Raw genomic sequence first — 56,517 nt, forward strand, 5'->3', positions numbered from 1 at the left:
AGCCTGCGCCCACAAGATAGTCGATCCCACTTTGAGGGGCGTCTGCCAGACCAATCGTTTCCAATGCGGTCAGAGCGGCCTCGTGTATGCGCTCGATTTGCGCCTGGGTCAGAACCTTCAGCGTTCCGCCCTCCATTCCGGCGCGGATTGGGCGCAGATGGTCGGGCAGGGCGGTTGCACGGGCCGCACGACGCGCGGCACGGCCGCCGCTGCGCGATGTATTTCGGGTTTGTTCGTTCATATTTTAGAGTCCGGTCGTGAAAGTACGTTCAGGGTTGAGTGTACTCAGACCTCGACTGGCCGCCCCCGTGCGGCACGCCCGCGATCCGCACCAATGGTACGGCTGATCAAGCGGATTTTCCAAACATAACTTTGCATGCGGTTCCTCGAATAGTGACGCGAACTCTCCCAATATGAGGGCGTACAATCTGTCCTGTTTGCGACCTGAGAGGTCAAAAACGAAGCGCTGTGCCTTGTTCGCATCAGTTCTTGCCGTCGGGTAAAGTTTTTTCCCGAATTCGGGAAAATCTGTTATGCTTCTATCACTTATTTAAGAGTGGTTCGTGATCTCAATGGATTTTTAACGATTGCAAACCAATTATTGTGTGACGAGGCCCGTTGTCTGTTGGGCCAGCTGCAAGGAATTTTGGAGAGGTTGATGAAAGCCCTGACGGCCCTCATTACCACCTGCCTGACAATCGGTAGCGCACCGGTATTTGCAGAGGATTGGACAGGGGCGTATGCAGGCTTCAGTTTTGGCTATGCAGATGTAGACGGGCCAAACGGGTCTGGCGGACATGATACAACCTTTGGTCCGCTCGTTGGCTATGACCACGATTTCGGAAACTTCGTTCTTGGGGGAGAGTTGGAGTATAACCGGCTTTCGCTGGATTTGGGGCAGGGCGAAGGAAGCTTGGACAGTGTCGCTCGTCTCAAATTGCGCGGCGGTTATGATTTTGGTTCTGCCCTGGGCTATGTCGTCGTGGGCGCGGCGCGATTAGATGCATCGCCCGACAATGACACCGCTGCGGTCTATGGAATCGGAATTGCCTATCCGATCGGCGACAGTTTCGTCATCAGCGGCGAGGCCCTGCGCCAGGACTTTAACGACGCCACCCAAAGTCAGGGCGGCATTGACACCAACGTCTTCAACCTGCGTACAACTTTCCGGTTCTGAGAACGCCTATTCCGCCGCGTGGCTTTCCGCCAAGCCGGTTGCGAATTCGCAGATCGTTCTGAGTGCCGCAGCAAACCGGTCGTCATCAATTGTCATTGCAACGCGCACGTGACCTGCCGCCGCTTTGCCAAAACTTTCACCCGGCATGACAGCAATTGCGTGAGTGTCCAGCAGCGCGTTGGCGAATTCCTCACCGCTTAGTCCCGCGGCGCGGATATCCAACATCAGGTACATCGCACCTTGAGCCGGCACCAGACTAATGGTGTTCTGCGTGGCAAGAATCGCGATCGCCTGCGCACGACGGCGGCGAAATGGAGCGGCGATCTCCTCTTCAAGATCATGACCTGCATTCAATGCAAAACTGGCTGCGTCCTGAATGAAACCGGGAACGCCATATGTTGTATGCGTTGCCAGATTGATGAGATGGGTGATCACCTCCTCAGGACCGACCACCCAACCGCACCGGGACCCGGTCATCGCGTGCGACTTGGACATCGAACCAACGACCAAGGTACGCTCGGCCATTCCGGGCAGGGTTCGGGGTGAGATATGCTCACCTTCCCAGATCTGTGTGTCGTAAACTTCATCCGAGATCAGCCACAGGTCGCGATCTCGGCAGACACCTGCGATACCGTTCAATGTCTCGCGCGAATAAACGACGCCAGTGGGATTGTTCGGGCTGTTGATCAACAGCGAAACGGCGCCATCGGAGGCTGCATCAATTTGCTGCGCGCGCGGTTGGAACGCGTCCTCGGCGGTAGTCTGGATTGCGCGGGCTTTCGCACCGGCACCACGAATCGTGCCTGGGTAGGTCGCGTAATAAGGATCGAGATACAGACCGACATCGCCAGGGTCGCACACGGCTACGTGGGCTGCGAATAGTGCAGATTGGCCGCCCGGTGTGATTAACACGTTGTTTCGGCTTGTCTTCTGGCCGGTGCGGGCCTGAATGCGCGCGGCAACGGTATCGCGCAGCAAATCTGAACCGGGCACCACAGCGTAGCCGGTGTTTCCCCGACGCGCTGATAGATCCATGGCATCCAGAATCGTCGGATGCGTGCGAATGTCATGCTCACCAATGGTGAGTTCAGTAATGACGTGCCCCTCGCTGATCATCCGGCGTGCACGATAAAATACATCCCACCCATCACTGCCGCCTCCGGTCAGATGAGTGATACGCTGCGACAATTTCATGGCACGCTCCGGTCCTGTCTTTTTGCTGACAGGGCCAGAGGTGTTGAAAAATGTCAATCAGCTTCGTTGGGGCAAAGTGGACTGCACTTTTTTCGTTAGGGATGCCCGTACCAGATCGTAGGATGTGGCCAGTCGATGACGCAGTTCATCCTCGTCACAGTCAAACGGCAGCCGGATCCAACTGCGATGGAAATAGGGGGCTTTGGTGCCGACACCTGCGTCGATCAGCATCTGGGCTGTTTCGATATCCGGCGTTTTTACCGACACGCCGTCATTGGCAGTGCCGATACAGGCAAACATCTTGCCACCGACCTTCCATGCGTCATGGCCTCCGCCCCAAGGGTCGGAAAGGTCAGCTCCTGGAAAAGCGCGGCAGATCGAATTGACGGATTCTCGGCTCATGATTTGAAAGGGTGCGCTGGCATGCGCTGAAACTCAAGCCTTGGCTCAACGTCATGTCCGTGTTAGGGGGAAGATATGAACCGTATGACCTGCATCATTATCTGCTGCATTACCTGCTGATTTATCAAGCGGGCCGGTTTCTTTCGTTTTCATCCCTGAGACAAGTTGCTAAGCCCGCGCCAACGCGACACGCTTTGTTGTTCTTAGGAGCCGACCGATGACGACGATCAAACTGCACAACACCCGGACGCGGACGAAAGAAGATTTCGTTCCGATCGATGCCGAAAACGTGCGGATGTATGTCTGTGGCCCAACGGTTTATGATCGCGCCCATCTGGGCAATGCGCGGCCCGTTGTAGTTTTCGACGTGCTCTATCGGTTGCTGCGCCATGTCTACGGCTTGGATCACGTAACCTATGTGCGCAATTTCACCGACGTGGACGACAAGATCAACGCGACCGCGCTGGCGCGCCAGAAGGCGGGCGCTGAGGGCACGCTGGAGCAATTGGTGCAGGAGCGGTCGGACGAAACCATCGGCTGGTATCTGCACGACATGGGCGCGTTGGGCGCACTGGAGCCCAATGAGATGCCACGTGCGACTCAGTACATCGCGCAAATGATTGCGATGATTGAGGATTTGATCGCTAAGGGTCATGCCTATGAGGCCGAGGGGCATGTTCTGTTCGCGGTGGATAGTTGGAAAAAGCAGTACGGTTCGCTGTCGGGCCGATCCGTCGATGACATGATCGCAGGCGCGCGAGTCGAGGTTGCGCCGTATAAGAAAAACCCGATGGATTTCGTGCTATGGAAGCCCTCGACCGATGAGTTGCCGGGGTGGGACTCGCCTTGGGGCCGTGGCCGTCCAGGCTGGCACATCGAATGCTCGGCCATGAGCTATGAGCTGTTGGGTGAAAGCTTTGATATCCACGGCGGCGGCAACGACCTGATGTTCCCGCACCATGAGAACGAGATCGCGCAGAGCAAGTGCGCCCATCCACATGGCGAGTTCGCGCGCTACTGGCTGCACAATGAGATGCTGCAGGTCGAAGGTAAGAAGATGTCCAAATCGCTGGGCAACTTCTTTACCGTGCATGACCTCCTGGAACAGGGCGTTCCGGGTGAGGTCATACGCTTTGTTTTTTTGCAGACCCACTATCGTAAGCCGATGGACTGGACCGAGAAGAAGGCCCGCGAGGCCGAGACGACGTTGCGCAAGTGGCGGGCGCTGACAGCGGGCATCGAGCCCGCAGCCAGCGCGGCCCCCGCGGTTGTCGCTGCGCTGAGTGACGACCTGAACACGGCGGGTGCCCTGTCCGAGCTGCACCGTTTGGCAGCAAATGGCGATGCGGCTGAATTGTTGGCCAGCGCACAAGTTCTGGGTCTGCTGACCGGGGACATGGGTGCGTGGGCGGATACTGCATCGGTGGACCTGACATCTCATGCAGATCGGCTGGCCGATGCTCGCGCAAGTGCGATGCAAAACAAAGACTTCTCGGAAGTTGATCGATTGAAAGCTGCGTATCTGGCTGCCGGTCTTGAGGTTCGTATGAGCAAAGAGGGCGTGGAATTGGTGCCCGGTGCAGGCTTCGATGCGGCAAAGCTGGAGAACGTTTAAATGGCTGATCAAAGTAACACCTGTTGCGCAAAACAGGCGTAATCGATGACTGAGCGCCAGCGGGAGCAAGCTATGACCAAAGAACGCCTCTACCTCTACGACACTACCCTGCGCGACGGGCAGCAAACGCAGGGCGTGCAGTTTTCGACCGCCGAGAAAGTACAAATTACGCAGGCGCTGGATGAGTTGGGTGTCGATTACATCGAAGGCGGCTGGCCCGGCGCAAATCCTACGGACAGTGCGTATTTTGATGCTGCACCAAAAACCAATGCGCGCCTGACTGCCTTTGGCATGACCAAACGGTCCGGTCGTTCGGCCGAGAATGATGATGTTCTGGCCGCCGTGATGAACGCGGGCACGCAGGCGGTGTGTCTGGTGGGCAAGTCCCATGATTATCACGTCACCCATGCGCTTGGTATTCCGTTGGAGGAAAACGTCGAGAACGTGCGCGCCTCGGTCGCGCATGTCGTGGCGCAGGGGCGCGAGGCGCTGTTTGACGCCGAACATTTCTTTGACGGTTACAAGGACAACCCCGCCTACGCGCTTGAGGTTTGTCGCGCCGCGCTTGAGGCCGGTGCACGCTGGGTTGTCTTGTGTGACACCAATGGCGGGGCCTTGCCTGCGGAAGTGTCTCGGATCGTATCTGAACTAATCGCGGGCGGTATGCCGGGGGATCGATTGGGTATCCATACGCATAACGATACGGAAAATGCAGTGGCGTGTTCCCTGGCCGCCGTCGATGCCGGCGCGCGTCAGGTCCAGGGAACGTTGAACGGGTTGGGTGAGCGGTGCGGTAATGCAAACCTGACCTCGTTGATTCCGACACTGCTGCTGAAAGAACCCTATGCGTCGACCTACGATATCGGCGTCAGTCTTGAGGCGCTGGCTGGTTTGACCCGCGTCAGCCGGATGCTGGACGACATTCTGAACCGGGTACCCAGCAAGCAATCGGCCTATGTCGGTGCATCGGCTTTTGCGCATAAAGCGGGCCTGCATGCCAGCGCGATCCTCAAGGACCCGACGACATATGAACATGTTGAGCCAGAATCGGTTGGAAACACGCGGATCATTCCGATGTCGAACCAGGCGGGGCAATCGAATCTGCGCAAGCGTCTGGCCGAGGCGGGTCTGTCAGTCGAGGCCGGCGATCCGGCATTGGGTCGCATTCTGGAGCGGATCAAGCTGCGCGAGGCGGATGGATATTCCTACGATACCGCGCAGGCCAGCTTTGAGCTGTTGGCGCGGGATGAATTGGGGCAATTGCCGCAATTCTTTGAGGTCAAACGATACAAAGTCACGGTCGAGCGACGCAAGAACAAGTACAACAAGATGGTTAGCCTGTCCGAAGCCGTGGTTGTGGTTAAGGTCGATGGCGAAAAGAAACTGTCGGTCAGCGAGTCGCTGGATGGCGCTGGCGGGGACCGGGGCCCGGTGAACGCGCTGGCCAAAGCGCTGGCCAAAGATCTCGGGCAGTATTCGCGGATTCTGGATGACATGCACCTTGTCGACTTCAAGGTGCGGATCACACAGGGCGGTACCGAGGCTGTGACCCGAGTTATTATCGACAGTGAAGACGGGCAGGGGCGGCGGTGGTCCACCGTCGGCGTCAGTGCAAACATAGTCGATGCCTCGTTCGAAGCGTTGCTGGACGCGATCCAATGGAAACTGGTGCGCGATTGCGGCCCCCAGTCGGCAGTTGCCGAGTGAGTGCGCCTTTTGACGACGACGTCAAGGCCTGCGCTGCGCTCTTGCATCGGGCCGATCCGGACCGGTTTATGGCGGCCATGGCGGCACCTGTGTCCGCGAGGGCAGTGTTGTTTCCGATCTATGCGTTAAACATCGAGGTAGCGCGGGCCCCTTGGGTCACGCAAGAGCCGATGATTGCCGAGATGCGCTTGCAATGGTGGCGTGATGCGCTGCAGGAAATAGCCGAAGGCCCGACCGTTCGTCGACACGAAGTTGTCACGCCACTGTCGCGTGTTCTATCCCCGCATCTTGCATCGATGATGGATGAGTATGTGGCGGTAAGGCGTTGGGATATATACCGAGATCCGTTCGAAGATGAGGATCACTTCGACGCATATATCAACCACAGCGCAGGAACGCTTGCGGTGGTTGCGGCACAGGCGCTGGGATCTGCGGATGAAGAAGTCGTGCGGGATTTCGGTTATGCCGTTGGGGTCGCCAACTGGTTGCGCGCCATCCCGGACCTGGAAGCGCGCGGGCGCATACCGTTGCTGGATGGAACGCCAGCGGGTGTACAGGGTCTTGCCGAAAAAGCGTATGGACGGCTGAAACAGGCGCGGTCTCAGCGCCATTTAGTGGCAAAGAACGCAGCCGCCGCGCTCTATTCTGGTTGGCAAACCGAGTTAATTCTAAAGCAGGCCATTGCGCGTCCGGAAAGGGTCGCAGCTGGCACGCTTGACTCAGGCGAAATCCGCCGCCGCCTTTCCTTGATGGTACAGGCGGCAACGGGACGCTGGTAGCTATCCCCAGCCGAAATTTTCAGATTCTCCATGTCCGACGTACCTGGGGCAAACGCTCCGACGCCATAGTTGCTACGCAAAAGCTGGCCCGAGGCTTCAACGGCCACCCAGTCGCCATTTTGTAGTCAATGAAACCGGCTAGTGGGCGTGCAGTAATGCAGGTCAGATCGATTTCAAGGGCGGCAGTCTTGGTGTGATCTTTGATGGTCGGAACTCCTATCATGCGCAGGGAGCTTGCACCGGTTTGCATGGCCGAAGTGGAAACGAAGCGGATTTCTGGAGAGGCTTCGATGTCAAAGGAATCGCAGTTTTCGAGGTGGTTGTTGAACGGGCTCCAGCTAAATTGACTAGGGTATTTCCGAAGCGCACAACTCTGGCACTTTTACCCCGATCCTGCGCCTAGACGTTTAGGCCGTTCTGGGGCGCATCGTCAGCCACAACAGCGCACCACCCGCCAGTGTCAGAAGGGGAACCATCGCCACGTTCACTGCGGTCCAGCCTTCGATCGGCGAACCGCCGGAACAGTTCATCAACCCGCCTGAAGCAAGCGACGCAAACGTAACGCCACCAAACACCAACAGGTCGTTCAGCCCCTGCATGCGCCCGCGTTCACTGACTTCATGGGACTCGGCTAACATCGTGGTCGCACCGATAAAGCCGAAATTCCAGCCAATGCCCAGCAACATCAGTGAGATAAAGAAATTGCCCAACTCGACGCCCTGCAGGGCTACGACCCCGGCAGCGGCCAGTATGGCCAGACCTAGGGCCACGATTTTTTCGACGCCGAAACGCGCGATCAGCTGTCCGGTGAAAAAGCTGGGGATGTACATCGCCAATACGTGCGTGGTGACAACATCCGCTGCGTCATTGGCGCTGAACCCGCAGCCTACGACAGCCAGTGGCGTCGAGGTCATAACGAGGTTCATCAACGCATAGGAAACCATAGCGCAAATGATCGCCACCGCGATGCGTGGTGTCTTGAGAAGTTCAATCCGGGACCGGCCTTTGGGTGCATCCTCGGACGGTTTTGGTGGCGTCGGTATGTCGAGGAAAAAAAACAATGCCGAGCCGATGACGTTCAGGGCAATGACAGCGATGTATGTGCCAAGGAAAGGGATGACGTAAGCAGTTGAGGTTAGCTTGACGATCTGAGGTCCGATGATGGCCGCAGCCAAGCCGCCCGCCATGACGTAGGAAATCGCTTTCGGACGGAACGCGTCTGACGCGGTGTCAGCGGCGGCAAAGCGGTAGAAGCCGTGCGCGCTCATGTAGATGCCGGTTAGAAGACTGCCTAGCAGAAACACCGGAAACGAGCCCAGGAACAAGCCATAAGCGCCTACCAAACCGCCGCAGGCCCCAGCCGTTGCGCCCACCAGAAATCCGGCACGCCGCCCCCAACGCTGCATAATGGCCGAGATCGGAGTGGCAGCGAGCATGGACCCAAGCACGATCAAGGAAATGGGCAAAGTCGCCAAGCAGGCATTCGTCGCCAGTGATTGTCCCGCCAGCCCCCCAACGATGAAAATCATCGGCATTTGGGCGCCAAGCAGGGCCTGCGCGGCCACCAAAACGGCGACATTGCGTTTGGCCTGACTGTTGTCGGGGGTGGTGGCGGTCATTGTCATGAGCACATGCGTATCGGCGAAAACGATTGTGCACAAGCGGGTTGCATCTGCGGCAAAGCGGCCTAACGTGCAGGCGAATATTGAGGCCGGAGGGCACATGTCCGTTGGACTGATCATAGAAACACCCGATTGCGTAGCCGAGGGCGCCACCTGGCTGGCAAAAAGCTGCCCTCGCATGGCCTATGCGATCGAGCAAACCGGTCCCTTGCCCCTGCGTCGCCGTCCAGACGGATTTGCGCAACTGCTTAGCGCGATTGTCAGTCAGCAGGTCAGTGTGGCCTCGGCCAATGCGATCTGGAAACGATTGAAAGACGCCAAGTTGACCGGCCCGCGCAAGATCATGTGGGCCACCGACGACGATCTTCGCGCTGTTGGGCTGAGCCGGCAAAAAATCCGCTACGCCCGTGCCCTGGCTGACGCGCGCATTGATTACTTGGCTCTACGGGACGCATCTGACGACGAAGTGGTGGCTATCCTGACCGAGGTATCGGGTATCGGCGTCTGGACGGCCGAGATTTACGCCATGTTTTCTTTGGGGCGGGCCGACGTGATTGCGCCGGGCGATCTGGCACTGCAGGAGGCTGCGCGTATCCTATATGATTTGCCTGGTCGGCCGACCGACAAACAATTGCGCCAGATGGCTGAGGCCTGGTCACCCTGGCGTTCGGTTGCGGCGCGGGTTTTGTGGGCCTATTACCGGGTGGCCAAAGAACGAGAAGGGATCAGATGACACGAGTTTTGAATGCGCTCAGGAAAGAGCCGGTTTCAGGAGACACACGCTCGGTCGTGGTGTTCGTGCACGGCTATGGCGCGAATGGGGCCGATTTGCTGGGTCTGGCCGATCCGCTGGGTGAACATTTGCCCGATACGTTGTTCGTGTCACCTGATGCACCGGAACAGATCCCGGGAATGCCCAACGGGTTCCAGTGGTTCCCGATCCCCTGGATTGACGGATCGTCCGAGGAAGAAGCGCGCCGGGGTATGGAAATGGCCGCCGACGACTTCAACGCTTTCCTCGATGCGCTTATGGTGGATGAGGATGTGCTGCCAGAGCAGGTCGTTCTGTTCGGCTTTAGCCAAGGCACGATGATGAGCCTGCATGTAGCGCCGCGTCGCGAAGATCCGGTGGCAGGAATAGTTGCGTTCTCGGGCCGGTTGTTAGAGCCCGATCTGCTGCCCGACGAAACAGTCAGCCGAATGCCCATTCTTTTGGTGCATGGTGATGCCGACGACGTGGTGCCTCCACAATCGTTGCCCGAAGCCGCCGAGGCACTGCAGGCTGCAGGTTTCAAAGAAGTCTACGCGCATGTCATGAAAGGCACCGGCCACGGGATTGCCCCGGACGGGCTTAGCGTCGCGCTGGCCTTCATGCGCGACAAACTGAGCCTCTAGCGATGATAGCGGTCCGCCCCATGATGCAAGAGGATGTGGCAGACGCCTGCAGAATCCTCAATGAAATCATAGAAATCGGTGGAACGACCGCTTTTGAAACCCCGTTCTCTGAGGCGCTTTTTGCCCAGGTTTATCTGAATGGTGCGGAAAAGATCTGTTGCCACGTTGCCTTGGATGAACAAGGCGAGGTGGCCGGATTTCAGTGGCTTGGCACCAATGACGATCTGCCGGATGACTGCGCGGATATTGCCACCTTCACCCGGCGCGAACCGGTGTTGAAAGGGGCCGGGCGGGCCTTGTTTTCGGAAACTACAACCCAGGCCGCAGCCCTCGGGTTCAACACGCTTAACGCCACCATTCGGGCGGACAACCGGCTGGGGCGGAGCTATTACGACAAGATGGGTTTCCGCGACTACTCGGTCGCATACGCTGTCGCATTGAACGATGGAACGCCCGTCGACCGGATTTCCAAGCGGTTTGAGTTGAAAAAGGACACGGCATGCTGATTGTTACCGGAACGGTTGAAGTGTCGACGGATGGAGTCGATAAAGCCATAGCAGCAGCACAGAGAATGGTTGCTGAGACCGTGAAAGAGCCCGGTTGCCTGATCTACGAATTCAGCCAGATACTGGGGCAAGCGAACCGGTTCCGCGTCTATGAAGAGTGGCAGGATCAGGCCGCGCTCGAAGCGCATTTTTCCGCCCCTCATATGGCAGAGTTTCAGGCCGTATTGGGAGAAGTAGGCGTGGTTTCCAGCGATATCTACCGCGTTGCCGGGGGTGTAAAGCAACCTCTGCGCTAAGGTATCAGGTCCATAGATGGCCTTCGGCGAATTCCACCGAGTTTCCGGCGGGGTCCCGAATATAGAGCGACCGTGCCCCGTTCGGCCAATCGAATTCAGCATCAATGGGGATATTCCACTCCAGCAGATGCTTGCGCATTTCTTCGATCTGCCGTCGTGACAAAGTCATGCAGACGTGACCGGGTCCACGCGCGCCGTGTGGCGGGACGGGCAGGTTTGGATTCCCCGGAGGTTTTGCCGTCTCATCTGCGTTGAATAGCAACAACACCGATCCGCCCACGCGGAAAAACACATGCCGGTTTGCGACGCGTTGTATGGGCTCCAACGCCAAAATATCACCGTAGAACCGTTCTGCGGCATCCAGATCACCAACATAAAGGGCGGCCTCAAGAATCCCTTCAGGGGAGGGTGTGCTTCGGGTGACTTTCATGCCTTAAGCCTATCACAAAAGGAGCGTTTTTGTCACCTGCGTGGGCGGCGGTCCCTTTTACGTTGTGGTGCTGAATTCAAGGCGGGGGTTGGCAGGCTGTCCCATTGGCCAAGGTTTAACCCGGCCAAAGTCCAGTCGCCAATCCGGGAGCGGATAAGACGCAAGGTCGGGTGGCCCACAGCTGCAGTCATGCGTCGTACCTGCCGGTTACGGCCTTCGCGCAAAGTCAGTTCGATCCAGCAATCTGGGACGGATTGGCGGACCCGGATCGGCGGGTTTCGAGGCCACAGGGCTTCGGGTTCGTCCATCAATCGGGCCTTTGCCGGCCGCGTCACCCCGTCCTTCAGGTCAACCCCGTCGCGCAGGGCCTTCAACGCAGCAGCATCGGGCAGACCTTCGACCTGAACCCAATAGGTTTTGGGCATCTTGTGTTTGGGATCGGATATTTGCGCCTGCAACTTGCCAATGTCTGTCAACAGCATCAGGCCCTCGCTGTCGCGATCCAACCGGCCCGCCGGATATACGCCAGGCAGGTCGATGTAGTCCGATAACGTGCTGCGCGGCGAATCCGCATTTGCACGATCGGTAAACTGCGGCAGCACGTCAAAGGGTTTATTGAATCGTATGAACCAGCTCATGATCTTGCCATAGCGTGCCCGACACGGCGAACGCAACCTGTGGATAACTGTCACGTCTTTGTTACGGAGCAGGCTTAACCAATACCCGAGATATTGTGGAAACTCAGGGCTTGTCAGAGTTTTAACACGATATATAGTTAAGTTAAGGCCGGGGCGGGTGTTCCCCGCTCTGATGTCAAAAAAGGGCAGAGCAGAGCGAGGAGCGATTCCGATATGGACGGAGAATTCAGGACCGAATTTGTCAGGGAACCGGGTGCCCTAAAGCACCATCCGGCATTGGTTTTGAACGCCGATTATCGCCCATTATCCTATTACCCACTGTCCCTGTGGCCCTGGCAAGAAGCGATCAAGGCGGCCTGGCTGGACAGGGTGGATATCGTGGCCGAGTATGACGAGGTCGTCCGAAGCCCGAGTACCGAGATCCGAATACCGTCGGTCGTTGTCCTCAAAGACTATGTAAAACCCAGAAAGCGCGTGGCCTTCACGCGCTTTAATTTATTTCTGAGGGATGAATTCCGCTGCCAGTATTGCGGATGTCGTGACAACCTGACTTTTGACCATGTTGTTCCGCGAGCTGCCGGTGGCGTGACCAGTTGGCAGAACGTTGTTGCAGCGTGCAGCCCATGTAACCTTCGTAAGGGGTCGAAATCGCTACGGCAGGCTGGCATGTCGCTGCGCAAGCCGCCACGCCAGCCCGATGCTGAGGCGTTGCGGAATATCGGACGGAAGTTCCCACCAAACCACCTGCATGACAGTTGGATCGACTTTCTGTATTGGGACGCCGAACTGGACGAGATGTAACGCTTACTTCGCCCGGAAGGCGGCCAGCCAGATCAGAACCAGCCCAGCTGAGAGCAGGGCGTTCCACCCCGCCATCGACAATCCGAACATTTCCCATGGGATATCATCACAGCGCACAAGTGGCGCGGACATGATTTGATCCATCAGTTCCTCAGCCGACAAACCGCCAATATCGCCCGACGTGCAACTGGTTGGACCTTCCCACCATTTCTGCTCGACGCCTGCGTGGTATATGCCAATTCCCGCTGTCACCATCGCGGCAACAGCGCCCAATAGGGGTAGTGGGCGAATGCCAGGAAAGGCAAAGGCAAGAACGCCGATCAAAATGGCTGCACCATGGGGATAGCGCTGCCAGATGCACATCTTGCATGGGGCCATGCCGCCCAGATATTGAAACGCCCATGCACCCAACAAAAGAGCGGTGGATCCGCCAGCAGCAATAAGGATCAACAGTTTTTTGCGCGTCATAGGTATCTCACCGCCAAAAACCCGCCGAACAGCAGGATGACAAACAAGGTAAACATAAGGCCCAAGCGTTTTTCGATGAAGTTTCGAATGGGTTCGCCGAACCCCCAAAGCAATCCGGCAACAATAAAGAACCTGAGGGCACGTGCCAGAATAGACGTGGCAACAAAGGTCCCAAGTGGCATACCCGTCCAACCGGACATGATTGTGATGACCTTGTACGGGAACGGCGTAATACCTGCGCCCAACACGGCCCAGAACCCGAAGTCATTGAACCGGGTGTTGAACTCTTCCATGGCGTGCGCCTTGCCCATCGATTCCAGAATGGGCTGGCCAACACTCTCATAGAAGAACGCACCGATTGCATATCCCAACATTCCGCCCAGCACCGACGCCACCAGAGCGACCGTTGCAATCAACCATGCACGCGACGGGCGGGCCAGGATCATGGGAATCATCAGAACGTCGGGGGGAATCGGAAAGAAGGAGCTTTCGACAAACGCCACGACAGCCAACGCCCACAGGGCGTGCGGATGTTCCGCCAGACGAATGGTCCAGTCATAAAGCGATCGCAACATAAGACGCTAATATCCCGTTTTCTTGTTGGCCAAGCCAAACCACGCGCCTGATGAGCCGTCAACCGTGCCCGGAGAAAACAAACTGAATATCGGTTGTTTTTTGCCTCTGGACCTTCCCGAATATGAAGGCTAATCCAGTGTTCGTGGCCCAAGTGGCGGAATGGTAGACGCAGGGGATTCAAAATCCCCCGGTAGTGATACCGTGCCGGTTCGAGTCCGGCCTTGGGTACCAAAGTAAAAACAGAGGGTTAGGGAAACCTGCTCTCTGTTTTTTCTTTTTGGGAGTTTTACGTTCTCGCGGCGTCATTTTTTTGATCTGGCAACGGAAACTTTAGAAAACGTAGAAAAAGTGGGTTTTCGAAGTGAATTTCCGACCAGCTTTTTCGTTTACTTACTACTTCTAAAAGTCAGCCAAACCAGAAATCCGATATAGGCAAAAACGCTGAGGTTCAGGGCGGTGTCGATCAGTTGACCGCTCATGATTGGTCCTCGCGGTTCAGGCTTTTCAACAAACACACGACGAGAATCGGGACAATAAATACGAAGGTGATGGCCGACAGAGCGATGATGGATCGAACCAGTGCGATGTCGCCTACCAGAATCATCGCCAGTCCCAAAGCCCCCAGAATGATACCCCAAACCGTGCGAATTCGGGGAGAGGGGTTGTCATCCCCACCGGACCCGATCATCGCAAGGGTAAAGCCGGCGCTAACGACACTTGTGACCACGAAAAGGAATGCGGCCAGTATGGTCGCCGTTCTTGTGATGCCATCCAATGGGAACCGTTCCAGCAATGCGAACGTGGTCGCATCCAGGTTTTCTGCGTTGACGGCAGATAAGGCACCGTCCTGACGTAACGCGTCGAAAAATCCCAGACCTCCAAAGACACCGAACCAAAGGACAGAAAAAAGGGTGGGGGTGACGACAACGCCGATCAGAAATTCGCGGATTGTTCGACCGCGGGAAATTCGGGCAATGAAGATACCGACAAAGGGTGACCATGCCAGCCACCAGATCATGTAGTTCAGCGTCCACCCATGGAACCAGTCGATTAGAAGGTCATCGAAGAACTCAGCCGTGGAAAATCCTGCGGGCAAGACGCCAAACAGGTAACGCCCAAAGCCGGATACGATGCCGTCCATCAGATAAGATGTTGGGCCAAGCACCAGCAGATAGACCATCATCCCGACTGCAATCAGCATCGCTGCGTTCGATAGGCGGGCCATGCCGTCGCCCAGATCGCGTCGCAGAGGAATGATGAACGCAATACAAAGCGCGGCAAAAACGGGCAGGGTCAGGACACTGGGTGACTGTATTCCCAGCAAACCCGCCAACCCCGTCTGAATTTGAAATACGCCCATCGCCATAGAGCCCGCCAAACCGACAGCAATCGCAACGATTGAGAGCAAATCGAAGACCCATCCCAGTGCTTTTGTCCATCCAGCTTCGCCAAGCGTGTCGGTGATTGGTGCACTAAGCAACAGGGTGCGATTTCGACGATAGGCGAAATATGCGATTACCAATCCTACGATCCCGTAAATCGCCCAGGCGTGAAATCCCCAGTTCAGATAGGTTACGAACATTGCATAGCTGGCCGCTTCTGCGTCGCTATTATACTGACGCAGAACTTCGTAGTGGGTCAGCGGCTCGGCAGCGCCATAGAACAGTAAACCAACACCCATACCGGCGGCGAATAACATCGCGATCCATGCGGACGTTGAAAACTCTGGTTCCGCTGTGTCGGGGCCAAGGCGGATATCTCCGAACCGCGACAGGGCCAGATATAGGACAACGAACAACAGCCCGCTGACCTCTAGCATAATGAACCAGCCGCGGCTGTTGAATTGCGTCGCCACTGCCGACGCTGCAATGCGACCCAGTCCTTGCGGGTCAGCAATGCCCCAAACCGCGATGGCCGCACTGAGGGCAAGGGCGATCACGAGCATCGGGCTGATTGATTTACCGTCCACTGTCCAGAACCTTATCTTTGCTATTGCAAGGAACTTGGGGTCATCTGATTGAATCTAAATCGCGAGTTTCAAAATTTCAAAGCGTTTGTTTGTATTTAGCTGGCCCGGCATTGCAACACCCGGTTACGCGAAGCGGATCTGTGCAAATCCGCCCCTTTAAAGGGGGAAACTTTCGGAAATCTCCTCACATCTGCGGATCGAGGCCAACATACCCTGAGCAGGGGTTGACAACAGGAGTGTCTGAATGAAACGTCAATGATGTTGGGAGACTTTTAAATTTCAGATGCTTGACCCGTTGCAAGATGGGTTCGCTTGCCGTACCGGCAAGGTCCCTGGATGGGGACCGCTGATCTGTCTCTCATCCACAATAAGAGTTGGGAGTTCTCAAAAATGAAAAATAGCAGCAAGCTTAGCCTGGGTGCGGTCGTAACCGCTGCTCTTATGGCTCCAGCCGCTTATGCAGAAGAGTTTATCACCATCGGAACCGGCGGCGTGACCGGCGTTTACTATCCGACCGGCGGTGCGATCTGCCGTCTGGTGAACAAGGGCCGCAAAGAGCACGGCGTTCGTTGCTCGGTCGAGTCGACCGGTGGTTCGGTTTACAACATCAACACCATTCGCGAAGGCGAGCTGGAGTTTGGTGTTGCCCAGTCAGACTGGCAGTACCACGCCTATAACGGCAGCTCGAAATTCGAAGAGGCTGGCCCCTTCGAAAACCTGCGCGCCGTGTTCTCAGTACACCCTGAGCCGTTCACCGTTGTGGCCCGTGCCGATTCCGGCATCACAAACTTCGAAGACCTGAAAGGTAAGCGCGTTAACATCGGTAACCCCGGTTCCGGTCAGCGCGGCACTATGGAAGTCCTGCTGGGCGAAATGGGCTGGACCACTGGCGATTTCGAACTGGCAACCGAGTTGAAAGCGGCTGAACAGTCCGCAGCTCTGTGCGACAACCAGATTGACGCGATGGTTTACACCGTTGGTCACCCGTCGGGTTCGATTCAGGAAGCGACCACTGCATGTGACTCGGTTCTCGTAAACGTCAGCGGCGACGCGGTTGACAAGCTGGTTGGCGACAACTCGTTCTACCGTACCGCAACCATCCCCGGTGGCATGTACCGTGGTTCGGACGGCGACACCTCGACCTTTGGTGTTGGCGCGACGTTCGTGACTTCGGCTGACGTGTCGGAGGACGCGGTTTATGCGGTTGTAAGCTCGGTCTTCGAAAACTTCGACGACTTCAAAAAGCTGCACCCGGCATTTGCCAACCTCAAGCCCGAAGAGATGATCGCAGACGGCCTGTCGGCTCCGCTGCATCCGGGTGCCGAGAAGTACTACAAAGAAAAAGGCTGGATTCAGTAAACCAGACCTGATGCAGGGTGCCTTTGGGCGCCCTGCAACCCAAACCCGAACAAATCGGGTGGTTCAGAAGGCCAAAATGGCCGCGACGGGGAGACATTTGCATGAGTTCCGACACACAATCCAATCGTCCGCTATCAGAAGAAGAGCTACAGGATCTTGTAGCCTCATCCGATGCGGGTGGACGTAATCCAGTCGGCAATGTCGGGGTTTTCCTGGCCATTGTAGCCGCGATCTGGTCGATTTTTCAGGTCGTTCTGGCCTCACCCTTGGCGAATTATGTTTTGCCGGGAAGCGTTGTGAATAATGCACGGCAGTTCCATCTGGCCTTTGCCATGTTCCTGGCCTTTGCGGCCTATCCGGCACTCAAATCAAGCCCGCGTGACTATATTCCGGTTCAGGACTGGATCATGGGTCTGCTTGGCGCTTTCGTCGCGCTTTACGGCTATTTCTTTTACAACAAGATCGTCGATGCAGGTGGTCTTGCGGATGATACAGATAAGTGGGTCGCTCTGGTTGGTTTGCTGTTGTTGTTCGAGGCAGCGCGTCGCGCGCTTGGCCCCGCGATGGCGATCATTGCCACGATCTTTCTGTTTTACGTCTTTTTCGGTTCTTCCGAATGGGTGCCTGAAGTTATCCGCTGGAAAGGCGCAAGTCTGAAAAAGGCGATGAGCCATATGTGGATCACATCCGAAGGTGTGTTCGGCATTGCCTTGGGCGTCTCCACCAAGTTCGTGTTCCTGTTCGTCCTGTTCGGCGCGTTGCTCGATAAAGCCGGGGCAGGGAATTACTTCATTAAGATGGCCTTTGGCGCCCTCGGTCATCTGCGTGGTGGACCAGCCAAAGCCGCCGTTGTTGGTTCGGCTGCCACCGGTCTGATCTCGGGCTCGTCCATCGCGAACGTGGTCACCACCGGCACATTCACCATCCCACTGATGAAGCGTGTTGGCTTCAGCAGTGAACAGGCGGGTTCGGTCGAGGTTGCCTCATCGGTGAACGGCCAGATCATGCCGCCAGTGATGGGTGCTGCGGCCTTCCTGATGGTTGAATATGTGGGCATTTCTTACGTCGAAGTGATCACCCACGCCTTCCTGCCTGCTGCGATTTCTTACATCGCGCTGGTCTATATCGTGCACCTTGAAGCCGTGAAGCGGAACATGCCCACGCTGGGTGATCGCGACGTGCATCTGGCACGCACCGTCATCGGTATGTTGTCCTTCTTCGTTATGTTTGCTGCCCTGTGCTATGGCTCGCAATTCCCGGTCGAAGCGGTAACCAATTGGGTGCCGTCGATGGCGGGGCTTATTCTCAGCCTGATTGTATGCGCGGTCTATGTGGTGCTGCTGAAACTGGCGGCGACCGTGCCGGACCTCGAGCCGGACGATCCGAACGCTAAAGAAGTGACCCTGCCGGTGATCGCTGACATCTACAAAGCAGGCCTGCACTATCTGTTGCCGATCATCGTTCTGGTCTACTTCCTGATGATCGAACAGAAGTCGCCCGGTCTGTCGGCCTTCTGGGCCACGGCGCTGCTGTTCGTGATCCTGCTGACGCAGAAGCCGCTTAAGGCGATCTTCCGTGGGCAGAGCAATGTGTACAACACATTCATTGATGGTGTTGCCGACCTTTGGCAGGGCATGATCGATGGCGCACGGAACATGATCGGTATTGCACTTGCTACGGCAACTGCAGGCGTGATCGTTGGCACTGTAACCCTGACGGGTGTTGGTCAGGTGATGGCCGATCTGGTCGAGTTCCTGTCGGGCGGCAATTTGATCCTGATGCTGGTGATGGTTGGCCTTCTAAGCCTGATACTTGGTATGGGCCTGCCGACGACAGCGAACTATATCGTTGTCAGCTCGCTGATGGCGGGCGTGGTTGTGGAACTTGGCGCACAAAGTGGACTGATCGTTCCACTGATCGCGGTGCACCTGTTTGTGTTCTACTTCGGCATCATGGCCGATGTAACACCGCCCGTTGGTCTGGCCAGCTTTGCTGCGGCCGCTGTGTCGGGTGGCGACGCGATCAAGACAGGGTTCACAGCCTTCTTCTACTCGCTGCGCACCGTAGCGCTGCCTTTCGTGTTCATCTTCAACACCGACCTGCTGTTGATCGATGTGACATGGGTCGAAGGGATAACGGTGGCGATTTTTGCGACAATCGCCATCCTTGTCTTTACAGCCGGAACTATGGGCTACTTCCTGACCCGCAGCCGCATATATGAAAGCGTCGCCCTGATCCTGGTGGCCTTTGCGCTGTTCAGGCCGGACTTCTTCATGAACCGCATCTCACCGCCGTTTATTTCAGTTGAGCCGTCGGCCTTCGTGGAAACCATCGGAGAAACCCCACCGGGAACCGAGGTGCGGATGGTGATCAGTGGGCCGGACTTTGACACGCTTGAAATGACGGACACGACCGTGGTCGTACCTGTCGGCAGCGAAGAGGGTGGCGAGGCACGTGTAGACGCGATGGGCCTTCTGCTGATTGAAGAAGACGGTCTTGTAAAACTGGAAGAGCCATTGTTTGGGACACCGGTCGCGGATGACCTGGATATCTTCGACTACTACGGAGATGAGGCTGTGCGCCTGACTTCGGTAAGCTTGCCATCCAGCCAGCCGCCGAAACAGCTGATCTATATTCCGGCAATGCTCTTGCTGGGCCTGATCGCTTTCCTTCAGCGCGGCCGTGCCGCAAGACAAGAGGTGACCGCATGACAAACGCTGTTCTCTGCGCCGTCGATATCAGTAACGGCGACCTTGATACGCATGTCCTGAAGAAAGCCGCCGCCTTGGCTGATCAGGAAAACGCGCAACTGGATGTCGTGACCGTTCTGCCGGATTTTGGGGAAAGCTGGGTGTCCGGCTTTTTCGAAAGCGATTTCCACGATAAGGCGTTGGAAGAAGCGCATACCAAACTGGCCGAGATGTGTATTTCGGCCCTGGGGGCGGATCGGAATGAAAAGATTCGCCACGTGGTTGCGACTGGCACTGCCTATCAGGAAATCCTGAAAACTGCGGACAGTGCTGGCAGCGATCTGATCGTGATAGGTGCGCATAAACCCGACTTGAAGGACTATCTGCTGGGCCCGAATGCTGCACGGGTCGTGCGACATTCGGACGTCTCTGTTTACGTGGTCCGCTAGGGCGCTGAGCCTATCAGTAGCCGGTCATCTCAAGATATCCCCGTCCGGAATGGCTGCCGCTGATCTGGACGGGACCTTCCCAGTATTCGAACCGGGTGGCCATCCACGCATCGGGTGTCAGCGCTGATACCTCGACGTCGAGATCGCGGGTGGGCAAGGTGACACGCCATCGGACAGGGATATCGCGGCCGGCGACGAGCGATGTGGTCAACGGTTCGAACGCCACCTCGCCATCGGGAATTGCAGTTGTCGTTCCGTCGGCGGTGATCCAGGTGGCCGCCGTAAAGTCACTACGTTCGCCACGCAGTCGAAAGGCCATCATCTTGTCACCATCATCGAAGCTGAGAGAGAACCAGTCCCAGCCGCTTTGATCCGCCGCCAAAGGTTGCGACGACCATTCACGATCCAGCCATCCTTGCCCGATTACCGGAACGTCACCATCTGGTAGGCGCAAAACGCCTTCAACCTCGTAAAACGGCTGGGAATAGTAGTAGCTGGCCTGTCCATCTGCGGATTTGATGGAATACCCGTTCTGGCCATGAAAAACGAGCGGTCCCTTAGCCGTGAGCTGTAGGTCATAACCGAAATCTGCGCCATATGCCGACAAACTTACAGCGCTTGGATCGTCGCCTCGCATATGCCATTCGTCAATCCAGGCCTCAAATGGTTCAGCCGTAACCCCGGCTTGACCGATGCCGCCGCGTGACAGGCGTTCCGCGAAGTAGTGCTTGTCGGGCGTTGTTACCGCCGCGTGGCCCATCCAGATCTGTGGGCTTTGCCATCCCTCGGCCTCATGTGGTTTCAGGGCTGACCGGAACAGTGTCCACTGGATGCCGTAGTCGCGCCCGTCCTCACCTTTGAGGTTTGCCGTCAGATACCACCATTCGATCCGGTATTCCGGGTGAGGGCCATGATCCTGCGGGAACTGAAACGTATAATCCGGTTGCGGCACAGTGAACCCTTCGGCAGAACCGCCCAAGCCTGCGTACCCTTGAGCACGGGTTAGGCCCGGTAAGACCAGCAACAAAACGATCAGCCAAGTTCTAACGCTCATTTGCAAATACCTTCAGTAGGTCTGCGGGAGGCAGACGCGACAGCCGCGCGGCGGGCAGAGCGGCTGCGATTGCCGCTGCAAGCAGGGTCAGACCCAGCAGATAGGCCCAGTCTAACGGGAACAGGTACATTGGCAGCTTCCAGCCAAACGCTTCGACGTTGATGACGCTCAGCAAGGCCCAGGCTAAAGCTAATCCCAGCGGCAAGGCCAGAACAGCAGTCAAGGCGGCAAGCAATACGCTGCGAAGCAGCTCGAGCCGCGCCAGTTCCGTGCGCGCCAACCCAAGAGCCCAGACAGGTGCAATCTGGGGCAGCCGCTGTGTCCACAGCGTCAGCAGGCTGGTTAGTATGGCAAACCCTGCGACGCCCAACGTCAGGATGTTCAGGGCTGAGGTTACCACGAATGTCTTTTCGAACACCGCCATGGATTGCGCCTTCATTACAGCTTGCTGCACAACTGCGCGGGGCGGGAGATCGAACTCTTCACGCAAGGCTTGAGCCAGTTCCGTCGCCCGGTCGGGCGCGACCCGAATGCCGAAGCGTCGCGCCTCAGCGTTGGGTGCAACCTCATCCAGTCGGGGCATCGAAACGATGGCTTGGCCGGTTGGGTTGCCATAATCGGAATAAACCCCTGCAATGGTCAAAGTCAGGGTGGGTGTGATCACCAGTGATTGCCCCGGCCACAGGTTTTCCCGGCGCGCAAGCTGCTCGTTGACCAACACGGCTGTGCCATCGATGACTCGATCCCACACCCCGTCGGAGGCGCTGATCAGTGGCCATTTTTCTCGATAAGTCTGATCGTCGATGATGCCATAAAGAAACAGAGGCCCCGATGAGTGCGCCAATTCAACACTGCGGATTGGCAAAACAGCGTCCACCTGCGAGCTCAGCCATTCGGCTACGTCCCGACCTTGCTGATCAGTGGCGGTGGTCACGTAAAGCTCGGATGTCAGGCGCTGATCCAACCAGCCGGTAAAGGTCAGTCGAAAACTGGAAACCATCGTGCCGACACCGATGTTCGCGGCAAGTGCCAGCAAGAGCGCCATTAGCGCCAGCGACAAACCCGGAAGTTGCGCACGCATGTCCGACCAAACCCACTGAGCAATTGGTCCCTTGGCCGAACGCTGAAACAGGATCAGGACAAGCGATAGAGCATAGGGCAGTACCAACGCCGACCCGACAAGCATCCCGGCGACCATGACGAAGCCTGCGACCAACCCTCCGAACAGTAGCAAGGCCAGAATGCCCCCGGAAATTGCCGCAACGCCAGCAACAGCGACGATCCAACTGCCTGAGGCCGCGCTGCGCCAAGCCTGTAATCCGGCGCCGCTCAGCACCGGCATCCGCGACAGGCGGTACAAAGCGTGCCCACTGGCCAGAAATGTACCGCCCAACGCCATTGCTAAACCAGACAGCGCCCATTGCGGTTGCAGCGAAATTTGGCCGCTGACCGGTGCGCCGTATAGCCCGCGTAAGGTTGCAGCGACATCGGGGAGCAGGGCGCCTGCGAGGAAAAAACCCAGCACCAGACCAAGTGTCCCGCCTATAACCGCGAGCACAGACAGTTCGACCATGATCACCCAGACAAGGCGGCGCATCGAAACGCCCAAGGCCCGAAGGGTCCGGATCATGCCGCGCCGTTGGGCAAAGGCCAGCCCCACGGTTCCGTGCACGATGAACAGGCCAACCGCAAAGGACAGCAGGCCGAAGGCAGATAGATTCAGATGAAAGCTGTGGGTGAGTTGCGCTGTGTCCAACTGTTCCCGGGCTGGGATTCGATCCAATTCGGGGGCGATGTCTGTCAGCGGTGGGACTGCGCCGGGTTGATCCGGCAAAATGATCATGTGGGAAATTTCGCCTGACCGGTTCAGCAATACTTCGGCCACGCCGATATCGGTCAGGATCAAATCGGGGGGCAAGGCGTCGCTGAACACGACCGGAGGCAGCCCGGTTTGGCCGTTCAAAAGTGGCCCCAAAGCTGGTGTCGTCAGCAATAGCCCCGGCGCAGTCAACATATCAGCTGGATCTGGGGGCGTGCCGCTTTGTTCCATCTGGGTGATGGCGGGCAGGGCGGGGTAGGCCACCATGTCCACACCAAGGACGCGAACGGTTTGACCCTGGATCCGTATTGGTCCTTCCAGAACCGCGGCAACCTGCCAACCTGCGCGCCGCAACTCGACATAACGAGACAGGGGGATCGGACCGTTTGGATGATGTAATTCGTCGAATTGACCCAGTGCCAACTGATCGGCTGCGCGACCATAACTAGCACGTGCCTCGGCGTTTATGGCCTGCACTGCCGACCAGAGGCCAGTCGCCAGAGCCAAGCCCACAAGCAGGGTCATCAGTTGCAGCCGGTGCGCCCGCCAATGAGAGGCCAGCGCCTGGATGACTGCCATTGTCATGCGAGTTGCCCGCCAGCCAGATGAACTCGCCGATCCAGTCGTGAGGCGATCTCGTGGGAGTGAGTGACCAAAAGCAACGCGGCCCCGGTATCCGCGACAAGCGACAACATCAGATCAAGAACGGTTGCACTGGCGGTTTCGTCCAGATTTCCCGTTGGCTCATCCGCCAACAACAATTTCGGCCGTGCGGCCATTGCGCGACCGATGGCAACACGCTGCTGCTGCCCGCCTGATAGGTTCTCTGGGTATCGAGCAAGTAGATCGGAAAGACCCATCCTATCTGCCAGATGCGCGCACCAATCGGGGTCATGGCATCCGGCCAATCGGGCATGAAACGAAAGGTTCTGATCGACGGTCAAGGACGGGATGAGGTTGAATTGCTGAAACACCAGCGACAAAGACTTGCGGCGCAGGGCAGCCCGGCCGGGATCATCCAACTTCGACAGAGCTGTGCCGTCCAGCGTGATTTCCCCGCTGTCTACAGTGTCTAATGCTGCTGCAAGGTTCAGCAAGGTGCTTTTTCCGCTGCCGCTTTCGCCGGTCAGTGCCAGCGTCTGCCCGCGGTCAAGCGACAATGACACATCGCGCAGAACCGGTCGGCCGCCGGGATAGGATTTCTGAACCTTGTCAAATATTACAAGCATGTTTGCCCTCATTTTCACAAGGATTTGCAACAGTTCCGCCAACTGTCCAGCGTAGACGCACCATAGGTTCCTTTCGCCGCACTGCGGGGATGGGTGAGCGGGTTGTCTCAACCGGCTGTGCAGGTCATTGTGAAGCGATCCATCGTCGTTACAATTCAGGATGCAAAAACATGACCTTGTCACAGCAAATCCTTTGGGGCAGCACGTTTCTTGGACTTTGCTTCCTGGTCGAAATTTTCCTTTTGACGGTTTGCACGCTGGCCATCAATCGGCTGATCGAGCGTTGGGAAAGCAAAGGCGCAATGCTGGCAACGGCCGGTCCAATTGCGACCGCGCTGGCCTTTATTGTGGCGACTCACACTATTCAGGTCTGGATTTGGGCAATCGTCTGGGTGTTTGGCGATGTTTTGCCCGACTGGAACACAGCGCTGTATTTCTCGCTGGTTTCCTTCACAACGCTTGGCTATGGCGACATCGTTTTGGGAGAGGACCTGCGAATTTTTGGTACCTTCGCTGCGGTCACAGGCCTGTTGGCCTTTGGGCTGTCCACTGCGTACATGGTCGCCCTTATGACCCGTGTGTTCCAGGAAAGGTTCATCGCTTAAAGGATCGGTGAGAACAATCGCGCCAATGGAGCACCCAAGCGTATATGGATGGGTTGCTGTTCCAGATATCGCGACAACTCATAGCTTTTGGAGAAATCTTCTTGCAGCATCGCGCCGACAGCGGCGGCGGCCTGTGGATCAAAAAACAACGCCATTGCCTCAAAGTTCAACCGAAATGACCGATTGTCGAGATTGGTGGTTCCGACCGCGGCCAGCGAGTTATCAACTACGAAAACTTTTTGATGCATGAAGCCGTCGGTGTAGCGCAGGATTTGCGCACCGCACGCGCGGACCTCATCGAAATAAGCAAAAGCGGCCAGCCAGGGCAAACGATGGTCGATGACGTCAGGCACAAGAATGCGCACATCGACGCCCCGCAATGCCGCATGTTTCAGAGCGGTCATGATATCAATATCAGGCACGAAATACGGCGATGCGATCCAAATCCGTTCCCGTGCCTCGGTTATGGCAGCGAAGAACATCATCGATCCGGTTTCGGTTTCATCGCCTGGACCCGTCGCCACAAGTAGGGCGTTCATGTCTTGATCCGCCTCGGACCCGGCCCAATCCAGTTGGTCGATCAGGTCTTCTTCATGAGCCCAATGCCAGTCTTCGATAAAGATCAATTGCAATTGCCGGACGATGTGGCCGGTCATCCTGACATGGGTGTCGCGCCAGTGTCCAAAATGCGGGTCCTGACCCAGATATTCGACCCCGACGTTGTGGCCCCCGATAAATCCTGTTTCGCCGTCGATAACCACGGTTTTGCGGTGATTGCGATAGTTCAATTGAAAACGGAACTTTGGTCCGCGCTGTTCATGTGGGTCCGATACGGTGATACCAGCCGCGCGCATTTCTTCGATGTAATCTTTAGGCAAGCCGTAGCTTCCGACCGCGTCCATCATGAAGCGTACGCTGACACCACGTTTGGCGGCTTCAATCAGCTTGTCCTTCAGTTTCTGACCAAGGGCGTCAGCGCGAACGATGTAGAACTGGATCAGAACGTAAGTTTTGGCCTCGTCGATGGCCTCAAAAATCGCGTCAAATGTGGCCTGACCGTCCACCAACAGCTCGGCTCCGTTGCCGCGCGACACGGGCATATGCGCCAGCGCCTCAAACGGCCGGGGGTTGATATGCATTTTGTTGGCATCGGGTTTCGAGTAGTCGGCGAAGGTCTTGATCCCTTCGACCACGCGCTGACTTTCCTTGCGCGCGATACGGTAGCCCCGAAACCTGTGGTGCCCCAGAAACAGGTACAGCGGCACGCCAAACATCGGAGCTGAGATCAGAAAGACCACCCAGCCAACTGCGCCTTGGGGTGTCCGCGCGGTTTGTGCCGCGCGCACGGCAAAAACAACTGCTGTTGTGTAAAGCGCAAAGACAAAGACGGAAACAAGCAGCGTCCACATAGGGTTATCGGTCTCCGGGGTGGTTCAGTTCGCCCCAGTGTAGATGCGTGACCAGTCTTGCGCCATATCTACGATTACCCAACCCATCTCTGGGCCTTTGTCCAATCCATCGACCAGTTTTCCGATCGGGCTTTCCCGGTCATAGGCCCATTCACGTTCCGCATCTGTATGGTGAATCAGAACACCTAACCGGGGTCCATCGCCTGCTGTGGTCCATTCTAACATGGCAAAATCGCCATCCGAATTTCCGCCGGCCAGAATTGGGCGTCTGCCAATAGTCCGTTCGATATTGATCGGTTTGCCTTCTTTGTCATCTATGAAAGCGATGCCATCTGCTTTGGTGATGACTGGCTTGCCGTCCGCGCTGTCATAAGTGGTGTCCATATATGTGCCCAAGATCTGTTCGGGTGGAATGCCATAAGCCTCCTCGGCGAAGACGCGCATAAAGTGCACGCCACCACCCGAGACGATGTAGGTTTTGAAGCCTTCATCACGCAGGTATCGCAGCAATTCAGCCATCGGCTGATAAGTCATCTTATCAAAAGGCAGGTCGGTATCCGGGTGCCGGGCGGTCGCCAGCCAGTCGGCGACGGCACTTTGGAATTCGTCAACCGAAACGCCTGAGTGTGAGGCATTCAAAACCTCAATCAAGGCGTCATGGCCACCTTCTGCGATTGTCTTCAGATCACCTTGTGCAGCGGCCTGGAGTACTGGTGTAGTCAGGATCGAGGGGTCGTCCCTGGACAACTGCGCCAAGCGATCCATCGCAAAAATCAGCTGAAAATAAACAGGTTGTTCGGCCCAAAGCGTACCGTCATTGTCGAAAACGGCAATCCTTTCGGCCGGTGTCACGTATTCAGGACGCTGCGGGTCGGTTACGGCGGCGACAAATTCAATGATCCTGCCTTTGCTGTCAGACTCGGTCCAGCTGGGTAACGGGTCCGCAAACACAGACAGCGGGGCACAGGACAGAAGCGCGCTTAGAATTATATGTCGCATAAACTTCTCATTTAATTTCAAGATGAAAGGGGCCGCCATTTATGTGGCGGCCCGATTTGTTTTCACACGCGACTTAATTGTTTGTCGGTGTCGTCAGCTTATCCATGACCTGATCCAGGTTGAAGCTTGCCGCTTTCTGGCGCGGTGGGAATTCCTGGAATGTCGCCAGGAAGTTTCCAACATATTGCTGTGCCGGAACCAGGAAATACGCTCGATCCAACAACCAGTCATAGTAAGTGTTGGACGTACGATAGGCGCGCTCATACGGGTCACGACGCAGGTTCACGATCAACGGAATACGCAGTTCGGTCCATGGCTCAATCCAGGCCCGCAGCGTTGCCCATGCTTTCTGCTCAAGGAAGATCAGCTTCCAGTCGTCATAGCGCAAAGCGGTCAGATCGCCGTCATCCGAGAAGTAGAAAATCTCAGAACGTGGGCTTTCGGTCGTTTCGCCGGTCAGCATGGGAAGGATGTTATATCCATCCAGATGCACCTTGTAGTCACGACCCATGCCGGACGAGCTATAGCCTGCTTTCAGTTTTTCCTTGATGTCAGGGTCGCCGGCAACTGCCAGGTATGTCGGCAGCCAGTCCATGTGGTGAACGATCTCATTGGTGACAGATCCGGCTTCGATCTGACCGGGCCAGCGAACCATTGACGGAACACGCCAGCCGCCTTCCCAGTTTGTGTTCTTTTCACCCCAGAACGGTGTCGCCGCGGCATCCGGCCATGTGTTCATGTGCGGGCCATTGTCGGTTGAGTAATGCACAATGGTGTTGTCCGCGATGCCCAGTTCGTCCAACAAGTCCAGCAGTTGCCCGACATGCATGTCATGTTCGATCATGCCAGCGGTATACTCGTCGGTAGCACCGCCGTAGATTTCGTTGGCCTTTTGGCGCATTTCATCTTTGACGTGGGTCCGGAAGTGCATGCGCGTGCCGTTCCACCAGACATAGAAGGGCTGGCCTTGTTCATTGGCTCGCTTAATGAAGTCAATTGCCGCGGCGACGGTTTCGTCATCAACGGTTTCCATGCGCTTTTTGCTTAGCGGGCCGGTGTCTTCGATGGTTCCGTCTGCCTTGGACTTGATCACACCGCGTGGGCCATAAGCCTCACGGAAGGTGCGGCCATCGGCCAAAACCATATCGCCCGGATAGTCTTCGTTCTCCGGCTCTTCTTCGGCATTCAGGTGATAGAGATTTCCGAAAAACTCATCAAAACCATGGTTTGTCGGCAAATGCTCATCTTTGTCGCCAAGGTGGTTTTTGCCAAATTGGCCGGTGACATAACCATGGTCCTTCAGCAATCCGGCAATGGTGGGATCTTCGACTTGCATGCCCAGATCAGCACCCGGCAGACCGACCTTGGACAGGCCCGTCCGGTAAACCGACTGGCCCATGATGTAAGATGAACGGCCTGCGGTACAGGATTGTTCACCATAATAGTCGGTGAAGATCATGCCTTCGTTTGCCACGCGATCGATGTTTGGCGTTTGGTATCCCATCAGACCCATCGTGTAAGCCGAGATATTGGATTGCCCGACATCGTCGCCCCAGATCACAAGAATATTTGGCTTTTGATCCTGGGCCCAGGCGGGCAGGGCCAACGCTACAGCGACAGATGCCACAGCGAATTTGCGCAAAGTGCCGCGCCAATTATCTGCAATCATACGGGGTGGTGACATGGTGTACTCCTGAATTGACCGGATCTTTGTGACCCGTTGAATAAAAAGTATTTGATGCTGACGGTTGTTTTTATCCGCCAACAAGATGTTGATTCTCGGTCGGAAAATTCCACATTACGTCGAGAATCGAATAGCCGTAGTTTAGGCTATGACAATGTCTGGAAACCTATCATATGATGAGATTGAAGAATACTAATGTTTGATAATCAGCATGATCGACAACGGTTGCTGGACTCGGGATGGCTCGCGGCGCGTGGCGCGGGTTTTCAAGCTGACTTGCTGGCGTGCGGGATCGGCAAGCCATTCGAGGAGGGCGAGGCCCTTTATCATCACGGAGATTTAGCCAACGGTGTCTATGGAGTTCTGGACGGCGCCGTTCAAATCACCGCTCCGGCCGATGACGGGCAGGAATTCGTGGTACACAGACAGGGTGGCGGCTTCTGGATTGGTGACCTTGCCTTGTTCGCCGAGTCCAGCAGATTGGTTAGCGTTATTGCGACGCAGCACACCAGAACATTGTTTTTCCCGTCCTTACGGCTGGACCGGCTGGTGCGCGACAATCCAGAATATGTTCGCGATTTCTATGCTTTGTCGCACGAAAACATGCAAACCGCCCTGCGCATAATGGCTAATCTGGCAGTGACGGGAACCGAAAAACGACTGGTTCTTCGCCTTCTGCATTTAGATGAGGGCGCCTCGAAATCCGATGGTTGGATTATCGTGTCACAGGATGAATTGGCCGAGATGGTGGCCGTGTCGGTTCCAACGTTGCACCGAAAATTGCATCACCTTGCGGATCAGGGGCTGATCGAGCTCGGTTACGGTCGAGTGCGCCTCAAAGACAGGCGAAAGCTGATCGCTGCCTGCCAGTGCTGATCTCAGGGATTAAGCGGAGGCAGCGGGTTCCGAGTGCTGTGAGCGGCCTCTTTCATGACATTAAGCTCTGACAGCGCCGCAGCCCAAGCCCCTGGTGTTGGGTCGGAGCGCGATGAATACCTTGCGGCCCCGATAATCGCCAGTTGGTTTTCAAGACCGATGGATTGTTCCGGGTTTTCGCTGCGCAGTTTCCACGTCTCTAAAGCTGAATATGCCAACGAGATATCATGTTCTTGCAGGGCTTTCTTTAGCGAATTCAACGCGTAGTCTGGCGAAGCTTGGTACTTCTCGTGCCGTGTCTGTTGCCAACTTTTGACACGTGGGCCAAGGAACCGTGCTGCAGCCCAAAGAATCAGCACCAACCCGGTCGCCCAGGCAAACAAGTTCAGAATTGTGCCAATATCCGGCGGCTGCCATTTCGGTGCGGCAAGCGTCAAATCAACCGCGCCGATATCAATGGTTTCAACCTGGTTGGTGCCCAGATTAAACCACTGGATCGTGATAGGTGGCAGTTGGGTCTGCCCACCTTGCTGTGCAAGATAAACGACCTCGTCGACCCGCTGGCCGGAAAGCACACCCCGGTCTTCACTCTCGGTGAAACGCGGCTCTTTGGGATATGCGCTTAGCAAGGGGTCCTGCATTTCAGGGATCAATTCAGGAACCAAAAACGGGGTGGTACCTGCTATCTTTGCCGTTAGGCGGCGCGTGATGGCAGCGCCATTTTCCATATCGGTTGATCCGTCGATCTGCTGGTCGACAGTGAAGCCCGTTGCCAGGATCAGCGGGTCCAGATCGCGTGCGCCCTCAGGTACGATGGCATCAAGGGCCATTTCGGGCAGGGGGACGTTGACCTGCGTTGGCGCATTCGTTTCGGGATCGGCAAAAGTAACGATTACCTCCTGCTTGCCAAATGCAACTGGACCAGCCTTTAGCGGATACAGACGATAGCTGCGTTGAACACCAGACCACGTTTCGCCATCCACGGTTTCGCTGATCGGGCCAGAGGCGCGTTCGGGCAGGCGCACAAGCAGGTTCTCTTGCTCCAGCGATGGAAACACCGGCGGGGACGGCATGAATGTGGGGACAAGCACCTTTATCCGTACGATCGCCGGTTGGCCAACAGTGACAGGATCAGTGGGCACCTCGGCTGTGACCTTTGGCTGTATGCTTGTTTGTGCCAATAATTGCATCGGGAGGAAAAGCATGAGGAATCCCAAGTATCTCATTGCGTTTGCTCCTGATTTTCCAACAAGAAGCGGTTGCGAAGAAAGTCCTGCATGTCAGTGTCGATTGTGCTGATCCATTGATCGGCAGACATGGCCTGCGTACCTTCGGTCGGGGCTTGTATGGTCGTGTTTTCACCACGCCCTGCTTCATTGTCAAAGACTGTGTCATCTGCACCGATCCCGGCTTCTTCTCCGGTGTCCGACTGCTCGCGAGTCGTTTCAACAAACTCGAGGATCGCTTTCGAAACCTCAAGGTTGTGCTGAGCTTCAGGCCAGTCTGGCCGACGCTCCAATGCTGTTTCAAATGCCGAAATGGCCGGTCGGTACTCACGGTTCCGAATGCGCGCCATTCCCTCGGAAAAGGCGGCTTCGGGCGTGTCCAGTTCTGCAAAGATAGCGGATGCTTCGGGGTACTGACCGGCCTTTAGATGCGCATAACCCCTGTGATACGGGTCTTCAAACAGTTCTGCTGCTTGGGCATAGTCTTTCCTGTTCATCGCAATTTGCCCCTGCTGGTCCGGTGTCAGGAACCAATCCCTCCAGCCATCGGCCATCGCAGGTCCAGATGGCGACGCAAAAATCACGGCAAAAACCAGTAAACGGATAACCCAACCGCGCCGGAACCAGAGCAGAGATAATAGCGCGGCAGGCCATGCCAACAGCCACCCTTTGTCCTGCCAGTCCAATCGGTCGTCATCATCTAGCGCCGCCGTATAGGCTGATTGAATTTGGCGCTCTAACCGCTTGATATCGCGTTCATCGTTGGAAAATGGCACAACCGTCGCGTTTCTCAGATCATTTAACTGAGCGATACTTTGACTATTCGGCAGCATGGTCAGAAAGAACACGGGAATGGTCGTGTTCTCAAAAGCCGCCAATTGTGATGGATCGAGATCGTCCAGAACGAACAAGACTGCTCCGGGCGTTTCGCTGTCGTTAAGGATCGCTTCCGCAAGGGTTAGGGCATCCGCGGCTGCATCCCCTTGTTTTGGCATGACTGCTGGCGCGAGACCTTCCAAAAGCGGGCGCAGGATGTTGGCGTCTTCGGTTAAGGGCGCGACGCGGTGCGGGGTTCCGGCATAAGCGATCAAAGCGGTTCGCGCGCCGACACGCGAATTGATCAGATCGGTTACCTTAAACTTGGCCCGGTCCAGTCGGGACGGGGGCAGGTCAGGTTCCTCCATGCTGTCAGTGACTTTCAGCGCAATAACCAAAGGTGCAGTGTCCGCGATCAATGGATTTGGGGCCCGCGACCATGTTGGTCCAGCCGCGGCTAACGTCACGAGGATTGCCGCGATCATTGCAACGTCTAACGGATAAACACGCCTCTCGTCTTCGGCCCCCAAGGTTAAAGCAGCTGCAAGGTGAGGCGCGATGCCGGATATGGATAGAGATTGCGATTTTGGCCTGGGGCGCATTAGCCACCAAAGGGCAGTGACCGGAATGAGGAACACCAGCCAATACACTCGGATAAAATGAAAATTGGCCAACGCATCGATCATGTCGCACCTCTGCGTCGTGGGCTGATGTGCCCGCCAGTCATGCTGATTAGCATTGTCACCAAAGCCAGAGCGAGTGGATAATGCGCAAGGCTTTCACGCGGTCTGTAGCTTTGCGTTTCCACAACCCGGGGATTGAGTTCGTCAATGCGTGCATATGTGTCGGCCAGAGCATCTTCGTCATCGGCAAAGAAGTATTCGCCGCCTGTTCGATCTGCGATCTCCTTTAAAGCGTTAAGATCGACGCGGTCCTCGCCTGAGGCGTCAGGGTCCCCGACGCCGATTGTATAGATGGCTACACCTTTCTCCGCGGCGATGGCGGCGGCGTTTACAGGTGTCATGCGACTGGATGTGTCGGCTCCGTCACTCAGAACAATCATAAGGCGCTGGTCGACTTCGCTGGAGTCGAAGGTTCGAATGCCCAGACCAATAGCATCCCCAAGGGCCGTATTGGGTCCAGCCATGCCAACTTTAGTTTGATCCAGGAACCCATTCAAACTGTTCAGGTCTTCGGTGAATGGTGCTTGGACAAATGCCCGTGTGCCGAAAATTATCAATGCCATTCGGTCGCCTTGCCGTTCGGCGATGAACTGACGCAATACATCCTTAACTGCAGCCAGTCGTTGTTTCGGGGTGCCATCCGTCGCTGTGAAGTCCCGCTGGTCCATTGACCCGGATATGTCCAAGGCAAGTACCACGTCGCGGGCCGACTTTTCGATAACTAAGGGTTCGCCCAATTTTTCCGGGCGAGCCATCGCTGTCACCAGAAAGAGCCAGATCAATACGATCGAGGCAGTCTGAAGACGCGCGCGGCGGGGGATTACGGATCCTGATCTGGGTTCGACCCCTGCGGCCTGCGCGACATGGCGAAAGAAAGGAATGCGGATTGAGCTGCTTTTCTCGCGATGTGGCGGCGCAAGCCAATACACTAACAATGGCAATGGAAGCAGTAGAAAAACCCATGGCGCGGCAAAGGAAAGCATCATGCTGCCCTTTCCCGTTTGTGGGATTTGATCCAGTCATGCGCCAGCTTCGTCAGTTCTGGGTCGGGTTTGGTTTCTTTGTATGGTGCCTCTAAAAAATGGCGACGACCATTCTCAGAAAAGTTTATATCTTCAGCCTTTTGTTTCAGGAAGTTTACCCAGTCATCCCCGTGCAGAGCTGCGACTTGTCGTCGGGGATATGCAGCCAACGCCGTGCGGCGGACTATCTCTGCGACTTTTGCTGGATCGTTATCGGACGCGGCCAATTCGGCCAATGCCTCACGCCTGTAGGCGTTTAACTGTCGGTGACGGGCAAGAGCATAAATTACAAGGGCTATGAACCCGACAAGTATGACGGCCAGAATACCCCATCCCCATGTTTGCGGCATCATGGATATCGGCTCGGGCACAGGGGCAGGTTCCAGCATATCCAGCAAGTCGACTAGCGATTTGCCTTCGACATCGACGCTCATCTCTGACCTCCGGGATGGCCTAATAATTTTAGAAGTTGGTCGAGTGTTGGTTCTGCCGTGGTCAGCGGCACGACGGGAAACCCATAACGTCGGGACCAAGTCTGCAACTGTGCAAGCCGATCTTCTAGCGCAGAACGTATGCGGTGTGACAAATCTGGGTCCGCGCTGTCGAGTTGTATCTGACGGTCACCATCGGACACGGTAAGTCGAAGGTTCGGGGCAAGCTCGCGCGAACTGGGATCTGAAATATTGAACAATATCAGATCATTCGAAGTCGAAAGTTTGCGCAGCAGTTTCTCAGACGCCTCGGTCAATCCGTCGAAGTCTGAGAAGATACACACCAGGGAATTGGTATGCGCGATCCGCGCGGCCTGTTTAAGCACGTCATTCAATGTCACTGTCGGTTCATCGCGCGACGCTGCGCTCAAGTTGGAGTTCAGCGCGCCCACCGAAGACAGGAACCGTGTCAGGGCGGCAGGTCGCCGTTGAGGACGGTGTTCGGCCAGATCAGTGTCGCCAAAGACAATCCCACCGACGCGATCACCTTGCCCCAAAACCCGGTGCGCCGAAATTGCCGCAGCCTCGGCCGCGATGACCGATTTCATGTAGATTTGAGTGCCAAAGAACATCGAAACGCGCTGATCCACCAACAAGAGAGCGGGGCGGTCGCGTTCTTCAGTATAGACCCTAACATGGGGCTCTCCGGTGCGGGCGGTCACTTTCCAGTCGATCGTGCGGATGTCGTCCCCGGGAAGGTAGTTGCGAAGCTCTTCAAAGTTCAGGCCGCGCCCCCGCAGGCGCGAGGCATGACGACCGTTAAGGATCGAACGGGCCGGTTGCCTGGGCAGCAGACTAATCGCGCGTGACTTCGAGCCCAGCCTGAGCAAGTGGTTCGCATCTACGTGGATGCGAGGGTCGTCGGGATGTGCGGCGGTCTGGGACACGCGGCGTTCCTTTGGTTTCAGGGCAGCGCGACAAGCTGCAGGATTTCCGAAATCACATCATCCGCCGATTTGGCGCTTCCTTGTGCTTCAAAGCTAAGTGTAATGCGGTGGCGGAAAACATCATGGGCGATGGCGCGTATGTCTGCCGGGTCGACATAGTCACGCTGGTTCATCCAAGCATGCGCACGACCGCATTTGTCCAAAGCGAGCGAGGCGCGCGGGCTGGCTCCAATGTCGATCCAACTGGCCAGTTCTTCACTCAGCGCGCCGGGCGTCCGCGTTGCTTGCACCAGATCGGCCATGTAGCGATCCATCGCGTCTGAGACATGAATTTGTCCGATTTCGGCCCGAGCAGCAAATACTGCGTCCTGAGGTATTGTCGGCGGCGCATCTTTGGCGCCGCCTTCGCGTGCCGCGTTTTCTTCGCCACGGACCAGGCGGATGACCTCAACCTCGTCCTCGACCGGCGGGTACGTGATTTGCACGTGCATTAGGAAACGGTCCATCTGCGCTTCGGGCAAGGGATAGGTACCTTCTTGTTCAATCGGGTTCTGCGTTGCCATCACGATGAACAGCGGTTCCATTTTATGTGTTGTTCCTGAGACGGTTACCTGCCGTTCCTCCATCGCCTCCAGTAACGCGGCTTGAACCTTGGCAGGGGCACGGTTGATCTCATCTGCCAGAACAATATTGGCAAAGATGGGGCCCGGTTCGAAGCGGAACGTGCCGCCGTCGTCGGTTTGCTGAAACACCTCGGTGCCGGTTACGTCGGATGGAAGCAGGTCCGGGGTGAACTGAATGCGGCTAAAACGTGCGTCCAGATTACGGGCCATTGCCTTGACCGCGCGGGTTTTGGCCAGGCCGGGAAGACCTTCGATCAGCAAGTTTCCGTTAGCCAGCATTCCGATAAGCAACCTTTCGATCACGTCAGTCTGACCAATAATGGATTGCCCCATGCGGGCTTTAAGATCATCTATCTGATTAAGTGCATTCATGTGGCGGATCCAATCGGTGTCAATTTTCGGAACTGACTTAGTGGTTTTGTGCGGTGATTAGAAAATGTCTCGTAACGGCGGTATGTTAGCAATCTTTAATTTACTGATCTACCGGGAATTCCGCGCGGTCAGCCACCGCAAATCTTCCTTCAATTCTGGTCGGATAGGACCGTGATTTGGATCATCGCGCAGGGTTTTCACCCAATGCGGCGGAGGGTTTCGACCGGCCGCCCGGTTCCAGTACAGCCCGGTAAGTATCGCTTGCGCTTCCGCCTCCAAGACGTCTGGGACATCAAAGCCGTTTAAAGTGGCCCAGACGCCGCTCCACAATCGGCCAACCGACCAAGGGTTGTACCCGCCACCGCCCAGAACCAGAACGCGGGGCGCGAGATCTTTCAACGAAGCAACGGCTTTCCAGTGTGAATTGTTTGACAGTGTAAGGCGCGATAGCGGGTCTTCGGCAACCGCATCGGCACCGCATTGCAAGACAAGGACCTGCGGCTTGAAAGCCTCGGTCGCGGGGAGGATCAACTGGTCGAGAATGGCGTCAAATTCATCATCGTTGAGGTTTCGGGAAACCGGCAGATTAAAAGCTGCACCGCCTGCGTCATCTTCTAGCCTGCCGGTAAATGGCCAACGCCTTGTCTCGTGCACAGAAATCATCCGGACCTTTTCTGAGCCGTGAAAAGCGGCCTCGACCCCGTCGCAGTGGTGCGCGTCGATATCGATGTAGACAATCCGATCAAGCCCCATTCGCAAAAGGGTTAATATCGCCAAAACAGGATCGTTCAGATAGCAAAACCCATTAGCGCGGTCAGGCAGGCCATGATGTGTTCCGCCCGCTGGATTGTAGACGATGCCGCCATCACGGATCAGTTCCGCGCCCAGCATTGAACCCCCGGCGGCGGTGGCCGGGCGACGGTACATCTCGGGGAAAACTGGGTTGGATATCGTACCCAGCGCATAGGTCCGGCGGACGTTATCAGAAACGCTCTGTGCTTTTTCTGCAGCTTGTAACGCGTCAATGTAGTCTGGCGTGTGAAAGTGGTGCAGCGCGCCGGGCTTTGCACAGGGGCTGACCCTGTAGTTTCCCGAATGTAGCCAGCCCAGCGCGCGGCAAAGATCCATAACGGTTGAGACGCGCGGGATGGCCAGGGGGTGTTTTGAACCGTAGGTCGAATGGCGATAGATCTCGGACCCTATGAAAATCGGGCTTTGCACGGGTTATTGAGTCCGCGCCGGAACATTGTCATCACCCAGGCGACCATCAAGCGACATCAGAATGGCTACGGGCCTAAGGGCGGGTATGTGGCTGAAAATAATCAGGATGCAGACGGTTAAAGGTACACTTAGGAACGCACCAATCAGACCCCAGACAGTTGTCCAGAACGTCAGCGCAAGGATTACCAGAAACGTAGACATATTCAGCGACCGGCCCAGCAAAGCGGGGTCGACAAAATTGCCGATCAGAAACTGGATGGTTCCGCAGCCGAATACGATGACAAGGAAGGGTCCGATCGTTTCATATTGAACCAGCGCAATCATGGCCGGAAAGATCACGGCGATGATAGAGCCGATGGATGGGATGAAGTTCAACGCGAAGGTCAGCACCGCCCATGTCTCGGCGTACTCCAGCCCAAGTACCTTGAAGACTGAATAGCTGATGCCCGCCGTGACAAGGCTGATGAAGGTTTTTACCCCGACATAGCGCTGAAGGCTGAATGTGATTGAATCCAGAATGGTCGTGAACTCGGCCCCGGTTTCGGGATTGCCCGCAGCTAGTTGGATCTTTTTGCGAAAGGCCAGACGTTCGGCCATCAAGAAAGCGACATAAAGACTGATCAGGAAGAACTGGTTTAGCAGCGATGTTGCACTGCTAAGCAAAACGCGCGCGACGTATGACATGTCGATACTGACCAGGTTGTCCCGGATGAACGTGGTGACGTCATTGCCGACCAATCCAGTGATCCGGTTCACCGTGCCATCGAACTGGTTTTCATAAGTGCTGATAGTCCGGGCGAACTGCGTCGCCTGGCTGCCAAGGATGTACATGATCACAAACAAACCGGCCAAAACAACGGTGACGGCGGCGATATTGGCCAGCCAGACCGGTACGGGCGCCAACGCGATGACCCGGTCGCTCAGTGCAATGATCAAAACATTGATCAGCAGAGCCATCGTCAACGGGATCAAAAATGCCGAACCTGCGTACAGGCCCAACACAATAAGAGTCGCCACAATCGTTGCGTCCCGAACCACAGACAGTTTCAGTCGCGGGCCGCCCGTGTTCTGATCAGGTTCCAAAGTCATCGTAAAGCCCGCCTGTGATGCCGAATGGCGCATTAAACCGAATGGTGGTCAGTCTGTAAGGCGATCCTGCACAGCTGGGCAGGATTTTGCAATGTAGCCAGATATTTGGGCGCGTTAATTTACACCGCGAATGGATTTGCCGTTTCAGTGGAAAGGCGAGGCGGGTTAGGCTCAGCCCATGAATGCAAGTGTGATTCCCTCATTCGGCCGCCCGGTTCAGGCGCTATGGCTGGCTGTTGTTCGGTTCAGCAACAAAAACGGGTTCGTGATGAGCAGCCACGTCGCGATGTCTTTGATGTTGGCGCTGTTTCCTTTTGTGCTGTTCACAGTGGCTTTGGCAGGGTCGCTATCGCAGGGCTATGTCACTGATGAACTGATCGAGCTTGTTTTTGGGGCGTGGCCTAAGGACGTTGCGGGGCCAATCGTGGCCGAGCTGCGGGCTGTCCTTCAGGAATCCGGCTCAGGTGTGATTACGCTGGGTGGTTTATTGGCGATCTTCTTCGCCTCGAACGGTGTCATGGCGGTGCGTGCGGCCATGAACCAAGCCTATCACGACAGCGACGTCTGGCCGTTTTGGAAAACCCGGCTGCTGTGCCTGGGGCTCGTAATCGTAGGGGGCGTCGCCATTCTGGGCATTGCTGCGGTCGAAGTTGTATTGCCTGCCTATACCCAGTTGGTGAGCGAGAAGACGGATGTGAACGTCTCGGACTGGTTGTCGGTGGACCGGCTGCGCTGGACATTTACGGTGGCGGTTCCCGCTGGCACGGTTCTGCTGGCGCATCTGATCCTGCCGACGCGGCGGCATAAGCTGATGCAAATCTTGCCGGGTGTCTTGCTGACGTTGGCCTTGTGGGCTGCTGGCGGTTGGGGATTCTCGATCTACATCGCGCAATTCGCCACCTATAGTGCGACGTATGCGGGATTGGCCGGGGTCATGGCGGCATTGATCTTTTTGTACCTGTGCGCGGCAATTCTGATCCTTGGGGCCGAATACAACGGCGCTTTGATGGACTTGGAAAGCAATCAGGATCGGGGCTCTCTGTGAAATTTCTGATTTTGAGTGTTGGGCTGCTGATGCCCGTGGTCGCTTTTGGCCAGTCTCCTGTTTATGTGGGGTCGGCGCAATGCGTTGAATGTCACAAAGACGAGGCTGCGGCGTGGTCCAAATCTCACCACGCGTTGGCTTGGACCGAGGTCGACGACGGGACCGTCGTAGCCGATTTTGACGGAACCCGGTTCGACCATGACGGGATGTCAGTGGAGTTTACCGACAACCAAGATGGATTGAATGCAAAGGTCACGGAAAAGGACGGGATGACCACCGAATACGGCGTGCATTCTGTTGTTGGCATTGAGCCGTTGCAGCAATATCTGTTCGAAACAGAATCCGGCCGTTTGCAGAGTTTCGATGTTGTCTGGGATACCGAGGAGAAACAGTGGTTTCACCTTTATCCCGATCAGGATTTGCCGCCCGATGATGGGCTGCACTGGACCGGACCTTACAAGAATTGGAATGCACGATGTGCAGAATGCCACGCGACCGGTTTTGAGAAACAGTACAACGCTGAAACCCGGACATACGACTCGGTTCAGGCCGAGATCGGGGTAGGGTGCGAAGCCTGCCACGGCCCGGGCTCGGCGCATATCGATTTGGTCGGCGGGCAAAGCCTACCCCAAGGTTTTGGCGATACCGGGTTCACGATGGACTGGGGGCGGGGGCAGACCGAATCCGATATCCAACAATGTGCGGGCTGTCATTCCCGCCGCGAGGCGCATGGGGACGGCAATCCGTTGCCCGGAACTCCTTATCATGACGCCTATAATCTGGCGGTGCTTCGACCGGGGCTGTACCTCCCGGACGGTCAGATTTTGGATGAGGTCTACGTTTACGGATCGTTCCTGCAATCCAAGATGTATGATCGTGGCGTCGGATGCATGGATTGCCACGAGCCTCATAGCGCGACGCTTAAGGCGGATGGAAACGGGGTGTGTAAACAGTGTCATTCCCCTGCCGCAAACCCCCGGTTTCCCACTCTGACGGCAAGTGAGTACGACACGCCGGAACATCACAATCACACTGAAGGCAGCGAGGGTGCGCAGTGCAAGTCATGCCATATGATTGAGCGCGTTTACATGGGTGTCGACGGCAGGCGCGATCACAGCTTCCGTATACCTCGTCCCGATTTGGGGCTGGGGCAGGACGCCTGCACCGATTGCCATTCGGATCAGGATCAGGCATGGGCGGCCCAACAAATCGAAGGCTGGTTCCCGAACAGCGCGCATCGAAAGCCGCATTTCGGGACGGCCTTTCAGGCGGCAACGTTGGGTCGCGCGGATGGGCCGGAGGAGCTTCTGGACATTGCGACCGACCGTGATCAACACGGTATCGTGCGCGCCACAGCCGCTTATCTGCTTCAACCTTTTGGGTCCGTTGATGTAGCTGCCAGAACGGCTGGGCTATTGGAGGACGAGGACGCTCTGGTTCGCGCAAACGCAGCGCCTTTGCAGCGTCAGGCCAGCTTGCCCGATCAGATCCAACGGCTTGAACCGTTGTTGTCCGACCCACTGAGAAATGTCCGCATCTCCGCAGCAAAAGAGTTCCTGAACATTCCGCCACAAGCTCTGACTACAGACCAGCGGCAATTGTCGGGGCAGGGCATGTCTGAGTGGCAGGCGGCGATTTCCAACCGTCTTGATTTTCCCGAAACGCATCTTGTGCTTGGCGGCATGGCCCTGACGTTCCGCAACGCGGCTGCTGCAGAGCAGGCGTTTCAAGAGGTCGTCGCACTGGACCCGCAACGCGCCGAAGCCTGGCCAATGTTGGTGCAACTGGCGCAGATCAATCGCGGTCCACAGGCCGCGCGCGATGTTCTGGAGCGGGGGCTAAAGATCATCCCCGAGGACCCAAACCTTTTGCAGTTGAAGGAACAGCTGGGCCGCTGAAACGGCATCGCTTGGCCCGGTTTCCGTCATTTTCCCGGCAAATTTCGCATGTATCGGTAAAGCCGAGGCAAAAAATGCCCAGTTTAAAGGTGACGCATGTTTCTGAGACCGGTCCGCACATCGAGGCTGAAAAAGCCACAGGCCTTGCCACAGCGGATCGAAGACTTGCGTGCAAGACCACCTGAATACATCAATCACGGTCAGGCGCTGTTGCTGCAAGGCATCGCGGCAGCGTCACTGCGCGAACAAGTTCTTACCGAAGACCGGATTTCGTTGGACGACTGATCTAACCGCGAAAACCCGTTGCGACCACGAACTTCTCAGAACTGTCCGAGCGCGACGCGGGTGGTTTCACATTCGCAACCTTGTCGAACTTCTGTTTCAACAGCTTCTGCAGATCGCCTTCCGCGCCGCCAGCCAAAACCTTGGCGACGAATGTTCCGCCTTCATCAAGCACATCAAAGGCAAAATAGGCGGCCGTTTCACACAACGCCATGATGCGCAGGTGGTCGGTTTGCTTATGCCCCGATGACGACGCGGCCATGTCTGACATCACCACGTCGGCTTTTCCGCCCAGCCATTCCTTGACCTTCACATCGGCGTCGTCTTCCATGAAGTCCAGCACATGTGCCTCGGCGCCGGCCACGGGCTCAACCTCTTGCAGGTCGACCCCCAGAACCGTTCCGATCCGTTTTCCCGACTTCTCGCCCAGCGCGTTCACGCGTTTGACGGCCACTTGCAGCCAGCCACCGGGCGCGCAGCCCAGATCGACGACACGTGCTCCTGGGACGAGAAAGCGGAATTTATCGTCCAACTCGAGGATTTTGAACGCAGCCCGTCCGCGATACCCTTCGACCTGCGCGCGCTTCACATAAGGGTCGTTAAGCTGCCGCTCGAGCCAACGGGTCGAGCTGAGCTTGCGCCCACGTGCAGTCTTAACCTTGACCTTCAGGTCACGCTGTCCGCGACCCGAGTTGTTTTTGCCACTTGGTGTCTTCGCCATCAGAACGGTCCGTCTTCCAATACACCGTCCGCACTCATTTGCGCATAAAGCAAGCCTTCGCGCAGCCCCCGGTCCGCAACGGAAAGGCGGTCGGTGGGCCAGCATCTTAACAGCGCCTGCAAAATGGCCGAGCCGGACATGATCAGGGCCTGCCGGTCATCGCCGATACGCGGATCCCGGCGCCGACCCTGAGGGCCGAGTTCTAGATACCCTCGTATGACTTTGTCAATCTGATCACTAGTCATGCGCAAACCGTCTACCTTGGTCCGGTCATAGCGCTTGAGCCCAAGGTGTGAGGCCGCAACGGTTGTTACCGTGCCGCTGGTGCCAACGATCTGGAAGCCCAAGCGGGCCTGTTCGTCCTTGTAAGGTGCGAAATCGGCGAGGTTTTCTTCGAAAAACCAGCTCATAAGGGCAAAGCGGGCGGAGTCATCTTCGACGTCGTTGAACTGATCGCGCAGTGTTGCAACACCTAGGGGTACGCTGATCCAGTCGACGACTTTTGCCGCAGGGAAGGGGCTGTCAGTCGTGTGAAAACCGTGGTGCAGCCGCATGATTGCGGCGGGACGATCCCGGCGCGGTATAGATGAGATGTCGATCCACACCAGTTCGGTTGACCCACCGCCGATATCCACGACCAGCAATTGCTCGGTCTTGGTGGACACCAGCGGAGCACAAGAGATCACAGCCAGGCGTGCCTCTTCCTCGGGCTGGATGATCTCGAGCGTCAGTCCGGTTTCGCGTTTTACCTGCCGGATAAATTCGCGTGAGTTTTTGGCACGCCTGCATGCCTCAGTCGCGACCAGACGCATGCGCCTGACCTTGTTGCGTTTCAGCTTTTGCTGACAGATGCGCAGTGCTTGAATGGTGCGCGCCATCGAAGACCGAGACAAACGTCCGGTCCGTTCCAAACCCGCGCCCAACTGCACGGATTTGGAAAAACTGTCTACCACATGAAACCCACTGCCCTTGGGCTGGGCTATCAACATGCGGCAGCTATTTGTCCCCAAATCCAGCGCCGCATACAACGCATCTGGATCGGGTCTTGCCGGCGCGGGGCTTTCGACCGCCTTCGGGAACGCGCCCGCACCTTTGGGACGCTTGGGCGCCATATTAAACGCCCTCCGATTTTCGAGTTACCCCGACCATAGGTCGGGCGTGTGCGTCGTGCAAGACGCTCATTAAAGTGATGAGAATTTTGATATGCGTGTTTGCTTCAGACTTCGTTACAACCCCGGTATCCCATCGTGGGCAAAAACGTCGCTGGAAATGCGCCTTGTGTCGAAAATCGACCGACTTGCCCCCACATAGACGTTTAGAACCGGTCCATCTGGTTAGGAGGAATCAAACGCAATGCCTGACGTCACCATTGTTTACTGGCGCGATATTCCCGCCCAAGTCATCGTCGGCAAAGGCCGCCGAGGCGCAAAGCGGCAATTGGAGGAACGGTTCGAACAAGCCATCGACCGCGCGGCTATGAAGGTGAACGCCAAGGACAGCGATGCCTACCTGGCTGAATGGCGCAAGGCCGAACCCTTTGCAGTGGATGGCGACCCGTCTGAAATTGCCGAGACCGAGGCCACGCGTTTGGAAACGGAATACGATCAGGACCGCATCAAAGCCCTGATCGCCAATGACGGTTGGGCATGAGCCCCAGATCTATATGGGAGGCCGCAATGGCTTTGCTGAACTTCAAGAAACGTGATGCGGTCGAAAACGGCCCTGTAAACCCGACCGTCGAAGCCTTTTTGCAAGGTTATTCGATCGAGGTTATGCCACGCACCGCCGAGAAGGTCGAAGATTTCCGCGCGCTGCTGCCCGAAGGCACACGCGTGTACATTGCCCATATCGAAGGCACGCCCATCGAGGATATGGTCAAGACCGCCAAGCGGATCGCGGACGAAGGTTACCCGGTTATGCCGCACTTCCCGGCACGGATCATCAAGGATGCGGCGACGCTGGAAAACTGGATTTCCATGTACCAAGGCGAAGCGGGTGTAGATCAGGCCCTGCTGCTGGCTGGTGGCGTTGCCAAGCCGCATGGCGACTTCGACAGCTCAATGCAGTTGCTGGAATCCGGCCTGTTCGACAAGGCAGGTTTCAAGCGTCTGCACGTAGCGGGCCACCCCGAAGGCAATAAGGACATCGATCCTGACGGTTCGACGAAGAATGTTGATGACGCGCTGCGCTGGAAACAGAAGTTTTCAGAAACCACTGACGCCGAAATGGCATTGGCCACTCAGTTCGCCTTCGATGCCAAGCCGATCATCGCATGGGCCGACAGCCTGAAAGAAGCTGGTATCGACATCCCGGTTCACATCGGTATCGCAGGCCCAGCCAAACTTCAGACCCTGATCAAATTCGCCATCGCCTGTGGCGTCGGACCGTCGCTGAAGGTTCTGCAAAAACGCGCGATGGACGTCTCCAAGCTGCTGCTGCCTTATGAGCCAACCGATGTGATCACCGAACTGGCCAACCACAAAGCGGCCAACCCGGACTTCAACATCACCAACGTACACTTCTTCCCGCTTGGCGGCATCAAGACCAACGCCAACTGGGCAATCAATAACGGCGGCGCTTCGGCAAAGCCTGTAAACTCCTAAGGAACGGACATGACCCGTACAGTCGTAGAATCAAAATCAAAAACCGCCGTCCTGGGCTTTGACGAACCGTTTTGCGTGATCGGTGAGCGGATCAACCCGACTGGCCGCAAGAAACTGGCGGCCGAGCTGGAAGCAGGCGATTTCTCGACCGTCGAGAAAGACGCGCTGGCACAGGTTCTGGCAGGGGCAACCGTCCTGGATATCAACGCGGGCGTTGTTTACAACTCGAACCCCAACCCGAACGAGACCGAGCCGCCGCTGATGCGCAAGATCGTTGAGCTGGTGCAAGGGCTGGTTGACGTGCCGCTGTGCATCGACTCGTCCGTTCCCGGTGCACTGGAAGCGGGTCTTGAGGCTGCTGAAGGCCGTCCGCTGCTGAACTCGGTCACCGGTGAGGAAGATCGCCTGGAGCTGGTTCTGCCGCTGGTCAAGAAATACAACGTTCCTGTGGTTGCGATCTCGAACGACGACACCGGTATCTCGGAAGACCCCGATGTGCGGTTCGAAGTGGCCAAAAAGATCGTTGAGCGCGCAGCTGATTTCGGCATCCCGGCGCATGACATCGTTGTTGACCCGCTGGTTATGCCCATCGGTGCGATGGCCACAGCTGGGCAGCAAGTGTTCGCTCTGGTCCGTCGTCTGCGTGAAGAACTGGGCGTGAACACCACTTGCGGCGCTTCGAATGTTTCGTTTGGCCTGCCGAACCGCCATGGCATCAACAACGCGTTCCTTCCGATGGCGATGGGTGCGGGCATGACATCGGCTATTATGAACCCAGTCGCCTTGCCGGTGGGTCCGAAGAAACTTGCCGAGAAAAAAGCAGAGATCGAGGCGAAAGGCATCATCCTCCCAGCAGACATGGATGATGAGACCTTCTGCCAACTGTTCGGTCTCGGTTCGACCAAGCCGCGCGCAGGTAAAGAAATGGAGGCCATTCGCGCCGCTAACTTGCTGACCAATAACGACCCGCACGGTGGTGAGTGGATCAAATTCAACAAAGCCCCGGAAGAAGCCGGAGCGGCCGGTGCTGCAGGTGGCCGTCGCGGTGGTGGCCGTCGCCGCCGGGCCTGATCTCTGATCTGGATTAAAATGCAAAGGCCGGGCAAATCGCCCGGCCTTTTTTCTTGATGCCGATCAATGCCGAGATCTAACCGGGGCATGATAGTGATAGCGATGTCGCAACAATGCTCAGGTGCAAAAATGGTCAGACACTATCCGTCCAAACTCGCAGATGCAGATCTTTCCAAGCGTCTGGGCAAAAAGGAATACTTCAAAGAACTGATTGAGTTACAGGCCCAGTTGTCACTGATACAGCAAGCCTTCCTGTTTCACGGAACCAAGGGCGTTATCGTTTTCGAAGGCTGGGATGCGGCCGGGAAAGGCGGGACGATCCGCAGGATCAGCCAGGCACTGGACCCGCGCAGTTTCAAAGTTTGGCCGATTGGTGCTCCGCGCAACTATTACCTGAACCGCCATTACCTGCTGCGGTTTTGGGAACGCTTGCCCCCCGCGGGTGCGATCTCGGCCTTTGACCGCAGTTGGTATGGGCGAGTTCTGGTTGAACGCCTGGAAAACCTGACACCAGAAAAGCGCTGGCGCGCAGCTTACCAGGAAATCAACGATTTTGAGCGGATGTTGGTGGATGACGGAACCCGGCTCGTGAAGCTTTTCTTTCACATTTCACCGGACGAGCAGATGGCACGTTTCACCGAACGCCTGAATAATCCACTGAAACGATGGAAGCTGACTTACGAAGATTTTCGAAACCGCGAAAAATGGGACGAGGCCGAGGTGGCCGTGGATGAAATGCTGGCCCGCACCTCGACCGAGGTAGCGCCCTGGCATGTTATTCCTTCGAACAACAAGAAATATGCGCGCATCAATGCGATGCGGATCATTGTTGAAGCATTTTCGATGGATATTGACCTGAACCCTCAGCACCTCGACCAACGAACCCTTGAGGCCGCGCAGCGGGTGCTGGAGGTCGATCAGGATTTGATCGACAGTCTGCGCGCCAGGACGGAATAAGGAAGTGGCTTTTTCCGATGATGGGCGCTTGAAAGCGGTAAGTATCGGGTGATATCGGTGACTGGCGCGGCGGGTATGATGTAATGGTAGCCTGTCAGCTTCCCAAGCTGAACGCGCGGGTTCGATTCCCGCTACCCGCTCCAAAATCAAATTCTTCCCAAAAAATGACTGCAAACCAGCGCGATAGTGTGCGTCGTTCAAGTTGGCTCAATCCGGGCGGCGTGCCTGAAACAGATTGATTTCCGCCGGGATGTGTACGGAACCTTCGGTAGCAAAGGGGAGAAACGCGTCTGCGACCGCGTGTTGAATCGCAGCCACGTCCTCGGGTTTGCCATCGAAATACGTGATAACGCGGGCGGCGGGGCCAACGCGGGTGCATAGAGCAGCGCAATCCAGCAAAGAGCCCTCAAAATGCAGCATCAGGTCAACAGCTTCGACGCGAACATCACTCAGACCGGCCCGCTCGAGCAAGCCGGTGACCCGTTCACGATCATGAAACGCCATCGGGCCCGGAGCATTTCGGTCGACCTTAGGTGGCGTGCCCAGCCGATCTGTAGCTGCGATATGCGGTATTTTGAACCATGGATTTGCGGGCAACGGACCCCATGCGGCAAAAGTCATGGTGCCGCCCGGTTTAAGTGCGCGGGCCATGTTGGCAAAGGCCGCAACCGTGTCTTCAAAAAACATGACCCCGAACCGCGAGATCATCGCGTCCCGGTCCGCCTGGTCAAAGCCGTGGGTCTGGGCATCGCCGAATTGAAAGGTGATGTTATGCGTCCCGGCATCCGATGCCCGCGCCGAAGCGCGGTCCAAAAACGGCTGCGAAACGTCAGCTGCCAGCACGTGGCCAATTGACCCAACAGATTTCGCCGCTGCGATCGCGCTTGCGCCTGTGCCGCAGCCGATGTCCAGCACCCGCATTCCGTGCTTTAATTCAGCACGTTCCAACACCAGATCAAGGACCGGCGCCATTAACTGATCCAGTTGATCCTCGTAGGTCAACCATTTGGCCCCGGACGGAGATTTTCCCCAGTATTCAGCCTGTTCCTCGTTTGCGATCTGCATGCCGTCCCCTTTTGTTGGCGTGACTATGACCGCCTGCGCCGCCTGCGGCCAGAGCTTTCTTCTCCACCACCGGCATTGAAGGATGGCGAGGGCAGTGTGACCACCTGTGCCAGTTCCGGGAACGGGTCGGTCTTATGCGGAATGGCGTTTGCGGCGACGAAATGCTCCTGAAACTTGGGCTCGATGGCCGTTTCAACTTTGGTGATTTCGCGTACGACACGTTCGATCTCGGACCGCGAACCGATATTGCACAAGGCAATTCGGGCGCCCGTGCCGGCGGCGTTGCCAGCGCTTGAAACCTTGTCCAAAGGCGCGTCCGGGATCATGCCCAGAACCATCGCGTGCTTGGTCGAGATATGCGCGCCAAACGCCCCGGCCAACACAACGCGATCCACCGTGTCGACTTTCATTTCATCCATCAACAGGCGTGCACCCGCATAAAGTGCCGATTTTGCCAGCTGGATAGCGCGGATATCGCCCTGAGTGACAGTGATACGCGGACCGCCCTCGGCGCTGGCGTCATGGACCAGATAGGCGTGGGTGCGGCCTTCAGGAACGCAACGGGTGGTGCCGGTCTGTTCCGCAGACCCAATCAACCCGCTTTCGTCCAATAGTCCCGCGATACGCATTTCTGCGACCGCTTCGATGATGCCCGAGCCACAGATGCCTGTGATGCCGCTTGTGGCGATCTCTTGATCGAAGCCGTCCTCATCGGACCATTTCTCCGACCCGATCACGCGGAAACGGGGTTCTTTGGTGACCGGGTCAATTTCGATACGTTCAATGGCGCCGGGTGCTGCGCGTTGGCCGGAGCTGATCTGGGCGCCTTCGAACGCCGGACCTGTGGGCGAAGAACAGGCCAGAACGCGACTGGTGTTACCCAGCAGGATTTCTGCGTTTGTGCCCACGTCGACGATCAGCACGAGGTCTTCGGATTTGCCCGGTTCCTCGGACAAGGCGACCGCGGCGCAGTCGGCGCCGACGTGGCCCGCAATGCACGGCAAGATGTAGATCTGTGCGCGGGGGTTCATCTTGGTCAAATCCATCTCGCGTGCGGGCAGGGACATGCTTTCTGATGTCGCCAGGGCAAAAGGTGCCTGTCCCAACTCGACGGGATCCAGACCCAGCAGCAAGTGGTGCATCACCGGGTTACAGACGAAAACGGTTTCCACGATCAGTTCAGCGTCGATCCCTGCTTCTTCGGCAATTGACGTTGTCAGGTCGTTGATCGCCTCACGCACGGCCTTGGTCATCTCCTGATCGCCGCCGGGGTTCATCATCGAGTAGGACACGCGACTCATGAGGTCTTCGCCAAAGCGAATCTGCGGGTTCATCAGGCCGGAAGACGCCTTGACCTCGCCTGTTTCCAGATCGGTCAGGTGGGCCGCGATTGTGGTCGAGCCGAGGTCGATGGCCAGACCGTAAAGCCCATGTTCGTGCAGACCGGGCCAGATTTCGACCACGCGGGCGACCTCGTCCTTGTGGCCTTTGTGAACGGCGACCGTGACTTCCCATTTGCCTTTGCGCAGAACGGGTTGCAGTTTGGACATTAGCGACAGGTCAGCGGTGACCGAGTCAATGTTCCACTGCTCGCGCAGGGCGCGTTCAAGCCGTTCCAGATCCCCAGTGGGCGAATGCATGTCGGGTTCTTCAACCACAACGAAATACAGCCTTGTCGCCGGATCCATTGTGATTGCTCGTGCTGCGGCGGCTTTGCGCACAACCTGACGGTGGACCTGGCTTTCAGGGGGAACGTCGATCACAACATCGCCCTGGACTGTCGCCTGACATCCCAGGCGACGACCCGGCTTCAGCCCGCGCTTGTCGTCATAGCGCTGCTCAACCGCGTTCCATCCACTCAATGCGTCCTCGGAGACGGACACGCCGTGCTTGGGAAATTCGCCATAGCTGGGCGTGATCTGACACTTCGAGCAAATCCCGCGACCGCCACAGACCGAATCCAGATCAACACCCAACTGCCGTGCAGCGGTCAGAACCGGAGTACCCACGGGGAAATGCCCGCGTTTGCCCGACGGGGTAAAGACGACAAGGGGGTCGGTGGTCATGTTTGGCCTGCCTTTTGTATTCGCGCGTATGTCGCGCAAGATATGGGTTTGTGCGCAAAGGGAAAGGCCAATCAGCGGCACGTTTTGTACGTCTAGCGTCGTTTTTTGCTGCGGCATCTGCCCGCAACGACAAACTAGTTTAGGTCAGGGGCTTTTCCTTAGGTTAAATCCATGTAATAGGGTCACCGCCAAACGGGCTTTTGCATGGGGTTAACAGATGCAGATTCGTGAGGCACTTACCTTTGACGATGTTCTTTTGGTTCCGGCGTCCTCGTCGGTGCTGCCGGCGACGGCGGATACAACCACGCGCGTGACGCGCGAAATCTCGATGAACATCCCGCTGCTCAGCTCGGCGATGGACACGGTGACCGAGGCGCGCATGGCCATCGCAATGGCGCAAGCTGGTGGTATCGGCGTTGTTCACAAGAACCTGACTGTTGAAGAACAAGCGCGAGAGATACGGCGCGTAAAACGCTTTGAGTCGGGTATCGTATACAACCCTGTGACTTTGCGGGTTGATCAAACACTGGCGGACGCCAAGGCGTTGGTGCAGCGCTATAATTTTACAGGTTTTCCGGTTGTAGATGAGGAAGGCCGCGTGGTCGGCATTCTGACAAACCGGGATATGCGTTTTGCGACCTCGGAAGATACACCGGTTCACGTGATGATGACCTCGGACAATCTGGCGATGCTGCAAGAGCCAGCGGATCTGGAAGAGGCCAAAAGCCTTATGAAGGCGCGTCGGATCGAAAAGCTGCTGGTTGTCGATGGCGCGAACAAGCTGACAGGCCTGCTGACCCTGAAGGACACTGAACAAGCCGTTCTAAACCCAACCGCTTGTAAAGACCGGCTGGGCCGTTTGCGCGTTGCTGCGGCGACATCGGTTGGTGACGCAGGATTCGAACGGTCCGAGCAACTGGTGGATTCGGGTGTGGACATCATTGTTGTGGATACAGCCCATGGGCATTCGCAAGGGGTTCTGGATGCGGTGAAGCGGGTGAAATCCCTGTCGAATGAAGTCCAGATCATTGCGGGAAATGTGGCAACCGGTGACGCTACCAAAGCGCTTATCGACGCGGGTGCAGATGCGATCAAAGTGGGCATCGGTCCGGGTTCGATCTGTACCACGCGGATGGTTGCAGGTGTGGGCGTGCCTCAGCTGACGGCGATCATGGACTGCGCCTCTGCCGCCGGCGAAGTACCGGTGATCGCAGATGGCGGTATCAAGTTCTCGGGCGATTTTGCCAAAGCCATTGCGGCAGGCGCATCCTGCGCGATGGTCGGTTCGATGATCGCGGGCACCGATGAAAGCCCCGGCGAGGTAATCCTGTATCAGGGCCGCTCGTTCAAATCCTATCGCGGTATGGGCAGCCTGGGCGCGATGGCGCGCGGCTCGGCCGACCGCTATTTCCAGAAGGACGCGGCGAACGACAAACTTGTGCCGGAAGGTATCGAAGGTCAGGTGCCCTACAAAGGCTCGGCCAGCGCTGTGGTGCACCAATTGGTTGGCGGACTGCGCGCGGCGATGGGCTATACCGGCTGCGCGACCGTGGAAGAGATGCGCAAGAACTGCAACTTCGTCAAAATCACCGGCGCCGGCCTGAAAGAAAGCCACGTGCATGATGTGCAGATCACCCGCGAAAGCCCGAACTACCGGGTGATGTGAAGCAACTGAGTTTGCAGCACGGCGCCCTGACACGGGCGCCGTTTTGCTTTTTTGAGCGTAGAAACGAAATCGGAAATCCCCATGATCCCAGCAGCGCGTGTTCAGGCTTCGATTGAAATCCTTGATGACATCCTTGCTGGCGCACCGGTCGAAAAGGCTTTGACAGGGTGGGCGCGGCGCAGCCGGTTTGCAGGTTCGAAAGATCGCGCCGCCGTGCGGGATCACGTGTTCGAAGCGCTGCGTTGCAAACGGTCTTTCTCGGCTTTGGGCGGGTCTTCTACTGGACGCGGTTTGATGATCGGTTCGATCCGGGCAACCGGTGGCGAGCCTGAGGCTTTATTCACCGGCGAACGTTTCGCGCCAGAGCCGATAGCTTCGGCTGATGCGCTGCGCGCGTTTAAATCTGACGCAGAGAAGTATGACATCCCTGAATGGATCTGGCCACGTTTCCAAAACTCGCTTGGCGATCAGGCGGTGGCGGCAGCACAGGTATTGCAAAGCCGTGCACCTGTTCATTTGCGCGCGAACCTTGCCAAGACTGATCGCACAGGTGCGATTGCCGCCTTGCACGCTCAAGGGATCAGCGCCGAAGTTCATCCGGCATGCGAAACCGCACTGGAGGTCACTGAAGGTGCAAGAAAAATCGCCCAAAGCCGCGCTTATGCGGATGGCTTGGTTGAGCTTCAGGATGCAGCCAGTCAAGCGGTCGTTGCAGCGTTGGAACTGAAGCCGGGATTGCGCGTTCTGGACTTTTGCGCAGGCGGTGGAGGCAAAGCTCTGGCATTAGCGGCCCATTCGGGTGTTGAGGTCTTTGCGCATGATGTGAATTCCGGTCGTATGCGTGATCTTCCTGCGCGGGCAAAACGGGCAGGTGTGCAGGTCACTTGCTTGCAACCGGAAGAGGTGGGCCAACAGGCTCCCTTTGATATTGTTTTGACGGATGCGCCGTGCTCTGGCAGTGGCTCTTGGCGGCGTGCTCCGGCCGGGAAATGGGCTCTGTCAGAAGAGGGGTTGCGTGCATTGAATGTTCTTCAATTCGACATTCTAAAATCCGCCGCACCACTGGTCGGACCGAAAGGAACTCTGGCCTATGCCACCTGTTCCATGTTGGATGATGAAAACGGCAATGTCGTCGATGCGTATTTGAAAGCGAACTCTGACTGGATTGAGAGTTTTCGAAAATCTTGGCTTGTGACACACGGTGCGGACGGGTTCTTTTCCGCGCACTTGACGCGATAGCGCGTCATTGAATAACAACTTCAGGTAGAAATAACCGCTTCCTTTAAGGGGGCGTTAACCATCTTCGGGCTGAGTATGACAAAGCCTTCTAGCCTGAGTTGTTAATGTCTGATACCGCAGAGATTTTTTCGGAACCCGCCTCGCAAAAAAAAACGCCAGCCTTCACGCGTCTTGTACCGCTTGTTGTTCTGGGTGCATTGTTGAGTATAACGCCTCTGACGGACGTTTTGCCCGCGGCATGGAACACAGGGCTTGTTGTTGCAGGTGTCTCGCTATTGTCTGCCGGTCTCCTGGTAGTTTTGCGCGGATTCATCGCTGACCGATCGACGCGCAATCTGGCCGAGATGATGGCAGTCTTCACCGAACAGGATCTGTGTCCCACTGTGATCGCCAACGCAAATGGTGACGTTCTGAGCGCAAACACGCGGGCAAAGACCCAAATACATGCAGTTCCTGGCACACGCTTACACCATTGCCTGAAATCCAGGTTCGCGAATCCCGCAGCGATCCTGTTGCGTTTGCAATCCATCGCGGAAATTCATGAAAGCGCGCGGGAAGATATCGTGACCGTTGGTTCTACAATCCCAATCGCGGTGTTTAGCGTAAGTCAAGAGATGTTCTGCTGGCGATTCCATCTGGATGAACGGGGGCAATGGGATGACGCCCCGGTTCCAGTGCTGACAGAAGGGCGCAACGGGTCTGTATTGCGTGTGAATGGAGTGGCGGAGGCCATGCTAGGCCAAAAGCCAGAAGTAATGGGAAAGATCTTTCCCAATGACGTTCCGAAACTGGGTGAAATCTCGATGATCCAAACTTCGGACGGGCAGATACCAGTTACGGTGGCCGAGTTGTTCCGCTCGGGCACGGTGCGAGATCTGCTTCTGTTGCCAATGAATGCCGCGGGTCAAACCGGTCCTGATGCGCCTTTCGCCGAATTGCCGGTTCCTGTGATGTGTCTGTCAGCCGAAGGCCAAATTTTGGATGCGAACCGGATGGCGATTAAGCTGATCGGAGAGATCGAGCCGGGCAAGTCAAATGTAGCCGAAATTATGCACGGGCTTGGTTACCCTATCCGTAATTGGTTGACGCGCACTGTGGCGGATGAAGATGCCGTTCCCCGGTCGGAATTCCTACGCCTGACTCGTCAGGACAAAGAAGTCTTCGTCCAGGTCACGCTAAACCGGGTGACATGCGATGGTGGGATTTGTCTGATTGCCGTCCTGAATGATGCGACTGAGCTTAAGACGATGGAAGCTCAGTTTGTGCAGGGTCAGAAGATGCAGGCTGTTGGGCAATTGGCCGGTGGCGTGGCGCATGATTTCAACAATCTTCTGACCGCGATATCGGGGCATTGTGATCTGTTGTTGCTGCGGCACGATCAGAATGATCCAAATTACGGTGACCTCGTTCAGATCAACCAGAACGCCAACCGGGCCGCTGCGTTGGTCAGTCAACTTCTCGCCTTTTCGCGCAAACAGACGCTGCAGCCAGAGGTTCTGGATCTGCGGGACACGATTTCCGACCTGATCCATCTTTTGAACCGTCTGGTGGGAGAGAAAGTGCGGCTGACGCTGAGCCACGATCCAGTGCTCAAACCCGTGAGAGCCGACAAAAGGCAGCTTGAACAGGTGTTTATGAATCTTGTCGTGAATGCACGGGACGCAATGCCCGAAGGCGGCGAGGTGCGCATCGAGACTGAGGTTGTGTCCCTGACCGAACCGTTCAGGCGGGATCGTGCAACAGTTCAACCCGGCGAATACGTCACCGTGAAAGTGATCGACAGTGGCACAGGCATTCCTGCCGACAAGCTGCAAAAAGTTTTTGAGCCGTTCTATACCACCAAGCGCACCGGTGAGGGGACCGGCCTTGGGTTGTCGACGGTCTACGGAATCGTCAAGCAGACAGGCGGGTTCATCTTTGTTGACAGCATTCCAAGCAAAGGAACCGAATTTACCGTGCTTTTGCCGGTCTCAAAAGCTCAGCAAAAGAATGACCGGGACAACGCAAGCCTGCCGGAGCTTCCCACGTCCCGGCAAGGGGAAGGCGTGGTTCTGCTGGTCGAAGATGAGGCTCCGGTCAGAGCGTTCGCCACACGTGCACTGCGATTGAAGGGCTACACCGTACTCGAAGCCGGATCGGCTGAAGAAGCGCTTCACCTTCTTGAGGACGGATCGGTGCATGTGGATGCCTTCGTGACAGACGTGGTTATGCCGGGTTTGGACGGGCCATCTTGGGTGCGCAAGGCGATGGAGACCCGCCCTGATGTGAGGGTAGTATTTATGTCAGGCTATACCGAAGGCGCATTCGGAGATTCAGGTCCCGAGATTGCGAATTCCACATTTTTGCCCAAACCGTTTTCTCTCACGCAATTGACCGAGACGGTTTTTCATCTGCTCAACTGATTACAGTGCCGCGTCGTGGCAGGCGAATTCGGCAGCATGGTGTTTGCGGAACTTCTTTTCTGTATCCGACGACAGCAACAGGTCCCGTACAGGTGAGACGTTTTCGCGCTGCAGGGCGATATCCATGCACAGCCGGTCTTGTAGAAAACTCAGGATTTTGTCCTGGTTTTCGTACTTGAAGACATGCGTTGCACCAAACCCGTTGTTACGTGTTCGAAAAAACTGGCTTTGACTGCCGACATCCGCAAAATCCGGACGAGGATTCTGCATGTATGCTTGTACGAAGTCATCAAAGCTCAGGTTTTGCGTTGAATGCGGATGTCCGATGCGGTCGTCGCGGCCGCGATACTTGTACCAACTGCCCAGCCAGTCGATCGGTTCGCGCACGACGGCCATGATCTCCATCTCAGCGTCATACATTTTTCGAAAAATGTTCTGAAAAAACCTGTCAAAGCGGCGAACAGGTGCGTGTTTTAGCTCGGGTGGGCCGGTGACGACAAGGTCGGCCCGCGCGCTCAGGGCGGTGTGATAGGCTGTGCTGCCTGTTTTTGGAACAGCCAAAAACGCAAGGCGTTCTTTATAGAAAACAAGCATTTATTCGCCCTTCGCCGAGTTATTTGACAGACGCAGATTGTCGTAAACGACTCTTTAATACAATTGCCGAACAGTAAGTATTGTAAGTTTTAGTTGAAATGTTCTCTTTTTGGTCCCATAAGGAACAAGAGGCGAACAAAGCAGTGATTGCCGCCCGATCATGGGTGTGACAAAAGAGAAGGCGACAGGACAATGGCGGATCTTCTGACAATGAGCGACAAGAAAAACGCAGACAAGCAAAAGGCGCTTGATAGCGCGCTGGCGCAAATCGAACGGCAGTTCGGCAAGGGCTCGATCATGAAGCTTGGTGAGGATTCCAAGCAAGACATCGACGCAAGCTCGACCGGATCACTGGGTTTGGATATCGCGCTGGGAATCGGTGGTCTGCCAATGGGCCGGATCGTCGAGATTTACGGTCCCGAAAGTTCGGGCAAAACCACGCTGACACTGCATTGCATAGCTGAACAGCAAAAACGCGGCGGGGTGTGTGCATTCGTGGATGCAGAACACGCGCTGGACCCTCAATATGCCCGCAAACTGGGTGTTGATCTGGATGAGCTTCTGATCTCGCAGCCTGACACAGGTGAACAGGCGCTTGAGATCACCGACACGCTTGTTCGTTCGGGCGCGGTCAACATGGTTGTGGTCGATTCGGTTGCGGCATTGACGCCCAAGTCCGAGTTGGAAGGCGATATGGGTGACAGCAGCGTCGGCGTTCAGGCCCGATTGA

At 56.5% G+C, this 56,517-nt stretch carries 53 protein-coding genes, 2 tRNA genes and 1 pseudogene (2 of these 56 cut by a window edge); 27 read left to right on the plus strand and 29 right to left on the minus strand.

What is annotated here, in order from left to right:
• A protein-coding gene (locus ACR0AK_RS06630; protein ID WP_480792778.1) for a trimethylamine methyltransferase family protein crosses the window boundary here: on the minus strand, positions 1–241 show its start. Its footprint begins 1,304 nt before the window's first position; only the first 241 of its 1,545 coding nucleotides appear in the window; its start codon is at positions 239–241; the stop codon falls past the left edge of the window.
• A 417-nt stretch (positions 242–658) separates the two neighbouring features.
• Here ACR0AK_RS06630 and ACR0AK_RS06635 point away from each other — a divergent pair, with 417 nt between their 5' ends.
• Positions 659–1,177 carry an outer membrane protein gene (locus ACR0AK_RS06635; protein WP_480792779.1) on the plus strand — a complete coding sequence of 173 codons (519 nt, stop codon included), beginning with the start codon at positions 659–661 and terminating at the stop codon, positions 1,175–1,177.
• Positions 1,178–1,183: 6 nt separating this feature from the next.
• Here ACR0AK_RS06635 and ACR0AK_RS06640 read toward each other — a convergent pair whose 3' ends face one another.
• Positions 1,184–2,371 carry a pyridoxal phosphate-dependent aminotransferase gene (locus ACR0AK_RS06640; protein WP_480792780.1) on the minus strand — a complete coding sequence of 396 codons (1,188 nt, stop codon included), beginning with the start codon at positions 2,369–2,371 and terminating at the stop codon, positions 1,184–1,186.
• Between the two features lie 57 nt (positions 2,372–2,428).
• Positions 2,429–2,773 carry an MmcQ/YjbR family DNA-binding protein gene (locus ACR0AK_RS06645; protein WP_480792781.1) on the minus strand — a complete coding sequence of 115 codons (345 nt, stop codon included), beginning with the start codon at positions 2,771–2,773 and terminating at the stop codon, positions 2,429–2,431.
• Positions 2,774–2,990: 217 nt separating this feature from the next.
• On the opposite strand from ACR0AK_RS06645, the gene cysS reads away from it, so the two are divergent.
• The 3 genes from cysS (at position 2,991) to ACR0AK_RS06660 (ending at position 6,874) form a co-directional block, all read left to right on the plus strand.
• Entirely contained in the window at positions 2,991–4,388 is a 1,398-nt protein-coding gene (cysS, locus tag ACR0AK_RS06650; protein WP_480792782.1) for a cysteine--tRNA ligase, read from the plus strand.
• A gap of 72 nt (positions 4,389–4,460) precedes the next feature.
• Complete coding sequence (gene cimA, locus ACR0AK_RS06655) at positions 4,461–6,095, plus strand: citramalate synthase (RefSeq protein WP_480792783.1); 1,635 nt, start codon at positions 4,461–4,463, stop codon at positions 6,093–6,095.
• Positions 6,092–6,874: a squalene/phytoene synthase family protein gene (locus ACR0AK_RS06660; RefSeq protein WP_480792784.1), complete on the plus strand. Its 783-nt coding sequence runs from the start codon at positions 6,092–6,094 to the stop codon at positions 6,872–6,874. The genes cimA and ACR0AK_RS06660 overlap by 4 nt, the downstream gene beginning before the upstream one ends.
• Positions 6,875–6,893: 19 nt before the next feature.
• On the opposite strand, the pseudogene ACR0AK_RS06665 reads toward ACR0AK_RS06660, so the two are convergent.
• Together ACR0AK_RS06665 and ACR0AK_RS06670 are read right to left on the minus strand one after the other, a co-directional pair.
• A pseudogene (locus ACR0AK_RS06665) lies at positions 6,894–7,193 on the minus strand (YceI family protein); the annotation flags it as partial.
• Positions 7,194–7,281: 88 nt separating this feature from the next.
• The gene (locus tag ACR0AK_RS06670) at positions 7,282–8,499 is read right to left on the minus strand and encodes an MFS transporter (protein WP_170559278.1); all 1,218 of its coding nucleotides are present in this window, start codon (positions 8,497–8,499) and stop codon (positions 7,282–7,284) included.
• 97 nt (positions 8,500–8,596) lie between these two features.
• Here ACR0AK_RS06670 and ACR0AK_RS06675 point away from each other — a divergent pair, with 97 nt between their 5' ends.
• The 4 genes from ACR0AK_RS06675 to ACR0AK_RS06690 are packed head-to-tail and all read left to right on the plus strand — an operon-like array spanning position 8,597 to position 10,693.
• Positions 8,597–9,229, plus strand: a complete 633-nt coding sequence (locus ACR0AK_RS06675; protein ID WP_480792785.1) for a DNA-3-methyladenine glycosylase family protein — start codon at positions 8,597–8,599, stop codon at positions 9,227–9,229.
• Positions 9,226–9,891, plus strand: a complete 666-nt coding sequence (locus ACR0AK_RS06680) for an alpha/beta hydrolase (protein ID WP_170557171.1) — start codon at positions 9,226–9,228, stop codon at positions 9,889–9,891. The genes ACR0AK_RS06675 and ACR0AK_RS06680 overlap by 4 nt, the downstream gene beginning before the upstream one ends.
• 2 nt (positions 9,892–9,893) lie before the next feature.
• The gene (locus tag ACR0AK_RS06685; RefSeq protein WP_480792786.1) at positions 9,894–10,397 is read left to right on the plus strand and encodes an N-acetyltransferase family protein; all 504 of its coding nucleotides are present in this window, start codon (positions 9,894–9,896) and stop codon (positions 10,395–10,397) included.
• Positions 10,391–10,693, plus strand: coding sequence for a putative quinol monooxygenase (locus ACR0AK_RS06690; RefSeq protein ID WP_480792787.1), 303 nt, complete (start codon positions 10,391–10,393; stop codon positions 10,691–10,693). Before ACR0AK_RS06685 ends, ACR0AK_RS06690 begins: the two co-directional genes overlap by 7 nt.
• A 4-nt stretch (positions 10,694–10,697) precedes the next feature.
• Here the strand turns inward: ACR0AK_RS06690 and ACR0AK_RS06695 are convergent, their stop codons facing one another.
• Both ACR0AK_RS06695 and ACR0AK_RS06700 read right to left on the minus strand, forming a co-directional pair.
• On the minus strand, positions 10,698–11,123 hold the full coding sequence (locus tag ACR0AK_RS06695; protein ID WP_480792788.1) for a VOC family protein: 426 nt from the start codon (positions 11,121–11,123) through the stop codon (positions 10,698–10,700).
• Positions 11,124–11,155: 32 nt separating this feature from the next.
• Positions 11,156–11,761, minus strand: a complete 606-nt coding sequence (locus tag ACR0AK_RS06700) for a pseudouridine synthase (RefSeq protein ID WP_480792789.1) — start codon at positions 11,759–11,761, stop codon at positions 11,156–11,158.
• 213 nt (positions 11,762–11,974) lie between these two features.
• Here ACR0AK_RS06700 and ACR0AK_RS06705 point away from each other — a divergent pair, with 213 nt between their 5' ends.
• The gene (locus ACR0AK_RS06705) at positions 11,975–12,562 is read left to right on the plus strand and encodes an HNH endonuclease (RefSeq protein ID WP_170557181.1); all 588 of its coding nucleotides are present in this window, start codon (positions 11,975–11,977) and stop codon (positions 12,560–12,562) included.
• A gap of 3 nt (positions 12,563–12,565) precedes the next feature.
• On the opposite strand, the gene ACR0AK_RS06710 is transcribed toward ACR0AK_RS06705, so the two are convergent.
• Positions 12,566–13,030: a disulfide bond formation protein B gene (locus ACR0AK_RS06710; protein ID WP_480792790.1), complete on the minus strand. Its 465-nt coding sequence runs from the start codon at positions 13,028–13,030 to the stop codon at positions 12,566–12,568.
• Entirely contained in the window at positions 13,027–13,605 is a 579-nt protein-coding gene (locus ACR0AK_RS06715; protein WP_480792791.1) for a YqaA family protein, read from the minus strand. Before ACR0AK_RS06715 ends, ACR0AK_RS06710 begins: the two co-directional genes overlap by 4 nt.
• A 146-nt stretch (positions 13,606–13,751) precedes the next feature.
• Here ACR0AK_RS06715 and ACR0AK_RS06720 point away from each other — a divergent pair.
• Positions 13,752–13,837: transfer RNA gene (locus tag ACR0AK_RS06720), tRNA-Leu, on the plus strand.
• Between the two features lie 244 nt (positions 13,838–14,081).
• On the opposite strand, the gene ACR0AK_RS06725 is transcribed toward ACR0AK_RS06720, so the two are convergent.
• Positions 14,082–15,575 (minus strand): BCCT family transporter, encoded by a 1,494-nt coding sequence (locus ACR0AK_RS06725; RefSeq protein ID WP_480792792.1) that lies wholly within the window; start codon positions 15,573–15,575, stop codon positions 14,082–14,084.
• Between the two features lie 390 nt (positions 15,576–15,965).
• Here ACR0AK_RS06725 and ACR0AK_RS06730 point away from each other — a divergent pair, with 390 nt between their 5' ends.
• From ACR0AK_RS06730 to ACR0AK_RS06740, 3 genes are all read left to right on the plus strand, one after another.
• Positions 15,966–16,934, plus strand: a complete 969-nt coding sequence (locus tag ACR0AK_RS06730; protein WP_170557187.1) for a TAXI family TRAP transporter solute-binding subunit — start codon at positions 15,966–15,968, stop codon at positions 16,932–16,934.
• A 101-nt stretch (positions 16,935–17,035) separates the two neighbouring features.
• The gene (locus ACR0AK_RS06735; RefSeq protein WP_170557189.1) at positions 17,036–19,645 is read left to right on the plus strand and encodes a TRAP transporter permease; all 2,610 of its coding nucleotides are present in this window, start codon (positions 17,036–17,038) and stop codon (positions 19,643–19,645) included.
• Positions 19,642–20,073: a universal stress protein gene (locus ACR0AK_RS06740; RefSeq protein ID WP_170557191.1), complete on the plus strand. Its 432-nt coding sequence runs from the start codon at positions 19,642–19,644 to the stop codon at positions 20,071–20,073. The genes ACR0AK_RS06735 and ACR0AK_RS06740 overlap by 4 nt, the downstream gene beginning before the upstream one ends.
• 13 nt (positions 20,074–20,086) lie before the next feature.
• Here the strand turns inward: ACR0AK_RS06740 and ACR0AK_RS06745 are convergent, their stop codons facing one another.
• The 3 genes from ACR0AK_RS06745 to ACR0AK_RS06755 are packed head-to-tail and all read right to left on the minus strand — an operon-like array spanning position 20,087 to position 24,175.
• A complete protein-coding gene (locus ACR0AK_RS06745; protein WP_480792793.1) occupies positions 20,087–21,127 on the minus strand; it encodes a lipocalin-like domain-containing protein in 1,041 nt (346 codons plus the stop codon).
• Positions 21,117–23,531: an ABC transporter permease gene (locus tag ACR0AK_RS06750; RefSeq protein WP_480792794.1), complete on the minus strand. Its 2,415-nt coding sequence runs from the start codon at positions 23,529–23,531 to the stop codon at positions 21,117–21,119. The genes ACR0AK_RS06745 and ACR0AK_RS06750 overlap by 11 nt, the downstream gene beginning before the upstream one ends.
• On the minus strand, positions 23,528–24,175 hold the full coding sequence (locus tag ACR0AK_RS06755; protein WP_480792795.1) for an ABC transporter ATP-binding protein: 648 nt from the start codon (positions 24,173–24,175) through the stop codon (positions 23,528–23,530). The genes ACR0AK_RS06750 and ACR0AK_RS06755 overlap by 4 nt, the downstream gene beginning before the upstream one ends.
• 170 nt (positions 24,176–24,345) lie before the next feature.
• Here ACR0AK_RS06755 and ACR0AK_RS06760 point away from each other — a divergent pair, with 170 nt between their 5' ends.
• Positions 24,346–24,780 (plus strand): ion channel, encoded by a 435-nt coding sequence (locus ACR0AK_RS06760; protein ID WP_170557199.1) that lies wholly within the window; start codon positions 24,346–24,348, stop codon positions 24,778–24,780.
• Here ACR0AK_RS06760 and cls read toward each other — a convergent pair.
• The 3 genes from cls to ACR0AK_RS06775 all read right to left on the minus strand — a co-directional run bounded on the left by cls (position 24,777) and on the right by ACR0AK_RS06775 (position 28,872).
• Positions 24,777–26,189, minus strand: coding sequence for a cardiolipin synthase (gene cls, locus ACR0AK_RS06765; protein ID WP_480792796.1), 1,413 nt, complete (start codon positions 26,187–26,189; stop codon positions 24,777–24,779). The two genes, ACR0AK_RS06760 and cls, sit on opposite strands and share 4 nt — an antisense overlap.
• Before the next feature lie 24 nt (positions 26,190–26,213).
• On the minus strand, positions 26,214–27,188 hold the full coding sequence (locus ACR0AK_RS06770; RefSeq protein ID WP_480792797.1) for an HAD family hydrolase: 975 nt from the start codon (positions 27,186–27,188) through the stop codon (positions 26,214–26,216).
• A gap of 73 nt (positions 27,189–27,261) precedes the next feature.
• On the minus strand, positions 27,262–28,872 hold the full coding sequence (locus tag ACR0AK_RS06775; RefSeq protein ID WP_254452867.1) for an arylsulfatase: 1,611 nt from the start codon (positions 28,870–28,872) through the stop codon (positions 27,262–27,264).
• 195 nt (positions 28,873–29,067) lie between these two features.
• On the opposite strand from ACR0AK_RS06775, the gene ACR0AK_RS06780 reads away from it, so the two are divergent.
• Positions 29,068–29,748 carry a Crp/Fnr family transcriptional regulator gene (locus ACR0AK_RS06780; protein ID WP_480792798.1) on the plus strand — a complete coding sequence of 227 codons (681 nt, stop codon included), beginning with the start codon at positions 29,068–29,070 and terminating at the stop codon, positions 29,746–29,748.
• 2 nt (positions 29,749–29,750) lie between these two features.
• Here ACR0AK_RS06780 and ACR0AK_RS06785 read toward each other — a convergent pair whose 3' ends face one another.
• From ACR0AK_RS06785 to ACR0AK_RS06820, 8 genes are all read right to left on the minus strand, one after another.
• Entirely contained in the window at positions 29,751–30,821 is a 1,071-nt protein-coding gene (locus ACR0AK_RS06785) for a hypothetical protein (RefSeq protein ID WP_480792799.1), read from the minus strand.
• A gap of 149 nt (positions 30,822–30,970) precedes the next feature.
• Positions 30,971–32,476 carry a VWA domain-containing protein gene (locus tag ACR0AK_RS06790; RefSeq protein WP_480792800.1) on the minus strand — a complete coding sequence of 502 codons (1,506 nt, stop codon included), beginning with the start codon at positions 32,474–32,476 and terminating at the stop codon, positions 30,971–30,973.
• Positions 32,473–33,459, minus strand: coding sequence for a VWA domain-containing protein (locus ACR0AK_RS06795; protein WP_480792801.1), 987 nt, complete (start codon positions 33,457–33,459; stop codon positions 32,473–32,475). Before ACR0AK_RS06795 ends, ACR0AK_RS06790 begins: the two co-directional genes overlap by 4 nt.
• Positions 33,456–33,929, minus strand: a complete 474-nt coding sequence (locus ACR0AK_RS06800) for a DUF4381 domain-containing protein (RefSeq protein ID WP_480792802.1) — start codon at positions 33,927–33,929, stop codon at positions 33,456–33,458. The genes ACR0AK_RS06795 and ACR0AK_RS06800 overlap by 4 nt, the downstream gene beginning before the upstream one ends.
• The gene (locus tag ACR0AK_RS06805) at positions 33,926–34,873 is read right to left on the minus strand and encodes a DUF58 domain-containing protein (protein ID WP_480792803.1); all 948 of its coding nucleotides are present in this window, start codon (positions 34,871–34,873) and stop codon (positions 33,926–33,928) included. Before ACR0AK_RS06805 ends, ACR0AK_RS06800 begins: the two co-directional genes overlap by 4 nt.
• A 17-nt stretch (positions 34,874–34,890) precedes the next feature.
• Entirely contained in the window at positions 34,891–35,868 is a 978-nt protein-coding gene (locus ACR0AK_RS06810; RefSeq protein ID WP_480792804.1) for an AAA family ATPase, read from the minus strand.
• Positions 35,869–35,976: 108 nt separating this feature from the next.
• Positions 35,977–37,089 (minus strand): acetoin utilization protein AcuC, encoded by a 1,113-nt coding sequence (locus ACR0AK_RS06815; protein ID WP_480792805.1) that lies wholly within the window; start codon positions 37,087–37,089, stop codon positions 35,977–35,979.
• A 3-nt stretch (positions 37,090–37,092) separates the two neighbouring features.
• On the minus strand, positions 37,093–38,178 hold the full coding sequence (locus ACR0AK_RS06820) for an AI-2E family transporter (protein WP_480792806.1): 1,086 nt from the start codon (positions 38,176–38,178) through the stop codon (positions 37,093–37,095).
• A 178-nt stretch (positions 38,179–38,356) separates the two neighbouring features.
• Here ACR0AK_RS06820 and ACR0AK_RS06825 point away from each other — a divergent pair, with 178 nt between their 5' ends.
• From ACR0AK_RS06825 to ACR0AK_RS06835, 3 genes are all read left to right on the plus strand, one after another.
• A complete protein-coding gene (locus ACR0AK_RS06825) occupies positions 38,357–39,223 on the plus strand; it encodes a YihY/virulence factor BrkB family protein (protein ID WP_480792807.1) in 867 nt (288 codons plus the stop codon).
• The gene (locus tag ACR0AK_RS06830) at positions 39,220–41,121 is read left to right on the plus strand and encodes a multiheme c-type cytochrome (RefSeq protein WP_480792808.1); all 1,902 of its coding nucleotides are present in this window, start codon (positions 39,220–39,222) and stop codon (positions 41,119–41,121) included. The genes ACR0AK_RS06825 and ACR0AK_RS06830 overlap by 4 nt, the downstream gene beginning before the upstream one ends.
• Positions 41,122–41,217: 96 nt before the next feature.
• The gene (locus ACR0AK_RS06835) at positions 41,218–41,406 is read left to right on the plus strand and encodes a hypothetical protein (RefSeq protein ID WP_480792809.1); all 189 of its coding nucleotides are present in this window, start codon (positions 41,218–41,220) and stop codon (positions 41,404–41,406) included.
• 1 nt (position 41,407) lies between these two features.
• Here ACR0AK_RS06835 and ACR0AK_RS06840 read toward each other — a convergent pair whose 3' ends face one another.
• Both ACR0AK_RS06840 and ACR0AK_RS06845 read right to left on the minus strand, forming a co-directional pair.
• A complete protein-coding gene (locus tag ACR0AK_RS06840; protein ID WP_170557224.1) occupies positions 41,408–42,124 on the minus strand; it encodes an RlmE family RNA methyltransferase in 717 nt (238 codons plus the stop codon).
• Complete coding sequence (locus tag ACR0AK_RS06845) at positions 42,124–43,236, minus strand: Ppx/GppA phosphatase family protein (RefSeq protein ID WP_480792810.1); 1,113 nt, start codon at positions 43,234–43,236, stop codon at positions 42,124–42,126. Before ACR0AK_RS06845 ends, ACR0AK_RS06840 begins: the two co-directional genes overlap by 1 nt.
• 241 nt (positions 43,237–43,477) lie before the next feature.
• Here ACR0AK_RS06845 and ACR0AK_RS06850 point away from each other — a divergent pair, with 241 nt between their 5' ends.
• From ACR0AK_RS06850 to ACR0AK_RS06870, 5 genes are all read left to right on the plus strand, one after another.
• The gene (locus ACR0AK_RS06850) at positions 43,478–43,774 is read left to right on the plus strand and encodes a virulence factor (protein ID WP_170557226.1); all 297 of its coding nucleotides are present in this window, start codon (positions 43,478–43,480) and stop codon (positions 43,772–43,774) included.
• A gap of 26 nt (positions 43,775–43,800) precedes the next feature.
• Positions 43,801–44,727 (plus strand): methylenetetrahydrofolate reductase, encoded by a 927-nt coding sequence (locus tag ACR0AK_RS06855; protein WP_480755391.1) that lies wholly within the window; start codon positions 43,801–43,803, stop codon positions 44,725–44,727.
• Between the two features lie 9 nt (positions 44,728–44,736).
• Positions 44,737–45,798 carry a methyltetrahydrofolate cobalamin methyltransferase gene (locus ACR0AK_RS06860; protein ID WP_170557228.1) on the plus strand — a complete coding sequence of 354 codons (1,062 nt, stop codon included), beginning with the start codon at positions 44,737–44,739 and terminating at the stop codon, positions 45,796–45,798.
• 129 nt (positions 45,799–45,927) lie between these two features.
• Positions 45,928–46,755 carry a polyphosphate kinase 2 family protein gene (locus ACR0AK_RS06865; RefSeq protein ID WP_480792811.1) on the plus strand — a complete coding sequence of 276 codons (828 nt, stop codon included), beginning with the start codon at positions 45,928–45,930 and terminating at the stop codon, positions 46,753–46,755.
• Positions 46,756–46,824: 69 nt separating this feature from the next.
• Positions 46,825–46,898 (plus strand) — tRNA-Gly (locus tag ACR0AK_RS06870).
• 64 nt (positions 46,899–46,962) lie between these two features.
• Here the strand turns inward: ACR0AK_RS06870 and ACR0AK_RS06875 are convergent.
• The gene (locus ACR0AK_RS06875) at positions 46,963–47,820 is read right to left on the minus strand and encodes a class I SAM-dependent methyltransferase (protein WP_480792812.1); all 858 of its coding nucleotides are present in this window, start codon (positions 47,818–47,820) and stop codon (positions 46,963–46,965) included.
• A gap of 23 nt (positions 47,821–47,843) precedes the next feature.
• The gene (locus ACR0AK_RS06880) at positions 47,844–49,886 is read right to left on the minus strand and encodes an ASKHA domain-containing protein (RefSeq protein WP_480792813.1); all 2,043 of its coding nucleotides are present in this window, start codon (positions 49,884–49,886) and stop codon (positions 47,844–47,846) included.
• Between the two features lie 217 nt (positions 49,887–50,103).
• Here ACR0AK_RS06880 and guaB point away from each other — a divergent pair, with 217 nt between their 5' ends.
• The 3 genes from guaB to ACR0AK_RS06895 all read left to right on the plus strand — a co-directional run bounded on the left by guaB (position 50,104) and on the right by ACR0AK_RS06895 (position 55,193).
• Positions 50,104–51,552, plus strand: coding sequence for an IMP dehydrogenase (gene guaB, locus ACR0AK_RS06885; RefSeq protein ID WP_170557234.1), 1,449 nt, complete (start codon positions 50,104–50,106; stop codon positions 51,550–51,552).
• 81 nt (positions 51,553–51,633) lie between these two features.
• Positions 51,634–52,791: an RsmB/NOP family class I SAM-dependent RNA methyltransferase gene (locus tag ACR0AK_RS06890; protein WP_480792814.1), complete on the plus strand. Its 1,158-nt coding sequence runs from the start codon at positions 51,634–51,636 to the stop codon at positions 52,789–52,791.
• A gap of 104 nt (positions 52,792–52,895) precedes the next feature.
• The gene (locus ACR0AK_RS06895; protein WP_480792815.1) at positions 52,896–55,193 is read left to right on the plus strand and encodes an ATP-binding protein; all 2,298 of its coding nucleotides are present in this window, start codon (positions 52,896–52,898) and stop codon (positions 55,191–55,193) included.
• Here the strand turns inward: ACR0AK_RS06895 and ACR0AK_RS06900 are convergent, their stop codons facing one another.
• On the minus strand, positions 55,194–55,787 hold the full coding sequence (locus ACR0AK_RS06900) for a gamma-glutamyl kinase (protein ID WP_480792816.1): 594 nt from the start codon (positions 55,785–55,787) through the stop codon (positions 55,194–55,196).
• A 192-nt stretch (positions 55,788–55,979) separates the two neighbouring features.
• Between ACR0AK_RS06900 and recA the strand changes: the two genes are divergently transcribed.
• Positions 55,980–56,517, plus strand: partial view of a recombinase RecA gene (gene recA / locus ACR0AK_RS06905; protein ID WP_170557243.1) — the 5' portion only. Its footprint extends 530 nt past the window's final position; only the first 538 of its 1,068 coding nucleotides appear in the window; the start codon lies at positions 55,980–55,982; the stop codon falls past the right edge of the window.

The organism is Ruegeria sp. BI12 (assembly GCF_056537985.1).

Coding starts and splice junctions, on each gene's coding strand:
- ACR0AK_RS06635 (WP_480792779.1), top strand. CDS start 659: ATGAAAGCCCTGACGGCCCTCATTACCACCTGCCTGACAATCGGTAGC.
- ACR0AK_RS06640 (WP_480792780.1), bottom strand. CDS start 2,371: ATGAAATTGTCGCAGCGTATCACTCATCTGACCGGAGGCGGCAGTGAT.
- ACR0AK_RS06645 (WP_480792781.1), bottom strand. CDS start 2,773: ATGAGCCGAGAATCCGTCAATTCGATCTGCCGCGCTTTTCCAGGAGCT.
- cysS (WP_480792782.1), top strand. CDS start 2,991: ATGACGACGATCAAACTGCACAACACCCGGACGCGGACGAAAGAAGAT.
- cimA (WP_480792783.1), top strand. CDS start 4,461: ATGACCAAAGAACGCCTCTACCTCTACGACACTACCCTGCGCGACGGG.
- ACR0AK_RS06670 (WP_170559278.1), bottom strand. CDS start 8,499: ATGACAATGACCGCCACCACCCCCGACAACAGTCAGGCCAAACGCAAT.
- ACR0AK_RS06675 (WP_480792785.1), top strand. CDS start 8,597: ATGTCCGTTGGACTGATCATAGAAACACCCGATTGCGTAGCCGAGGGC.
- ACR0AK_RS06680 (WP_170557171.1), top strand. CDS start 9,226: ATGACACGAGTTTTGAATGCGCTCAGGAAAGAGCCGGTTTCAGGAGAC.
- ACR0AK_RS06685 (WP_480792786.1), top strand. CDS start 9,894: ATGATAGCGGTCCGCCCCATGATGCAAGAGGATGTGGCAGACGCCTGC.
- ACR0AK_RS06690 (WP_480792787.1), top strand. CDS start 10,391: ATGCTGATTGTTACCGGAACGGTTGAAGTGTCGACGGATGGAGTCGAT.
- ACR0AK_RS06695 (WP_480792788.1), bottom strand. CDS start 11,123: ATGAAAGTCACCCGAAGCACACCCTCCCCTGAAGGGATTCTTGAGGCC.
- ACR0AK_RS06700 (WP_480792789.1), bottom strand. CDS start 11,761: ATGAGCTGGTTCATACGATTCAATAAACCCTTTGACGTGCTGCCGCAG.
- ACR0AK_RS06705 (WP_170557181.1), top strand. CDS start 11,975: ATGGACGGAGAATTCAGGACCGAATTTGTCAGGGAACCGGGTGCCCTA.
- ACR0AK_RS06710 (WP_480792790.1), bottom strand. CDS start 13,030: ATGACGCGCAAAAAACTGTTGATCCTTATTGCTGCTGGCGGATCCACC.
- ACR0AK_RS06715 (WP_480792791.1), bottom strand. CDS start 13,605: ATGTTGCGATCGCTTTATGACTGGACCATTCGTCTGGCGGAACATCCG.
- ACR0AK_RS06730 (WP_170557187.1), top strand. CDS start 15,966: ATGAAAAATAGCAGCAAGCTTAGCCTGGGTGCGGTCGTAACCGCTGCT.
- ACR0AK_RS06735 (WP_170557189.1), top strand. CDS start 17,036: ATGAGTTCCGACACACAATCCAATCGTCCGCTATCAGAAGAAGAGCTA.
- ACR0AK_RS06740 (WP_170557191.1), top strand. CDS start 19,642: ATGACAAACGCTGTTCTCTGCGCCGTCGATATCAGTAACGGCGACCTT.
- ACR0AK_RS06745 (WP_480792793.1), bottom strand. CDS start 21,127: ATGAGCGTTAGAACTTGGCTGATCGTTTTGTTGCTGGTCTTACCGGGC.
- ACR0AK_RS06750 (WP_480792794.1), bottom strand. CDS start 23,531: ATGACAATGGCAGTCATCCAGGCGCTGGCCTCTCATTGGCGGGCGCAC.
- ACR0AK_RS06755 (WP_480792795.1), bottom strand. CDS start 24,175: ATGCTTGTAATATTTGACAAGGTTCAGAAATCCTATCCCGGCGGCCGA.
- ACR0AK_RS06760 (WP_170557199.1), top strand. CDS start 24,346: ATGACCTTGTCACAGCAAATCCTTTGGGGCAGCACGTTTCTTGGACTT.
- cls (WP_480792796.1), bottom strand. CDS start 26,189: ATGTGGACGCTGCTTGTTTCCGTCTTTGTCTTTGCGCTTTACACAACA.
- ACR0AK_RS06770 (WP_480792797.1), bottom strand. CDS start 27,188: ATGCGACATATAATTCTAAGCGCGCTTCTGTCCTGTGCCCCGCTGTCT.
- ACR0AK_RS06775 (WP_254452867.1), bottom strand. CDS start 28,872: ATGTCACCACCCCGTATGATTGCAGATAATTGGCGCGGCACTTTGCGC.
- ACR0AK_RS06780 (WP_480792798.1), top strand. CDS start 29,068: ATGTTTGATAATCAGCATGATCGACAACGGTTGCTGGACTCGGGATGG.
- ACR0AK_RS06785 (WP_480792799.1), bottom strand. CDS start 30,821: ATGCCGTCCCCGCCGGTGTTTCCATCGCTGGAGCAAGAGAACCTGCTT.
- ACR0AK_RS06790 (WP_480792800.1), bottom strand. CDS start 32,476: ATGATCGATGCGTTGGCCAATTTTCATTTTATCCGAGTGTATTGGCTG.
- ACR0AK_RS06795 (WP_480792801.1), bottom strand. CDS start 33,459: ATGATGCTTTCCTTTGCCGCGCCATGGGTTTTTCTACTGCTTCCATTG.
- ACR0AK_RS06800 (WP_480792802.1), bottom strand. CDS start 33,929: ATGAGCGTCGATGTCGAAGGCAAATCGCTAGTCGACTTGCTGGATATG.
- ACR0AK_RS06810 (WP_480792804.1), bottom strand. CDS start 35,868: ATGAATGCACTTAATCAGATAGATGATCTTAAAGCCCGCATGGGGCAA.
- ACR0AK_RS06820 (WP_480792806.1), bottom strand. CDS start 38,178: ATGACTTTGGAACCTGATCAGAACACGGGCGGCCCGCGACTGAAACTG.
- ACR0AK_RS06825 (WP_480792807.1), top strand. CDS start 38,357: ATGAATGCAAGTGTGATTCCCTCATTCGGCCGCCCGGTTCAGGCGCTA.
- ACR0AK_RS06835 (WP_480792809.1), top strand. CDS start 41,218: ATGTTTCTGAGACCGGTCCGCACATCGAGGCTGAAAAAGCCACAGGCC.
- ACR0AK_RS06840 (WP_170557224.1), bottom strand. CDS start 42,124: ATGGCGAAGACACCAAGTGGCAAAAACAACTCGGGTCGCGGACAGCGT.
- ACR0AK_RS06845 (WP_480792810.1), bottom strand. CDS start 43,236: ATGGCGCCCAAGCGTCCCAAAGGTGCGGGCGCGTTCCCGAAGGCGGTC.
- ACR0AK_RS06850 (WP_170557226.1), top strand. CDS start 43,478: ATGCCTGACGTCACCATTGTTTACTGGCGCGATATTCCCGCCCAAGTC.
- ACR0AK_RS06855 (WP_480755391.1), top strand. CDS start 43,801: ATGGCTTTGCTGAACTTCAAGAAACGTGATGCGGTCGAAAACGGCCCT.
- ACR0AK_RS06860 (WP_170557228.1), top strand. CDS start 44,737: ATGACCCGTACAGTCGTAGAATCAAAATCAAAAACCGCCGTCCTGGGC.
- ACR0AK_RS06865 (WP_480792811.1), top strand. CDS start 45,928: ATGGTCAGACACTATCCGTCCAAACTCGCAGATGCAGATCTTTCCAAG.
- ACR0AK_RS06875 (WP_480792812.1), bottom strand. CDS start 47,820: ATGCAGATCGCAAACGAGGAACAGGCTGAATACTGGGGAAAATCTCCG.
- ACR0AK_RS06880 (WP_480792813.1), bottom strand. CDS start 49,886: ATGACCACCGACCCCCTTGTCGTCTTTACCCCGTCGGGCAAACGCGGG.
- guaB (WP_170557234.1), top strand. CDS start 50,104: ATGCAGATTCGTGAGGCACTTACCTTTGACGATGTTCTTTTGGTTCCG.
- ACR0AK_RS06890 (WP_480792814.1), top strand. CDS start 51,634: ATGATCCCAGCAGCGCGTGTTCAGGCTTCGATTGAAATCCTTGATGAC.
- ACR0AK_RS06895 (WP_480792815.1), top strand. CDS start 52,896: ATGTCTGATACCGCAGAGATTTTTTCGGAACCCGCCTCGCAAAAAAAA.
- ACR0AK_RS06900 (WP_480792816.1), bottom strand. CDS start 55,787: ATGCTTGTTTTCTATAAAGAACGCCTTGCGTTTTTGGCTGTTCCAAAA.